This window comes from Streptomyces sp. NPDC047315, from assembly GCF_040643215.1.
GTDB lineage: Bacteria > Actinomycetota > Actinomycetes > Streptomycetales > Streptomycetaceae > Streptomyces.
In genome coordinates, this window is sequence record NZ_JBEYTZ010000017.1 from 1 (window position 1) to 55,771 (window position 55,771).

54 protein-coding genes and 1 pseudogene (1 of these 55 cut by a window edge) are annotated in these 55,771 nt (G+C 71.5%); 26 read left to right on the forward strand and 29 right to left on the reverse strand.

The window, feature by feature from the left end:
* Positions 1-341: 341 nt before the first annotated feature.
* Together ABZ842_RS20355 and ABZ842_RS20360 are read left to right on the forward strand one after the other, a co-directional pair.
* Positions 342-1,211 (forward strand): bifunctional methylenetetrahydrofolate dehydrogenase/methenyltetrahydrofolate cyclohydrolase, encoded by an 870-nt coding sequence (locus ABZ842_RS20355; protein ID WP_361538317.1) that lies wholly within the window; start codon positions 342-344, stop codon positions 1,209-1,211.
* A 7-nt stretch (positions 1,212-1,218) separates the two neighbouring features.
* On the forward strand, positions 1,219-1,860 hold the full coding sequence (locus ABZ842_RS20360; RefSeq protein ID WP_361538319.1) for a DUF3017 domain-containing protein: 642 nt from the start codon (positions 1,219-1,221) through the stop codon (positions 1,858-1,860).
* A 74-nt stretch (positions 1,861-1,934) separates the two neighbouring features.
* Here ABZ842_RS20360 and ABZ842_RS20365 read toward each other — a convergent pair whose 3' ends face one another.
* On the reverse strand, positions 1,935-2,723 hold the full coding sequence (locus ABZ842_RS20365; RefSeq protein ID WP_361538321.1) for a helix-turn-helix domain-containing protein: 789 nt from the start codon (positions 2,721-2,723) through the stop codon (positions 1,935-1,937).
* A 247-nt stretch (positions 2,724-2,970) separates the two neighbouring features.
* Between ABZ842_RS20365 and ABZ842_RS20370 the strand changes: the two genes are divergently transcribed.
* From ABZ842_RS20370 to ABZ842_RS20390, 5 genes are all read left to right on the forward strand, one after another.
* Positions 2,971-3,636: a DUF4097 family beta strand repeat-containing protein gene (locus ABZ842_RS20370; RefSeq protein WP_361538322.1), complete on the forward strand. Its 666-nt coding sequence runs from the start codon at positions 2,971-2,973 to the stop codon at positions 3,634-3,636.
* Between the two features lie 108 nt (positions 3,637-3,744).
* Complete coding sequence (locus ABZ842_RS20375) at positions 3,745-4,557, forward strand: alpha/beta fold hydrolase (protein WP_361538324.1); 813 nt, start codon at positions 3,745-3,747, stop codon at positions 4,555-4,557.
* Between the two features lie 144 nt (positions 4,558-4,701).
* The gene (locus tag ABZ842_RS20380; RefSeq protein ID WP_361538326.1) at positions 4,702-5,712 is read left to right on the forward strand and encodes a DUF2690 domain-containing protein; all 1,011 of its coding nucleotides are present in this window, start codon (positions 4,702-4,704) and stop codon (positions 5,710-5,712) included.
* Between the two features lie 217 nt (positions 5,713-5,929).
* Positions 5,930-6,919: a malate dehydrogenase gene (locus ABZ842_RS20385; RefSeq protein WP_361538328.1), complete on the forward strand. Its 990-nt coding sequence runs from the start codon at positions 5,930-5,932 to the stop codon at positions 6,917-6,919.
* A gap of 320 nt (positions 6,920-7,239) precedes the next feature.
* Positions 7,240-7,440 carry a DUF397 domain-containing protein gene (locus tag ABZ842_RS20390; RefSeq protein WP_361538330.1) on the forward strand — a complete coding sequence of 67 codons (201 nt, stop codon included), beginning with the start codon at positions 7,240-7,242 and terminating at the stop codon, positions 7,438-7,440.
* A gap of 70 nt (positions 7,441-7,510) precedes the next feature.
* Here ABZ842_RS20390 and ABZ842_RS20395 read toward each other — a convergent pair whose 3' ends face one another.
* From ABZ842_RS20395 to ABZ842_RS20420, 6 genes and pseudogenes are all read right to left on the reverse strand, one after another.
* The gene (locus tag ABZ842_RS20395) at positions 7,511-8,569 is read right to left on the reverse strand and encodes a peptidase (protein WP_361538332.1); all 1,059 of its coding nucleotides are present in this window, start codon (positions 8,567-8,569) and stop codon (positions 7,511-7,513) included.
* A gap of 79 nt (positions 8,570-8,648) precedes the next feature.
* Positions 8,649-9,194 (reverse strand): annotated as a pseudogene (locus tag ABZ842_RS20400) (DUF6879 family protein).
* On the reverse strand, positions 9,191-9,607 hold the full coding sequence (locus tag ABZ842_RS20405; protein ID WP_361538334.1) for a hypothetical protein: 417 nt from the start codon (positions 9,605-9,607) through the stop codon (positions 9,191-9,193). Before ABZ842_RS20405 ends, ABZ842_RS20400 begins: the two are co-directional and overlap by 4 nt.
* Before the next feature lie 263 nt (positions 9,608-9,870).
* Positions 9,871-10,725 (reverse strand): DUF5753 domain-containing protein, encoded by an 855-nt coding sequence (locus ABZ842_RS20410; RefSeq protein WP_361538336.1) that lies wholly within the window; start codon positions 10,723-10,725, stop codon positions 9,871-9,873.
* Positions 10,726-10,749: 24 nt separating this feature from the next.
* Positions 10,750-11,277, reverse strand: coding sequence for a DUF6879 family protein (locus tag ABZ842_RS20415; RefSeq protein ID WP_361538338.1), 528 nt, complete (start codon positions 11,275-11,277; stop codon positions 10,750-10,752).
* Positions 11,255-11,425: a hypothetical protein gene (locus ABZ842_RS20420; RefSeq protein WP_361538340.1), complete on the reverse strand. Its 171-nt coding sequence runs from the start codon at positions 11,423-11,425 to the stop codon at positions 11,255-11,257. Before ABZ842_RS20420 ends, ABZ842_RS20415 begins: the two co-directional genes overlap by 23 nt.
* 123 nt (positions 11,426-11,548) lie before the next feature.
* Here ABZ842_RS20420 and ABZ842_RS20425 point away from each other — a divergent pair, with 123 nt between their 5' ends.
* Both ABZ842_RS20425 and ABZ842_RS20430 read left to right on the forward strand, forming a co-directional pair.
* Positions 11,549-11,848, forward strand: coding sequence for a Scr1 family TA system antitoxin-like transcriptional regulator (locus ABZ842_RS20425; RefSeq protein WP_361538342.1), 300 nt, complete (start codon positions 11,549-11,551; stop codon positions 11,846-11,848).
* A gap of 512 nt (positions 11,849-12,360) precedes the next feature.
* On the forward strand, positions 12,361-14,721 hold the full coding sequence (locus tag ABZ842_RS20430; protein ID WP_361538344.1) for a glycosyl hydrolase family 18 protein: 2,361 nt from the start codon (positions 12,361-12,363) through the stop codon (positions 14,719-14,721).
* A gap of 133 nt (positions 14,722-14,854) precedes the next feature.
* Here ABZ842_RS20430 and ABZ842_RS20435 read toward each other — a convergent pair whose 3' ends face one another.
* The 3 genes from ABZ842_RS20435 to rocD form a co-directional block, all read right to left on the reverse strand.
* The gene (locus ABZ842_RS20435; RefSeq protein ID WP_361538604.1) at positions 14,855-15,742 is read right to left on the reverse strand and encodes an endonuclease/exonuclease/phosphatase family protein; all 888 of its coding nucleotides are present in this window, start codon (positions 15,740-15,742) and stop codon (positions 14,855-14,857) included.
* Positions 15,743-15,834: 92 nt separating this feature from the next.
* Positions 15,835-16,860, reverse strand: a complete 1,026-nt coding sequence (locus ABZ842_RS20440; protein ID WP_361538346.1) for a helix-turn-helix domain-containing protein — start codon at positions 16,858-16,860, stop codon at positions 15,835-15,837.
* Positions 16,861-17,400: 540 nt separating this feature from the next.
* Positions 17,401-18,606: an ornithine--oxo-acid transaminase gene (gene rocD / locus ABZ842_RS20445; RefSeq protein WP_361538348.1), complete on the reverse strand. Its 1,206-nt coding sequence runs from the start codon at positions 18,604-18,606 to the stop codon at positions 17,401-17,403.
* A 231-nt stretch (positions 18,607-18,837) separates the two neighbouring features.
* Here rocD and glyA point away from each other — a divergent pair, with 231 nt between their 5' ends.
* Positions 18,838-20,106, forward strand: a complete 1,269-nt coding sequence (gene glyA, locus ABZ842_RS20450) for a serine hydroxymethyltransferase (protein ID WP_361538350.1) — start codon at positions 18,838-18,840, stop codon at positions 20,104-20,106.
* A gap of 113 nt (positions 20,107-20,219) precedes the next feature.
* On the opposite strand, the gene ABZ842_RS20455 is transcribed toward glyA, so the two are convergent.
* The 3 genes from ABZ842_RS20455 to ABZ842_RS20465 form a co-directional block, all read right to left on the reverse strand.
* Positions 20,220-20,963: a hypothetical protein gene (locus ABZ842_RS20455; RefSeq protein ID WP_361538352.1), complete on the reverse strand. Its 744-nt coding sequence runs from the start codon at positions 20,961-20,963 to the stop codon at positions 20,220-20,222.
* A 442-nt stretch (positions 20,964-21,405) separates the two neighbouring features.
* Positions 21,406-22,359: a hypothetical protein gene (locus tag ABZ842_RS20460; protein WP_361538354.1), complete on the reverse strand. Its 954-nt coding sequence runs from the start codon at positions 22,357-22,359 to the stop codon at positions 21,406-21,408.
* Positions 22,356-23,069, reverse strand: coding sequence for an RNA polymerase sigma factor (locus ABZ842_RS20465; protein WP_361538356.1), 714 nt, complete (start codon positions 23,067-23,069; stop codon positions 22,356-22,358). Before ABZ842_RS20465 ends, ABZ842_RS20460 begins: the two co-directional genes overlap by 4 nt.
* Here ABZ842_RS20465 and trpS point away from each other — a divergent pair.
* Together trpS and ABZ842_RS20475 are read left to right on the forward strand one after the other, a co-directional pair.
* On the forward strand, positions 23,068-24,081 hold the full coding sequence (trpS, locus tag ABZ842_RS20470) for a tryptophan--tRNA ligase (RefSeq protein ID WP_361538358.1): 1,014 nt from the start codon (positions 23,068-23,070) through the stop codon (positions 24,079-24,081). The genes ABZ842_RS20465 and trpS overlap by 2 nt on opposite strands.
* Before the next feature lie 302 nt (positions 24,082-24,383).
* The gene (locus ABZ842_RS20475; RefSeq protein WP_361538360.1) at positions 24,384-24,995 is read left to right on the forward strand and encodes a 2'-5' RNA ligase family protein; all 612 of its coding nucleotides are present in this window, start codon (positions 24,384-24,386) and stop codon (positions 24,993-24,995) included.
* Between the two features lie 52 nt (positions 24,996-25,047).
* On the opposite strand, the gene ABZ842_RS20480 is transcribed toward ABZ842_RS20475, so the two are convergent.
* Both ABZ842_RS20480 and ABZ842_RS20485 read right to left on the reverse strand, forming a co-directional pair.
* On the reverse strand, positions 25,048-25,803 hold the full coding sequence (locus ABZ842_RS20480) for a decaprenylphospho-beta-D-erythro-pentofuranosid-2-ulose 2-reductase (RefSeq protein WP_361538362.1): 756 nt from the start codon (positions 25,801-25,803) through the stop codon (positions 25,048-25,050).
* Positions 25,804-25,841: 38 nt separating this feature from the next.
* Entirely contained in the window at positions 25,842-27,227 is a 1,386-nt protein-coding gene (locus tag ABZ842_RS20485; protein WP_361538364.1) for an FAD-binding oxidoreductase, read from the reverse strand.
* Positions 27,228-27,494: 267 nt separating this feature from the next.
* Between ABZ842_RS20485 and ABZ842_RS20490 the strand changes: the two genes are divergently transcribed.
* The 3 genes from ABZ842_RS20490 (at position 27,495) to ABZ842_RS20500 (ending at position 30,226) form a co-directional block, all read left to right on the forward strand.
* Entirely contained in the window at positions 27,495-28,061 is a 567-nt protein-coding gene (locus ABZ842_RS20490; protein WP_361538366.1) for a phosphatase PAP2 family protein, read from the forward strand.
* 23 nt (positions 28,062-28,084) lie between these two features.
* Positions 28,085-29,023, forward strand: coding sequence for a decaprenyl-phosphate phosphoribosyltransferase (locus tag ABZ842_RS20495; protein WP_361538606.1), 939 nt, complete (start codon positions 28,085-28,087; stop codon positions 29,021-29,023).
* Between the two features lie 114 nt (positions 29,024-29,137).
* Entirely contained in the window at positions 29,138-30,226 is a 1,089-nt protein-coding gene (locus ABZ842_RS20500) for a YihY/virulence factor BrkB family protein (RefSeq protein ID WP_361538368.1), read from the forward strand.
* On the opposite strand, the gene ABZ842_RS20505 is transcribed toward ABZ842_RS20500, so the two are convergent.
* Positions 30,122-31,330 (reverse strand): D-alanyl-D-alanine carboxypeptidase, encoded by a 1,209-nt coding sequence (locus ABZ842_RS20505; RefSeq protein ID WP_361538369.1) that lies wholly within the window; start codon positions 31,328-31,330, stop codon positions 30,122-30,124. The two genes, ABZ842_RS20500 and ABZ842_RS20505, sit on opposite strands and share 105 nt — an antisense overlap.
* A gap of 145 nt (positions 31,331-31,475) precedes the next feature.
* Here ABZ842_RS20505 and ABZ842_RS20510 point away from each other — a divergent pair, with 145 nt between their 5' ends.
* Positions 31,476-31,736, forward strand: a complete 261-nt coding sequence (locus tag ABZ842_RS20510; RefSeq protein WP_361538371.1) for a hypothetical protein — start codon at positions 31,476-31,478, stop codon at positions 31,734-31,736.
* A 146-nt stretch (positions 31,737-31,882) separates the two neighbouring features.
* Positions 31,883-33,223 carry a metallophosphoesterase gene (locus ABZ842_RS20515; RefSeq protein WP_361538373.1) on the forward strand — a complete coding sequence of 447 codons (1,341 nt, stop codon included), beginning with the start codon at positions 31,883-31,885 and terminating at the stop codon, positions 33,221-33,223.
* A gap of 456 nt (positions 33,224-33,679) precedes the next feature.
* Here ABZ842_RS20515 and ABZ842_RS20520 read toward each other — a convergent pair whose 3' ends face one another.
* Together ABZ842_RS20520 and ABZ842_RS20525 are read right to left on the reverse strand one after the other, a co-directional pair.
* On the reverse strand, positions 33,680-35,266 hold the full coding sequence (locus ABZ842_RS20520) for a HAMP domain-containing sensor histidine kinase (protein ID WP_361538375.1): 1,587 nt from the start codon (positions 35,264-35,266) through the stop codon (positions 33,680-33,682).
* The gene (locus tag ABZ842_RS20525; protein ID WP_361538377.1) at positions 35,263-35,970 is read right to left on the reverse strand and encodes a response regulator transcription factor; all 708 of its coding nucleotides are present in this window, start codon (positions 35,968-35,970) and stop codon (positions 35,263-35,265) included. Before ABZ842_RS20525 ends, ABZ842_RS20520 begins: the two co-directional genes overlap by 4 nt.
* Before the next feature lie 175 nt (positions 35,971-36,145).
* Between ABZ842_RS20525 and ABZ842_RS20530 the strand changes: the two genes are divergently transcribed.
* Positions 36,146-38,353 (forward strand): MMPL family transporter, encoded by a 2,208-nt coding sequence (locus ABZ842_RS20530; RefSeq protein ID WP_361538379.1) that lies wholly within the window; start codon positions 36,146-36,148, stop codon positions 38,351-38,353.
* A 333-nt stretch (positions 38,354-38,686) separates the two neighbouring features.
* Here ABZ842_RS20530 and ABZ842_RS20535 read toward each other — a convergent pair whose 3' ends face one another.
* The 3 genes from ABZ842_RS20535 to ABZ842_RS20545 are packed head-to-tail and all read right to left on the reverse strand — an operon-like array spanning position 38,687 to position 40,466.
* Positions 38,687-39,478: a TetR family transcriptional regulator gene (locus ABZ842_RS20535; RefSeq protein ID WP_361538381.1), complete on the reverse strand. Its 792-nt coding sequence runs from the start codon at positions 39,476-39,478 to the stop codon at positions 38,687-38,689.
* 11 nt (positions 39,479-39,489) lie between these two features.
* Positions 39,490-39,921, reverse strand: a complete 432-nt coding sequence (locus tag ABZ842_RS20540; protein WP_361538383.1) for a DCC1-like thiol-disulfide oxidoreductase family protein — start codon at positions 39,919-39,921, stop codon at positions 39,490-39,492.
* A 50-nt stretch (positions 39,922-39,971) separates the two neighbouring features.
* Complete coding sequence (locus tag ABZ842_RS20545) at positions 39,972-40,466, reverse strand: hypothetical protein (RefSeq protein WP_361538385.1); 495 nt, start codon at positions 40,464-40,466, stop codon at positions 39,972-39,974.
* A gap of 136 nt (positions 40,467-40,602) precedes the next feature.
* Here ABZ842_RS20545 and ABZ842_RS20550 point away from each other — a divergent pair, with 136 nt between their 5' ends.
* Positions 40,603-41,397: an alpha/beta hydrolase gene (locus ABZ842_RS20550; RefSeq protein WP_361538387.1), complete on the forward strand. Its 795-nt coding sequence runs from the start codon at positions 40,603-40,605 to the stop codon at positions 41,395-41,397.
* Here the strand turns inward: ABZ842_RS20550 and ABZ842_RS20555 are convergent.
* From ABZ842_RS20555 to ABZ842_RS20580, 6 genes are all read right to left on the reverse strand, one after another.
* A complete protein-coding gene (locus ABZ842_RS20555; RefSeq protein ID WP_361538389.1) occupies positions 41,384-41,977 on the reverse strand; it encodes a hypothetical protein in 594 nt (197 codons plus the stop codon). The genes ABZ842_RS20550 and ABZ842_RS20555 overlap by 14 nt on opposite strands.
* Before the next feature lie 170 nt (positions 41,978-42,147).
* A complete protein-coding gene (locus ABZ842_RS20560) occupies positions 42,148-42,909 on the reverse strand; it encodes a succinate dehydrogenase iron-sulfur subunit (RefSeq protein ID WP_361538391.1) in 762 nt (253 codons plus the stop codon).
* Positions 42,909-44,663: a succinate dehydrogenase flavoprotein subunit gene (gene sdhA, locus ABZ842_RS20565; protein WP_361538393.1), complete on the reverse strand. Its 1,755-nt coding sequence runs from the start codon at positions 44,661-44,663 to the stop codon at positions 42,909-42,911. The genes ABZ842_RS20560 and sdhA overlap by 1 nt, the downstream gene beginning before the upstream one ends.
* A 20-nt stretch (positions 44,664-44,683) precedes the next feature.
* A complete protein-coding gene (locus ABZ842_RS20570) occupies positions 44,684-45,160 on the reverse strand; it encodes a succinate dehydrogenase hydrophobic membrane anchor subunit (protein ID WP_361538395.1) in 477 nt (158 codons plus the stop codon).
* Positions 45,161-45,168: 8 nt separating this feature from the next.
* Positions 45,169-45,549 (reverse strand): succinate dehydrogenase, cytochrome b556 subunit, encoded by a 381-nt coding sequence (gene sdhC / locus ABZ842_RS20575; RefSeq protein WP_361538397.1) that lies wholly within the window; start codon positions 45,547-45,549, stop codon positions 45,169-45,171.
* Between the two features lie 241 nt (positions 45,550-45,790).
* Positions 45,791-46,309, reverse strand: a complete 519-nt coding sequence (locus tag ABZ842_RS20580; protein WP_361538608.1) for a 2-oxo-4-hydroxy-4-carboxy-5-ureidoimidazoline decarboxylase — start codon at positions 46,307-46,309, stop codon at positions 45,791-45,793.
* 747 nt (positions 46,310-47,056) lie between these two features.
* Between ABZ842_RS20580 and ABZ842_RS20585 the strand changes: the two genes are divergently transcribed.
* The 3 genes from ABZ842_RS20585 (at position 47,057) to ABZ842_RS20595 (ending at position 50,675) form a co-directional block, all read left to right on the forward strand.
* The gene (locus ABZ842_RS20585; RefSeq protein WP_361538610.1) at positions 47,057-48,574 is read left to right on the forward strand and encodes a glycoside hydrolase family 20 protein; all 1,518 of its coding nucleotides are present in this window, start codon (positions 47,057-47,059) and stop codon (positions 48,572-48,574) included.
* A gap of 261 nt (positions 48,575-48,835) precedes the next feature.
* The gene (locus ABZ842_RS20590) at positions 48,836-49,825 is read left to right on the forward strand and encodes a DUF4328 domain-containing protein (protein ID WP_361538399.1); all 990 of its coding nucleotides are present in this window, start codon (positions 48,836-48,838) and stop codon (positions 49,823-49,825) included.
* Between the two features lie 253 nt (positions 49,826-50,078).
* The gene (locus tag ABZ842_RS20595; protein WP_361538401.1) at positions 50,079-50,675 is read left to right on the forward strand and encodes a hypothetical protein; all 597 of its coding nucleotides are present in this window, start codon (positions 50,079-50,081) and stop codon (positions 50,673-50,675) included.
* Positions 50,676-50,689: 14 nt separating this feature from the next.
* On the opposite strand, the gene ABZ842_RS20600 is transcribed toward ABZ842_RS20595, so the two are convergent.
* On the reverse strand, positions 50,690-51,580 hold the full coding sequence (locus ABZ842_RS20600; protein ID WP_361538403.1) for a LysR family transcriptional regulator: 891 nt from the start codon (positions 51,578-51,580) through the stop codon (positions 50,690-50,692).
* Positions 51,581-51,962: 382 nt separating this feature from the next.
* Here ABZ842_RS20600 and ABZ842_RS20605 point away from each other — a divergent pair, with 382 nt between their 5' ends.
* The 4 genes from ABZ842_RS20605 (at position 51,963) to ABZ842_RS20620 (ending at position 55,423) form a co-directional block, all read left to right on the forward strand.
* Positions 51,963-52,328, forward strand: coding sequence for an SH3 domain-containing protein (locus tag ABZ842_RS20605; RefSeq protein ID WP_361538405.1), 366 nt, complete (start codon positions 51,963-51,965; stop codon positions 52,326-52,328).
* 242 nt (positions 52,329-52,570) lie between these two features.
* Positions 52,571-53,233: a DUF4232 domain-containing protein gene (locus ABZ842_RS20610; RefSeq protein WP_361538407.1), complete on the forward strand. Its 663-nt coding sequence runs from the start codon at positions 52,571-52,573 to the stop codon at positions 53,231-53,233.
* A 325-nt stretch (positions 53,234-53,558) separates the two neighbouring features.
* The gene (locus ABZ842_RS20615) at positions 53,559-54,275 is read left to right on the forward strand and encodes an RNA polymerase sigma factor (RefSeq protein WP_361538409.1); all 717 of its coding nucleotides are present in this window, start codon (positions 53,559-53,561) and stop codon (positions 54,273-54,275) included.
* A complete protein-coding gene (locus tag ABZ842_RS20620) occupies positions 54,275-55,423 on the forward strand; it encodes a hypothetical protein (RefSeq protein WP_361538411.1) in 1,149 nt (382 codons plus the stop codon). The genes ABZ842_RS20615 and ABZ842_RS20620 overlap by 1 nt, the downstream gene beginning before the upstream one ends.
* Positions 55,424-55,658: 235 nt before the next feature.
* On the opposite strand, the gene ABZ842_RS20625 is transcribed toward ABZ842_RS20620, so the two are convergent.
* Positions 55,659-55,771, reverse strand: the 3' end of a protein-coding gene (locus ABZ842_RS20625) for a L,D-transpeptidase family protein (RefSeq protein ID WP_361538413.1). Its footprint extends 808 nt past the window's final position; only the last 113 of its 921 coding nucleotides appear in the window; the start codon falls outside the window, past its right edge; it ends in the stop codon at positions 55,659-55,661.

Genomic DNA, 55,771 nt, shown 5'->3' on the forward strand with positions numbered 1-55,771 from the left:
GCGAACTCCCGCAGCGCGTCCGCCATGTCGCGGTACGCGTCCTCGTCGACGTTCGGCCACCCCACGCCCACGACGTCCAACATCGTGTCGACGCCTTCAGGAATCGTGTAACCCATCGTGATCTCTCCCCCGTGCTGTTGCTGCGTGCACCGCGACAACTGGTACCCATGGTGCCGCGTGATCATGACATGGAGGGTCGGTTCCGCCAGGTCCAGCGCTGAGGGTGGGGGAGGGGCGACGGTGCGTTCGAATCCGCAGGTGGCGGCCGTGCCGGCGGTTCGCGGCGCGGGCCGCCGGGGCGCAATTGGAACCAGGGCGGTGCCATCCGCGAGGATGGGGGTATGACTGCCCAGATTCTCGATGGCAAGGCCACCGCCGCAGCGATCAAGTCCGAACTGACCGCCCGCGTGGCGGCGCTCAAGGAGAAGGGCGTCGTCCCCGGGCTCGGCACGCTCCTCGTCGGCGACGACCCGGGCAGCCGTTGGTACGTCAACGGCAAGCACCGCGACTGCGCCCAGGTCGGCATCGCGTCCATCCAGCGCGAACTTCCCGACACCGCCACGCAGGAGGAGATCGAGGCGGTGGTCCGGGAGCTCAACGACAACCCCGAGTGCACCGGCTACATCGTCCAACTCCCGCTGCCGGACGGCATCGACACCAACCGCGTCCTGGAGCTGATGGACCCGGCCAAGGACGCCGACGGGCTGCACCCGATGAGCCTGGGCCGGCTGGTGCTGGGCGTGCCCGGGCCGCTGCCCTGCACCCCGTACGGCATCGTGCAGCTGCTGCGCCACCACGACGTGGAGATCAAGGGCGCGAACGTGGTCGTCGTCGGCCGCGGGATCACCATCGGGCGGCCGATGCCGCTGGTCCTGACGCGGAAGTCGGAGAACGCGACGGTGACGCAGTGCCACACCGGCACCCGCGACCTCTCCGCGCACCTGCGGCAGGCCGACATCATCGTGGCGGCGGCCGGCGTGCCGCACCTGATCAAGCCGGAGGACGTCAAGCCGGGCGCCGCGGTGCTGGACGTCGGCGTCAGCCGGGACGAGAAGGGCAAGATCGTCGGCGATGTGCACCCCGGGGTCGCGGAGGTGGCCGGCTGGGTCGCCCCGAACCCGGGCGGCGTCGGCCCGATGACCCGCGCGCAACTCCTGGTGAACGTGGTCGAGGCGGCGGAGCGCGCGGCGGAAGAGGCAGCGGAGGGCTGAGTTGGCCATGGACGTACGGACGAATGGCGACCGGGAGACCGGTCGGGAGGCGGAGGGGCCGCCGTCGGCTGGCGGCGCCGGCGGCGGTGCCGGCGGCGGCGTCGCCGAGGGTCCCGACGAAGGCGTCGAGGCCAGCGCGGAGGCCGCCTCCGAGGAAGGCGCGGACGAGTCTGGCGCGGACGCGTCCGGTTCGGGTGAGCCCGGCTCGGGTGAGTCCGGCGGCGTCGGCGGCGAGAAGGGCTTCACCCGTCGGCCGCCGAAGATGACGACCGACACCGCGCGCCCGGAGGGCGGCGGCCGGGCCGCGCCGGGCGACGCCCCCGCGCCCGCCCGGCAGTGGCCGCTGCTGACCGTGACGGGGCTGGTCGCGCTCGGTCTGGTGGTCGTGGGGACGGACCCGTTCTCCGGGGCGTTCCGGCTCGGCGCCCTGATCATCGGCGCCGCGCTGATCACGGCGGCCGTGATGCGACGGGTCCTGCCGTCCGTCGGCATGCTGGCCGTGCGGTCGCGGTTCACGGACATGATCACGTACGGGCTGCTGGGCACGGTCATCTGTCTGCTGGCGGCGATGGCGCAGCCGAACCCGTGGCTGGACATCCCGTTCCTGGAGGACGTGGTCCACTTCCTGGTCGGCCGCGAGACGAGATGACGGCGCGGTGATCGCCGCGTGACGTTGGACGGCGCCCGCCCTCCCGGTAGGGGAGGGCGGGCGCCGTCGTTTCGTCAGCCGCGGTCGTCCGCCGGGCGCGGTCCATCGGTGCTTCCCCTGCCTCCCGTACCTCCCGTGTCGTCGAAGGTCGTGGCGGGGCCGGTGCGGAGGATGTCGCGGGCCTGTTCGGCGGCGTGGACGATGCTCTCGCTGATGAAGTCGAGGAAGCGGGCGACGTTCTCCAGGCGGGTGGCGGCGGGGGTGCGGGGCCCGAGGACGGCGACGCCACGTCGGGCGACCTCGACGAGTTGGTCGTTGGACCGGGCGCTGGCGACCGTCGCCTGGAAGAAGAGGTCGTCGTCGACGAGGTAGCGGTCACGACGGCGCTCGTCGCGCTCCCGCCGGACGAGGCTCTGGCTCTCCAGGAAGGTGATCGCCTTGGAGACGGACGCCGGGCTGACCTGGAGGTGCTGGGCGAGCTGGGACGCGGTGAGGCTGCCGCTGTCGGTGATGAACAGCGAGGTCAGCACCCGGGCGGGCATCTTTGCCAGGCCCGTGGCCATGAGGCTGGTGGTCAGCACCTCCGCGTAGTCGGCCACGGCTTCGCCGTCGCGTCCGTGCGGATGGGACACCGGCTCCGACGTCCGCGCGGCGGCCGGACCGCGCCGGTGGACGCGGCGTTCGGTGGCGCGCTGGGCGAGGTCGGCGCGGTACGCCGTGGGCCCGCCGTTGCGCATGACCTCGCGCGTGACCGTGGACGTCGGACGTTCGAGACGGCGGGCGATCTCGGCGTAGGGGAGGCTGTCGGCCAGCCCCAGCGCGATCTGTCGTCGTTCCTGCTGGGTGAGCCTGCCTCCCGGCATCGCGTTCTCCTCGGTGCTCCGTGCGGTGGTTCCTGACGCCCTGACCTGCCCCACGGTAGCGTTTACTCCCTTTCCATTGCAACGAAGGTCGATGCTTTCATTGCGTTATGCGTCAAGCAAGTGCAACGCTTTACCTGCTCCGACCTGCATAAATGATGATGCATTGCAATATTGGTCTTGCTGGAATGTGGAAAGCAACGTAGCGTTTCGAATGTCAGAAACGACGAGCGAGCGCAGGAGGAACACCATGCAGAAGTTCGACACCCCCACCCCGATCTCCACCGTCCTGACCGTCCCGGCCGGCCGCGTCCGCTTCATCGCCGCCGACCGCGCGGACACCGCCGTCGAGGTCCTGCCCGCGGACCCCACCAAGAGTCGCGACGTCCGGGCCGCCGAGCAGACCGCGGTCACCTACGCGGACGGCGTCCTGCGCATCGACGCCCCTGGGCCCGCGAAGGAGTACGTCGGCCCTGTCGGAGCCCTGGAGGTCACCGTCCAACTGCCCGTGGACTCCCGCGTCGAGGTCGAGGCCGCCACCGCCGAACTCCGCGGCGTCGGACGCCTCGGCGACGTCGCCTTCGTCGGCGCGCACCGCCGGATCAAGCTGGACGAGGCCGCGAGCGTCCACCTCACCGCGATCGACGGTGACGTGGAGATCGGCCGCCTCAACGGCTCCGCCGAGATCACCACCGCACGGGGCGACATCAGGATCACCGAGGCCGCGCGCGGCACGCTCGTGCTGGACACCCAGTACGGAGACATCACGGTCGGTGCCGCCGTCGGCGTCTCGGCCGCGCTGAAGGCCCACGCCGGCCACGGCCGGATCGACAACGCCCTCAAGAACGACGGCTCCGTGCAACTGGACATCCAGGCCACCACCCCGCACGGCGACATCACCGCCCGCAGCCTCTGAAGGAACCGCGCGGCGAACACCACCAGGATCGTCCGGCCGGCCCCCCGCTCCACGACCAAGGGGCCGGAGCAGCCATCGCCCACGCCTACGCGAAAGAGGGAACCCGTGATGAACACCAGCACTCCCGCGCACCCGACGACGTGGACCGGCATGGTGCCGGTCGACGACACGGCCCTGGCCGTCACCGACACCGGCGGCCCCGGCGTCCCGGTGGTCTATCTCAACGGCCAGTTCGCCACGCAGGGTTACTGGCGGCGGGTCCTCGCCGACCTGGGGCCGGACCGGCGGCACATCACCTACGACGAGCGGGCCCGCGGCAAGAAGTCCCTGTGCTCGTCGGACTACTCCTTCGAGGCCGCCGTCCGGGACGTCGACGCCGTCCTTGAGGCCCGGGGCGTGGACCGGGCGGTGCTGGTGGGCTGGTCGTACGGCGCGGTCGTCGCCGCCCACTGGGCCAGCCGGAACCCGGAGCGCACCCAGGGCGTGGTCATGGTCGACGGAGCCTTCCCACACGACTGGCTCGACGACGCGATGGAGCGCCGGATCCGGACGCTCTTCCGGCGCGTCGGGTGGATCGCACCGCTGACGCGCCTGACGGGACTGACCCCGAGGATGACCCCCGAGCAGATGGCGAACAGCAACATCGAACTCGGCAAGCTCTCCCGGGAGCGGGAACTCGGCCCCGTACTGGACTCCATCACAGCCCCGGCGCGGTACGTGATCGCCTCCGGGAACTCCCTCGGCAGCCGCGGCGACGAGCAGGAGCGGATCCGCGCGAGCCTCGCCGCGGTGACCGCGCGCAAGCCGAACATCACCAGCACCAAGGTCGCCAGCAACCACGACGCGATCCTCAGGAAGGACTTCGCGGCGGTCGCCGAGGCCGTACGGGAGGTCGCCCCGGTGGACCACGGACGGAGCTGACGGGCGGTCGGCGGGCCGGAGGTGACCGTTCCGGGCGGTGCGGTCGACCGGCGTCGGGTGGGAGACTGGGCGGGTCCCGAAGCCGGCGGGGCGGACGACGGGGACGGGCTCGGGGACGGGCGGGGGAAACCCAGGGGGTAGGACATGCCGCAGTGGAACGCGCTGCCGGACGGGCTCGACCCGAACGTCCGGGAGCTCACCGAGCACCTGCGCCGCCTCGTCGACCACAGCGGTCTGGACCTCGCCGGACTCGCCGCGGAGACCGGCTTCGACCCCACGTCCTGGGAGCGCTATCTGGACGCCCGCGTCGTACCGCCGCACAGCGCGGTCACGGCGCTCGCCCGGCTGACCGGCACCGGTGAACAGGGCCTGACCGCCGTACGGGAGCGCGCCGCGCAGGCTTCGCGACGCCTGGAGGCGGGCCGGGACCGGGCGACGGAGCAGCTGCGGGTGGCCAGGGTGAAGGAGGGCCTGGCCCGACGCCAGCCCGAGACCGACGGCTGGAACGCGGTGCTGCGCGACGGCGGCGGCCCGGCGACCCCGCCGCCGCCCCCCGGCGCCGCCGGCTGGTCGACCGCCGCGGGTCCTGCCGCGCCGCCCGCCCCCGGTGCCCGGCGCAGGATCGTGATGTTCCTGACCGGCGTCGTCGGGGCGCTCGCGGTGATAGTGGCGGCGGTTTTCCTCACCGACCTGGGCGGTACGACGAGCGGCGACCGCGACGGCGGCGACCGCACCGCGCCCGTCGCGAAGGCACCGGCGTCCTCCGCTCCCCCCTCCTCCTCTCCCGCCGTCGACGCCGACGCGGCTCCGCCCGAGGGCGTGAAGTGCGCCGGCGACGACTGCACGGGCCGCAACCCGGAGGCCATGGGGTGCGGCGGCCGGTTCGCGCGGACCGTGTCGCAGGCGACCGTGGGAGACGCCAGCATCGAGGTCCGGTACAGCGAGGTGTGCCGGGCGGCCTGGGCCCGCATCGCGGACGCGACCTCCGGGGACTCCGTACGGATCAGCGTCGACGGCAAGGGAGCCCAGAAGGGCACCGTGACCAGCGGGACCGATGCGTACACGCCCATGACGGCGACGGAGAAGGGGACCGACGCGAAGGGGTGCGCCACGCTGGCGACCGGCACCACGGCCTGCACCGTCGTCACGCAGTGAGGAACGCGGCCGGCAGGCAGTGAGGAACGCAACGAGGGGCCGGACGGGCGCGGTCGTGCGGGTCGGATAGCCTGACCGCTGGATGTCTCTTCACATCAAGATTCGTGAGAACTCCGTGAGAAGCGGAAGCGAGCGGACGGATGCGAAGGAGGATGCGGGGAGGGATCCGACCGAGGGGCACGGACCCCCATCCGCCAGCTGTCTTACGGAGATCGCCATGACCCGCACCCCCGTGAACGTCACCGTGACCGGCGCGGCCGGCCAGATCGGTTACGCGCTGCTGTTCCGCATCGCCTCCGGCCACCTGCTCGGCCCCGACGTGCCGGTCAAGCTGCGCCTTCTTGAGATCACCCCCGCCCTCGGCGCCGCCCAGGGCACCGCCATGGAGCTGGACGACTGCGCGTTCCCGCTGCTGCGCGGCATCGACATCACGGACGACCCGAACGTCGCCTTCGACGGCGCGAACGTCGCCCTGCTCGTCGGCGCCCGCCCGCGCACCAAGGGCATGGAGCGCGGTGACCTGCTGGAGGCCAACGGCGGCATCTTCAAGCCGCAGGGCAAGGCGATCAACGACCACGCGGCGGACGACATCAAGGTGCTCGTGGTCGGCAACCCGGCGAACACCAACGCGCTGATCGCCCAGGCCGCGGCGCCGGACGTACCGGCCGACCGCTTCACGGCGATGACCCGCCTGGACCACAACCGCGCGATCTCCCAGCTCGCGGCGAAGACTGGTGCGGCCGTCTCCGACATCAAGCGCCTGACGATCTGGGGCAACCACTCCGCCACGCAGTACCCCGACGTCTTCCACGCGGAGATCGCGGGCAAGAACGCGGCCGAGGTCATCGACGACCAGGCGTGGCTGGCCGACACCTTCATCCCGACCGTCGCCAAGCGCGGCGCGGCGATCATCGAGGCCCGCGGCGCGTCTTCGGCGGCGTCGGCGGCGAACGCGGCGATCGACCACGTCCACACCTGGGTGAACGGCACCGCGGACGGCGACTGGACCTCGATGGGCATCCCGTCCGACGGCTCGTACGGCGTGCCGGAGGGCCTGATCTCCTCCTTCCCCGTCACGACGAAGGACGGCAAGTACGAGATCGTCCAGGGCCTGGACATCAACGAGTTCTCGCGCACCCGCATCGACGCGTCGGTGCAGGAGCTGGCGGAGGAGCGCGAGGCGGTCCGCGCGCTCGGCCTCATCTGAGCCCTCGCTAGGTCTTTTTTGCCAGACCCTTTTCACGGACCCCGGGTACCGCCATCGCGAATGGCGTCGTACTCGGGGTCCGTGAATTCGTAGCTGTGCCCACCGGGATGCCCGGCGAAGAGCACGCACGCTTCATTCGCCCCGCGGGGGCCCCGTTGTTCGCGGAACAGTCACGGAGCAGCGCAACGGCGGAGGGTTCCCTTCCGGTTTTCCATTGGGCCCAGACCTCGTGCTCGTCGCTGTCGTCGAGTTCCCGTACGAGGTCGAAGTGCGGCCCGTTTCCGTGTTGATTCGATCCTTGATGGCGGACAGCAGTGCGCGTGTCCCAACTCCTGCTCCACGAAAGCGCATGGCGCAAGTCCAGCTACAGCAACGCGGCGGGTGGGGACTGCGTCGAAATCGTGGACGGGCTCCCCGTCGTCCCGGTCCGGGACAGCAAGCTTAAGGACAGCCCTGTCCTGCTCCTGACGCACACGGCCTTCGCCGACCTGGTCGAGTACGCCAAGCGCACGGACGCGTAGTCGTCCACCGAACTGCGAGCCCCGCCGCCCCCGTTGTCCTCGGGCGTGGCGGGGCTCTTCTGCGCGGGGCCTAGGAGTTCTGCACCGCGGCGAAGAGCGGTTGCGTGACCTGCTTGGTGAACCGCGGCCCGACGAGGTACCGATGGCAGCCCGCCGCGGGCCCCTCGCAGAACCGGCCGGCCTCGGTCATGTGCCAGCTGCCGCTGTTGACGCCGACGACGGCGCCCTTCCCCGTCGAGTGGTTCAAGTCCGCGACCCGGGGCCCGCCGCTGGAGCCGCCGCCCATGTCGCAACGGACACCCCACCGGTCCTCGTGCTTCGGCACTTCGTCCCAGCCCATGGACTCCCTGGCCGTGCCCCAGCAGTGCGCCAGCCGCTTGCCCGTGAACTCCGGCCGTCCCTGGTTCGCCTCCTTGTACGCGGAGGCGCGGGGGTAGCCGAACTGCTGGACCGGGAGGTTGCCCGGCTTGTCGTACCCGAGGCGCTGGGTGGACCCGGCGGCGTCGGCGGCGCGCACGCCCGCAGCGTTTCGTCCGAGCGTCAGAAAAGCCTGGTCGTACGGGGAGTTCTCGCCGCTCTTGACCCACTCGGGGTGCACCGAAGCGAGCCGCACCGCGAAGGTGCCGTGCGGGGCCTTGGCGTCGCGGTAGCCGGGGACGAAGAGCTGGTTCGTGTTCCAGCGGGCATCGTCACCAAGGAGGTTGTGCCCGAGGGTGCAGTGTCCTGCGGTCACCACGGTGCTCCGGTTGGCGGCGGTCACCAAGGTGGCCGTACAACTGGAGTCCTCGCCGTCGCGGTCGGTGTAGAACAGCCGCCCCACGGACTTGGAGAGCGCGGCGGACCCCTGCCAGGCCGCTCCGTCGGGCCCGCCGGCGGGCGGCCGGTTCGACGGCGGATCGGCCGGCACGGCCGCCATCCGCGCCGGCGTCCAGTAGCCCCGTACGGCCTTCTCGTCGGCGACGGTCGGGGCGACGGGGTGCACGACGGCCGACGCGGCTTCCGCGCTGCCGCCCGTGGCCGTCGGAGCCGCCACGGCGGCGGGCGCGGAGAGCAGTGCGACCGAGGCCACGGCGGCGAGAACCCCGCCTCGTCGGGCGGGGGAGTGACGACGGTCGGCGTGTACGGGCATGGATCCTCTTCCTCTGGCACATCGGCTCTTCGAGCTCTTCCGGCTCGCAGCAGCCTGGCGCGACGATGTGAGGATCCGGTCAGGTAGTTCTTTCCGACGTGTGGTGAACCCGGCTGTAGTCGAGGGTGGGCACGGCGTGGTGCCAGGCTGCGTCGCGGGCCTGGCAGGCCGCGAGGACTTCGGAGGCGTCTTCGACGAGTTCGACGCCGAGGGTGGTGTCCTGGTCGTCGAAGTGGAACTTCATCATCACGCGCGAGTCGAAGAGCTAGAAGTCGTACTCGGGCAGCCCGAGCCGAAGCGCCTTCGCGCGTGGGAGGTTGCGGATGTCCTCACCGGCTCGTACGTTGCCGGGCGCGGTGGCCAGCAGGTACCGCTGTCCCTCCGTCGGGGGGTCGTCGACGATGCGTACCCGCTCGAACCTTTTCCCGGCCGCGGTCTGGGCCCGCACGTTGAGGCGCCATCGGTTTTCGGGTTCCTGAAGGATGTCCTCGCCGCGCAGCCACCGCTGCCACTTCTCACCGCGCCGGTCCGATGCGTAGCCGCGTCGCGTCTCCAACCGCCAGGCCGTGTGCTCGAACTCCTCGAAGAGGTGCGCCGCCTCGGCGAAGGGGATGAGGTTCCTCATGGGGCTCCTGTGACTGGGCAGGGGTAGGTCGGTCGGAGGCGGTGGGGTGAGCAGGCGACCAGGTTCACGGACAGGAAGCGCTGCCCCGTCAGCCACCAGCCGCCGACGATATCCGCGCCGTCCGCGACCTGTTCGGCGATCGCCGCGATCCGGTCTTCGACGGCGGACGGGTCCGGCTGGGTGGCGAACGAAGCGGCGTGGGGGTGCACTTGGGCGGCGAACCAGACCGCGGCCTCGTGGGGCTCGCCGAAGGTGCCGCGTACGAGTGAGGCGGGTTTCAGGAGCCAGTGGGCCACCTCCAGGGGTGGCAGGGGGTTCGTGGCGAAGGTGGGGTGTACGGCTCGGCGCGGGCCGTCCTGGTGGAGGTCGAACCCGCTGCCGAGCCAGGTGTAGCCGTGGTGGTGTCGTTGCAAGGCGCTGTCCTTGAGCCGTGCGTACGGGTCAGCGACGCCCGCAGCCGCTGCCGTCCCCGCAGCCGCCGCTCTCGTTGCCGCCCTTGCCGTCGTCGTCCTCGGGGTCGACCCCGGTGGTGATGAGGCCCGGGTGGGGTGGATGGCGCATGGTCGCCTCCTGCGCGTGACCAAGACGCGGGGGCCTTCTCCGCGACACTGCGCAGGTCAGAGCGTCGGGCGCGAGCGGGAGTCAGCTCAAGGAACTTGCGGGGGCTTGCACGGGGTCACCCGAGCGCCGTAATGGCGTCTGTGATCAGGTTCCTGGCCCGGGTGCCGTACACGGCGATGCCCGCCAGCTCGCTGAAGGTCTTCACGTACTCGGCGATGCCGTTCGGCTGCTTGACGTTGAGGTGTGCGCTGACCAGTTCGACGGCGACCTGGTCGTCGTCGTAGATCGAGAAGGACTCCGTCGGCCAGGCGACGCCGCGCGGCGCACCCATGGGGATGATGCCCAGACTGACGGACGGCAAGGACGCCATGGTGATGAGCTGGCCCAGTTGGGCGGCGAGCACGTCGGGGTCGTTGATGACGGTGCGCAGGACCCACTCCTCCACGAGGAACGCGCAACGGCGTCCGCCCTCGTGGACGACCTGCTGTCGAGCCATGCGCACGGCCACGGCTTCGGCGATGTCGCCGGGTGCCTTGCGAAGTGATGCCACGGTCTCCAGCATCACCCGCGTGTAGGCGGGGGTCTGGAGCAGCCCGGGGAACACCCACGACTGATAGACGCGGAAGCGTTGGGTCCGCTCGTAGAGGGGGAGGACGGACTCCTGCACCTGCTTCAGACCGGCGCCCTCCAGGCGGCGCCAGTCGACGTACAACTCCTCTATGCCGCGTGCGGTGGCGATCAGGTCCTGTACCTGGGCCTGGGCCCCGCACACGCCGGCCCAGGTGCGGATGTCGTCGTCCGACGGGGTGATGACGCCGTTCTCGATGCGGGAGGACTTCGACTCGTGCCAGCCGGCACGGGCGGCCATCGCCCGTGCCGTGGTGAACCCCGCTGACAGCCGGATCTCCCTCAGCCGCCTCCCCAGGGTCTTGCGGGCCTCCTGGACCGCAGAGGACGGGGAGGAGGTCAATGCCGGACTCGCAGCTGTCCGTGGTCAGGACACCTGGTAGTCCTCATGAGGAATCGCCCTCTCCCACACGGATTCGAAAGCCGTGGAACACAGGCGTACCACACCGGGGTCCGTCGTGCGCTCCTCGTCACCTTCCGGTGACAGCTCTCCATCTCCCGCGAAGTGGAGGAACAGGACCAGGCTGTCGTCGAACAGCCAGAAGTCGTTCCCCGGCAGGGCGAGGTCGGAGGCCCGCCGTCGCGGCAGCCACCGCACGGACTCGCCCGCCGCCACGTTGCCGTCGGTCACGTGGTGCTCAAAGCGGATGTAGTCCGACACGGGCTCCGAGACGATGCGGGCGCGCCGTACGGAGACGCCTCGGGAAGTGATCTCCCGCATCGTCGTCAGCCAGGGACTCGACTCCAGGTCGAGATAGCGCGACCGGTCGCGCACCCCCTGCTGCCACGCGAGGTACTCGGGGTCCGACTGCATGTAGCCGTCCCGCATCTCCAGGTGCACGGCCGACTTCTTCGCCAGCCGGAACAACTGGTTAAACGTTGGTTCCTCCGCCACCGTTCACCTCCGGGAAGAACTGCATCATGCGCTTCGGGATCTCGACAACCGTCTCGTGCGAGGGCAGGTCCAGTTGGGCCAGCCGCTCGGCGTCGGCCACCTTCCAGCCCTGGACCAGGTAGTTGTCGCTGACGTCGTCGTAGTACACGGTCGGCGACTAGCCCTCGGGGGATTCGGGGTCCTTGCCGAGCATGTGGAGAGCCATGGCTTCCTCCGTTGGTCGGGTGAGTCGTACCCGTATGACCTTGCAGCGCGCCCGTCGCACTCCGCAGTGGGAGGTGTGGACGTCATGCGTGCGCAACTGCGGCGGGTTCTGGAAGCCATGGGCACGCCGGGGCTGACGCTCGGCGTCATTCCGGCGCGGGCGCCCATGGCCGTCTACCCGTCGAACTCGTTCAGCATCTTCGACGGGGCGCGGGTGGAGATCGAGCCGTACTCGTCGGCCGAGAGCATCACCGAGCCGTTGGGCGTCGCCCTTTACGAGAGGGTGTTCTCCCTGCTGCGACAGTCCGCCGTATACGGGCAAGGGGCCCGCGAGTTGGTCGAGGCAGAGCTCACGGCGCTGGGCTGAGGGGCACGTCCGCCCACGCCCGCACCCTCCCCACCGGCAGGTTCCGTTCCTGCGGGGTCAGGTCGGTGATCTGGGCTCCGTGGTCCGCGGAGGGTGGGCGATCACCCGGCGTCCGCACCCGGCGCACCTCCGGTCGCGGGCCCGGTGCTTGCGCCCCCGATGCTCGGGCATCGCCGGACCCGGCGCGGTGCTCATGAGAGTGCTCTCACAACCACCCTGGCGCGGGCCCGCCGCGAGTAGCGTCCCTGTTCGAGGCGTCCACGAGGCAGGGCGGGACGAACGGGTCCGGTGCGCAAGACACTTGTATCGGACACATGGGAATCACGCCTGAAAGGTCCAGACCTATTGACTGGTTGGTCTAGTCCTTTTAATGTCTCGTTCACCTCTGCGGATCCGACCCCCGGGACCTGACTGCCCAGGGGTCAACGCGCCCACCCCCCATAGAAGTTGTGCGTGGCCAGAACACCCTGCGTCCCTGGCGGGCGCGGGCCCCCCACCAGGAGGATCCGAAAGTGCTGTCCCCCAGACGAACGAGAGCGACGCTGTTCGCAGCGGGCGCCGCCGCCGTCGGCGCGCTGCTCGCGACGACGCTCTCGTCAGGCGTGTCCCAGGCCGCCTCGCAAGAGCAGTGCCGGCCCGAAGGGCTCTACACGACGCCCGGCGTCGACGTGCCGTACTGCACGGTGTACGACAACGAGGGCCGCGAGAAGATGGGCGCGGACCACCAGCGCCGCATCATCGGCTACTTCGCCAACTGGCGCACCGGCAAGGACGGCCGCCCGGCCTACCTCGCCAACAACATCCCGTGGGACAAGATCACCCACATCAACTACGCCTTCGCGGGCATCGACTCGGCCAACAAGATCACCATCGGTGCCGACGGGCCGGACAACGCGAACACCGGGATGACCTGGCCTGGCGTCGCCGGGGCCGAGATGGACCCGGCCCTGCCGTACAAGGGCCACTTCAACCTGATGACGAAGTTCAAGAAGGCCCACCCGAACGTCAAGACGCTGATCTCGGTCGGCGGCTGGACGGACAGCGGCGGCTTCTACAAGACGACGACGAACGCCGACGGCTCCGTCAACCAGGCCGGCATCAACACCTTCGCCGACTCCTCCGTCGAGTTCATCCGCAAGTACGGCTTCAACGGCGTCGACATCGACTACGAGTACCCGACGTCGATGAAGGACGCGGGCAACCCGGCCGACTGGCCGGAGGCCAACGCGCGCCGCGCCGGGCTCAACAAGAGCTACAACGTGCTGATGAAGACCCTGCGCGAGAAGCTCGACCGGGCCAGCGCCGCCGACGGCAAGCACTACCTGCTGACCGTCGCCGCGCCGTCCTCCGGGTACCTGCTGCGCGGCATGGAGACGTTCCAGACCACGAAGTACCTGGACTACCTCAACATCATGTCGTACGACCTGCACGGCACCTGGAACGAGCACGTCGGCCCGAACGCCGCGCTGTTCGACGACGGCAAGGACTCCGAGCTGGCGGGGGCGGGCGTCTACACGACCGCGCAGTACGGCGGCATCGGCTACCTGAACACCGACTGGGCGTACCACTACTTCCGCGCCTCGATGCCGGCCGGCCGCATCAACATCGGCGTGCCGACGTACACCCGCGGCTGGAAGAACGTCCAGGGCGGCACCGACGGACTGTGGGGCAAGGCGTCCGCGACGACCTGTCCGCCCGGCTCCGGCCTCACCAAGTGCGGTGACGGCGCCGTCGGCATCGACAACGTCTGGCACGACAAGGACACCAACGGCAAGGAGTCCCCGGCGGGCTTCAACCCGATGTGGCACGCGAAGAACCTGGAGAAGGGCGTCGTCCCCGACTACCTGCCCAAGTTCGGCCTGCCCGCGGACACCAAGCTGACCGGCAAGTACGTGCGCAAGTACGACGCCACGATGGCCGCGCCGTGGCTGTGGAACGCGGAGAAGAAGGTCTTCATCTCCACCGAGGACGAGCAGTCCATGGGCGCCAAGGTCGACTACGTGGTCAACAAGGGCCTCGGCGGCACCATGATCTGGGAGCTGGCGGGCGACTACGACTACAATGCCGCCAAGGGCCAGTACGAGCCCGGTTCCTCGATGGTTTCGCTGATGTACGACAAGTACAAGGCGGCGGCTCCGTACGGGGCGAAGAAGTCCAACACGGCCCTGCCGACCGACGCGATCAACGTCGACGTCGAGTTCGGACAGTTCCCGCTGGGCGACTCGAACTACCCGATCAGCCCCAAGCTGAAGATCACCAACAACACCAAGGCGACCCTGCCGGGCGGCACGGAGTTCCAGTTCGACTACGGCACCTCCGCGCCCGCCAACGCCAAGGACCAGTCCGGCTTCGGCACCCAGATCATCAAGAGCGACCACACCGGCAACAACGTGGGCGGTCTGAAGGGCGACTTCCACCGGGTCTCGCTGAAGCTCCCGGCGTGGCAGTCGGTGGCGCCGGGCGCCTCCGTCGAGCTGGACTTCGTCTACTACCTGCCGACCTCGACGCCGTCCAACTGGACCGTCACCTTCGGCGGCAAGACGTACGCCATTGCGGCTGACCTGGCGCGCGGCACGAAGATCGTCGAGCCGGGCGACGGCTCGGCCACCAACGGCGGCGCCAACGGCGGGGCCAATGGCGGTGCGAACGGCGGCGCCAACGGTGGAGCCAATGGCGGTGCGAACGGTGGGGCGAACGGCGGCGCCAACGGTGGTACGTGCACCGCGGCCCCGTGGAGCGCGACCAGCGAGTACGGCTCCGGCGCGACCGTCTCCCACAAGGGCAAGACGTGGAAGTCGAAGTGGTGGACGAAGGGCGAGGAGCCCGGGACCACCGGCGAGTGGGGCGTCTGGCAGGACCAGGGTCCCTGCTGAAGTCCGGTCCGGCGGGACACCGCTGACAACTGAAGAGAACAACTGAAGAGAACAACTGAAGAGAACAACTGAAGAGAACGGCTCTCCATGACAGCCCGGCGGCGCAGTCCCTGACCCTGCGCCGCCGGGTTCTTCACGTCCGCGGGCCCGTCACGTCTTCGGGCCCGTCACGTCTTCGGTTCTTCGCGAGGGACACGTCGGCGTGCACCAGGTCGTGGTCCGAGTTCGGGGTGAGCTGCACGCCCTGCTTCACCGGGGAGACGCCGCGCAGGAAGACGTAGTCGAACTTCAGCCGCCAGTCGGTGGTCGGCTTGCAACTGCCGCTGGACGAGGGGCGACAGCCCGGGTCCGCGTCCTTCGCCAGCTTCCACATGCCCTTGAGCTCGCCGGCCCCGGGCACGGCGTTGAAGTCGCCGAGCACGATCGCCCGCGGGTGCCGGGCGACCTCCGCGGCCAGCGCGCGGACCTGGCCCGCCCGGACGGACTCCTGGCGCCGTTGGGCGAGGTGCGTGTTGAAGACCCGGACCGGCTGGCCGTCCACCTCGGTGGTGACCGCGACGTAACCGCGGTCCTCGGACCCGCCCTCGGGGTACTCCACGCTCACCCGGTCCGTCATCGGCGCCGCCGACAGGATGGCCTGACCGAACTCGCCCGGATTCCACGGGGTGCCGCCGCAGCGGCCCCGGTGGCCGAGGACCGTTCCGTACTCGACGTGGTACTCCAGGCCGTGCCGGCGCTTCAGATGCTCCCGCATCCGCTCCACGTCCCGTACGCACGCCTCCTGCATGCCGATGACCTGGGGCGCGAGGGCGGCGATGTCCGCGGCCCGGCCCGCGTTGTTCTCGTCGCAGGGGTTGCAGATGTTCCACGTCACGACCCGGTTCGGCACGGCGTCCCGGACGTCTTCGGCGGGCAGCGGCGCGGTGGAGCGGGCGCCGACCGGCTCACCGGGGCCGACGAGAACGATGCAGGTCACGACCGCGGCCCCCGCGAGCAACCACGTGCCCCTTCCGAACACCAGCGCCTCCTCGAAGTGGGTCCCTCTGACGGCCGACGCCTGCGGCAGATCCGGCCGACGCCTCCTTGCACGAGGTTAGGGCCTGTTTTACGGATTTACGGATCTTGCTGGGTTCGCGGGCTCTGGCACCGTGCTTGTTGCTGCGCTTGTTGCTGCGCTTGTTGCTGCGTCCGTTGCTGTGCTTGCTGCTGCGCCTGCTGTCGGAAGGCGCGCGGCCCGATGCCGTACGCGGCCCGGAAGGCGCGGCTGAAGACCTCCGCGTTGCTGAAGCCGCGGTGCGCCGCGATGGCGTGGATCGGCCGGTGCCGCAGCGCCGGGCGGGCGAGGTCCTCGCGACAGAGCTCCAGCCGGCGTCGCCGGATCGAGGCGGCGACGCCCTCCCCGCGCGGCTCGAACAGCGCGTACAGGGAACGCAGCGAGATCCCGTGGTGCTCGGCGATCGTCCGGGGCGAGAGGTCCGCGTCCCCGAGGCTGCCCTCGACGAACGCGTCGACGCGCTCCCGCAGCACCTCCGCCCGGCTGCGGGCCGGCAGCGCGTCGTCGTCGCCGAGGTGCTGCGCCAGGTACGCGGTGGCCAACTCGAACGCCATCGCGCCCAGCCGCTGCAACTCCGGGCCGGTGCAGGCGTCCGCCTCCTCGGCGAGCGCGGAGAGGAAACGGGTCAGGACCGCGCCCATGCCCCGGCGGGCGTCCAGCGGGGTGGCGACCAGACGGGCCACCCTGTGCTGCGGCAGCGCCAGGGCCTGCCGCGGCAGGTTCAGCACGATCATGTCGGCCCGACGGTCCTGGGGACCCGTCCCGGCGGCCAACGGGCGGGACACGTCGAAGAGCACGGCCTCGCCGACCCCGAAAGCCGCGTGCCGGCGGTCCTGCTCCACCCACATCGAACCGCCGGTCACCAGCGTGAGGCAGTAGTAACCCGGGTCGCTGCGCCGGATCATCGTGGGCGTGCGCCACGCCCGGTGCTCGGCCTGGGAGATCCACGAGGCCGTCAGCGCACCGAGGTCCAGGCTGTCGGACCGGGCGGCGAAGCACGCCGGATCGTCGATCGCGAGGCCCGCGGGAGCGAGGGTCCGGGCGATGGCGTCGTGCCATCCGTCGCCCCTGTCGGCGACGGGCATGCTGTCCGTGGAGATCCGTGACCACATCCGGAACGCCCCCCTGCGCTTCGAACTTCCGAACCCTCGAACCCTTGAGCTTCCTGGATTCCTGTCGAGCCAATTGATCGTAACCGGACGTGACGGGTGGGACGGGATATCACTGCACTGCACGAAGTGACGGGTAATCGTGCGTACCACGGCAAGTCGGCCCGGTGGGACGGCCCTAGGTTTGGACCAAAGGAGACGCGCCGGTACGTGCCGGGTGCTACTCGCCACGTGCCGGGTGCTACTCGCCACGTGCCGGACGCGTCGGTACGAAGGGGGAACAACAATCATGAACAGGATGAACGGGCTGGATGGGCTGAACGGACTGAACTGGCGGGGAATGCGGGACCCCGACCGACCGTGGGAACCGCAGTCGCAGCAGGCGACATGACGACGGGGCGCGCCCCGCTCCCGCAGCGGTGCGACCCCGGGTGGGGCCGCGCCGCCGTGGGGGAGAAGTCGGGGCTCTCCGAATAGGGTGTCCCGTCAGGACTACGACGTGACTATCGCGTCTCGTTAGGACGACAGGACTGCGCGGAGCTGGTCCAGGCCCCAGTCCAGGTCCTCCTTGCTGATCACCAACGGCGGGGCGATGCGGATGGTGGAGCCGTGGGTGTCCTTGACCAGGACGCCCCGGCCCATCAGCTTCTCGGAGACCTCGCGACCGGTGCCGTACGCGGGCGCGACGTCGACGCCCGCCCACAGACCGCGCCCGCGCACCGCCTCCACCGCGCCGCCGCCGGTCAAGAGGCCCAGCTCGCGGTGGAGGTGGTCGCCCAGCTCCGTCGCCCGCTGCTGGTACTCGCCGGTGCGCAGCATCGCGATCACCTCCAGGGCCACGGCGCACGCCAGCGGATTGCCGCCGAAGGTCGACCCGTGCTCGCCCGGCCGGTACACCCCCAGCACCTCGCGCGACGAGACCACCGCGGACACCGGCACCACGCCGCCGCCGAGCGCCTTGCCCAGCACGTACACGTCGGGGACGACGCCCTCGTGCTCGCAGGCGAAGGTCTTCCCCGTACGGCCGAGGCCCGACTGGATCTCGTCGGCGACGAGCAGCACGTTCCGCTCGCGGGTGAGCCGCCGCACGCCCGGGAGGTACCCCGGCGGCGGCACCAGCACGCCCGCCTCGCCCTGGATCGGCTCCAGCAGCACCGCGACCGTGTTCTCCGTGAGCGCCGCCTCCATCGCCGTCAGGTCGCCGTACGGCACGATCTCGAACCCGGGGGTGTACGGCCCGAAGTCCGCGCGCGCCTCCGGGTCCGTGGAGAAGCTGATCACGGTGGTGGTGCGGCCGTGGAAGTTGTTCGCCGCGACGACGACCTTCGCCATGTTGTCCGGGACGCCCTTGACCCGGTAGCCCCACTTCCGCGCGGTCTTCACGGCCGTCTCGACCGCTTCCGCGCCGGTGTTCATCGGCAGCACCATTTCCATGCCGCACAACTCGGCGAGCTGCGTGCAGAAGTCCGCGAACCGGTCGTGGTGGAAGGCGCGGGAGGTGAGCGTGACCCGCTCCAGCTGTGCGTGGGCCGCGTCCAGGAGACGGCGGTTGCCGTGGCCGAAGTTGAGCGCCGAGTAGCCGGCGAGCATGTCGAGGTAGCGGCGCCCCTCGACGTCGGTCATCCACGCGCCCTCGGCGGTGGCGACGACGACCGGCAGCGGGTGGTAGTTGTGCGCGCTGTGCGCCTCGGCGGCGGCGATGGCGCTCTCCGATGCAGTCACGGGATCTCCGTTTCGCTGGTGCCTGACGTCCGGGACGGGATCGCCGCCCCTGTTTCTATCGTCGCTCGCATGGTGGACGAAGAAACCTCCACGGCCGACGCGCGTACTAGGGTGAAGGTGCGCGCGGCGACTGGCGTACGGGGAGGTCACCCCGAGGGAGCCGGGCGCGCAGGAGCCACGAGGTGCCGCCCGCCTGGGTACCCCGGACCACTCGTGAGCCCGGAGGACGTCATGACTCTCCCCCTGCCCCACCCCGCACTGAACGCCGTGGACCCGGAGCTCGCCGCGCTCGTCGGCGAAGAGGAACTGCTCCAGGCCAGCACGCTGCGGATGATCCCCAGCGAGAACTACGTGTCCCGGGCCGTGCTGGAGGCGTCCGGCACGGTCCTGCAGAACAAGTACAGCGAGGGGTACGCCGGCCGTCGCTACTACGAGGGCCAGCAGGTCATCGACCAGGTCGAGCGGCTTGCGGTGGGCCGTGCCAAGGCCCTCTTCGGCGTCGAGCACGCCAACGTCCAGCCGTACTCCGGCTCCCCGGCGAACCTGGCCGTGTACCTCGCCTTCGCCGAGCCCGGCGACACCGTCATGGGCATGGCCCTGCCGATGGGCGGCCACCTCACCCACGGCTGGGGCGTCTCGGCCACCGGCAAATGGTTCCGCGGCGTCCAGTACGGCGTGCGCCACGACACCGGCCTCATCGACTTCGACGAGGTGCGCGACCTCGCGCTCAAGGAGCGGCCGAAGCTCATCTTCTGCGGCGGCACGGCCCTGCCGCGGACCATCGACTTCGCCGCGTTCGCCGAGATCGCCCGGGAGGCGGGCGCGGTGCTCGTCGCGGACGTCGCGCACATCGCGGGCCTGATCGCGGGCGGGGCGCACCCCTCGCCGGTGCCGCACGCCGACGTGATCTCCACGACCACGCACAAGACCCTGCGCGGCCCGCGTGGCGCGATGCTGATGTCCCGCGAGGAGTACGCCAAGCCACTGGACAAGGCCGTCTTCCCGGGCCTGCAGGGCGGGCCCCACAACCAGACCACGGCGGGCATCGCGGTCGCCCTGCACGAGGCGGCGCAGCCGGCCTTCCGCGACTACGCCCACTCGGTCGTCGCGAACGCCCGCGCACTGGCGGACGCGCTGCTGGCCCGCGGCTTCGACCTGGTGTCGGGCGGCACCGACAACCATCTGATCCTGATCGACCTGACCGGCAAGGACGTCCCCGGCAAGGTCGCGGCGAAGGCGTTGGACCGGGCGGGGATCGTCGTGAACTACAACACCGTCCCCTACGACCCGCGCAAGCCCTTCGACCCGTCCGGCGTGCGCATCGGAACGCCGTCGCTGACCTCGCGCGGCCTGGGAGTGGAGCACATGGGCGCGGTGGCGGAGTGGATCGAGCGGGGGGTGGCGGCGGCCCGGTCCGAAGACGAGGCCGCGCTCACCGCGATCCGCGCGGAGGTCGCCGAGCTGATGTCCGCCCACCCCGCACCGGGCCTGACCGCCTGATCCGGGCCGCATCCCCCGGGTCGCCCTGAGCCGTCCCGCTCCGCCCACGGGCGGCGGGACACGGCGCCCGTCCGGTCCCCCGGGGCCGGACGGGCACCCGCCGCGCCCCGGGCCTACTCCTTCGGCCTCTCGCGGCCCGGCAGCTTCTGTAGGAGCACCGGCAGCGGCGGCACCAGGGAGGACCGCAGCAGCAGGGCTATCGCCGCGCCCAACACCAGGCCCGGCAGCGACCACCACCAGTTCGCCCCGAGGCCCGGCGCCGGCGAGGACACGATTTCGGTGAAGGCGGAGGAGAGCGTGGGCGCCGTTGGTGTTGCCGACGAGCCCGGCGCGTCCGGCGTCGCAGGCAAACCGTCGCCGAGGCTCACCCCCAGCCCCAGGCCCCGCAGGAACTGCCGCACCTCGGGTCCGTCGGTCGGTTGGCGCCAGACGCCCTCAGCAGCGAGCCAGCTGTTGGTGGTCCCCAAGCCCGAAGCGGACGTGGCATCGGGCTGGTCGGCCCGGCTGCGGATCCACACGTCCTTCGGGGCATCGCCGAAGTACACCTCGTCTGCCCGCCATGCCTGCACATCGTGCACGAACCAGGTCACCCGGACCATGGGCAGCGACGGCTCGTTCTCACTCAGTCCGGGCGGCGCCTCCGCGGACCCCTGGAGCGGCGCGCCCGCCATCAGCAGCCGGTGTAAGTCCTGGTACTCCTTGCTGTCCGCCCGCAGGGCGGTGGCCTTGCCCTGCGGATACTCGACGATCATGACGCTGGTCGGGCCGCCCGCAGCGGCCACCGGGGCGAGCACCAGCCCCAGTGCCAGCACGGCCAGCAGCACGGCGATTCGCCGTGCCCATCGCAGTGGTTCCATGAAGTCCCCCAGCTCCCAGCTGATGCACCGGAGCGGCTGCCCCGCTCTGGCTGTCGACTCTGATACACCGCGAGTCGCTGACGCGTTCCGCCTTCCGCGGGGGAAGTCGCGGGTCGCCAAGCCCCACGGGGCTGGCGGCGCCTGGCGGACGCGGTTTCGCCGTGCGGCGTGCTGCGGTGCGGCGTCTGCGGCCCGTCTGTGGCTTGTTCGCGCAGTTCCGCCCCCTCGGCCCCAGAGGGCCTGGGGGGACCCCCAGCGCCCCTGATTCGCTGCCCCCGCCATTCGCCTGCGGGCTGGAGGCGGAGATTTTTAGGGGGTGGAACTGCGCGAACAGTCACAGACGGGCCGCAGACGCCATCACCGCACACGCACCATGGCGCAAGCGCGCCAGCCAAGGCGCGGCACTGCCGCACGGGGCCCCGCGGGGCCTTGCGGACACTCCCTAGCGCAGGGACTCCGCGATGCCCACCGCTCGTGTCAGCGTGGGCACTCCCTCCAGGCGTAGGGTCGTGCGGCCGTCGGGGGACATCCAGAGGAGGGTTGGGCCGGCTGTGCGGCGTCGTTCTTCCCAGCGGGCGCTCTTCTGGTCGAGCAGGGTGAAGTGCAGCAGATGTGGTCTGGCGAACCAGAGTCCGGTGGCGTTCTCGCCGGTGCCGTCGCCCAGCGGCACCCACTCCGGCTGTTCCGCGCTCGTCTTGGTGAAGCCCGGGTCGAGCCGGGCCGGGAACTGGTCGAGTCGGGTCACCTGGCCGTCGTCATCGTCCCAGCAGAGCGTCAGCATGGAGCGGCCGGCCGGGCCCGCGGTGGTCGAGAACGCGTCCGGGGCGCCCAGCTCCGCCGGCACCAGCGCCTCGAAGCCCGCCTTCCGCTCGGCCTCGGCGCGTGCCAGGGGCTCCCCGCATCCGGGGACTCCCGCGCTTCGGTCGACGGCTGGTGGTGGCCTCCCCGGGTCGTACCGCACGACGATCCCGCCGAAGTCGAAACCGTCCGCCCACTCCATGATCGAGGCGCGCACCGGGGGCGTCAGAGCCAGGGCGACCAGGGTCCCGGAGAGCGTGACCGTCAGCGACCGCCGGTGTTGACGCAGCCATTTGCGCAGCCGTCCGTGCAGCCATGCCCGCAGCTTCTCGGCCCGGCCGACCGGGGCGGGGGCGGGGGCGGTCACGTGGTCCGGCACCTGATCGGCCAGGAGGCTCGACAGCACCCGCTCCGCCATCGTCTCCCCGTCCACATCGGGAAGCGTGATGGACCGGCCCAGCGCCCGCAGTTCGGCTTCCAACCGCAGCTCCAGCGCGCTCGGCTCTGCGACGAAGCCATGCCCGGGCTCGTCCCCGGAGCGGCTTTCGGGCACCCCGTCCTGGCCGCGTCCCGGCTCCTCCTCCGGCACCCTGCTCACCTCCCGCCCCCTTCTGCTGCTCCTATCAACCGGCCGAGCTTCGTCAGCGCCCGGCTCAGCCGTGACTTCACCGTCCCCCGCGGCCAGCCCAGCGCCTCCGCCGTCTCCGCCTCGTCCATCTCCAGCAGATACCGGTACGTCACGACCTGCCGATGGTCCTCGCTGAGCTGGCCGAGCGCTGCCGCCAGCTCTGCCCGTCGCTCCTCCGACTCCGCGGCCACCGCCGGGTCCGCCGATTCCGGTATCGCCGGTCGGGGATCGAGCAGGGCTTCCCGGCCGGCCAGCGCCCGCCGGCGGTCGGCGGAGCGCACCGTGTTCCTCGTCTCGTTGACCACGATCCGCAGCAGCCACGGGCGGAACTCCGCGCCCGCCCGGAAGCCGTCCAACGACTGGTACGCCTTGAGGAACGCGCTCTGGACCACGTCCTCAGCGTCCGCCCCCGCGCCGAACGCCACCGCCGCGCGCAGCGCGACCTGCGTATGAGCGCGGACCAGCTCCGCATACGCCTCCGGCTCTCCGGCGCGCACCCGGGCGATCACCGAGGCCGCGTCCACGCCGGGCGCGCCCCCGCCCCCGCTCGCGGGCCCCCGGCCTCCGGACGCGGACCGGTCGTCGGTATCGACGGCGGCCCGTCCCCCCTCCGTTACGGTCACACCTTTCATACACCGGCGGCCGGAGATCGGTTCCGCACCTGAGAGAATGAAAGACATGGCATCCGTCCGACCCCGCGCCCTCTCCGGGATCCAGCCCACCGCAGGCTCGTTCCACCTCGGGAACTACCTCGGAGCGATCCGCCAGTACGTGGCGCTGCAAGAGACCCACGACGCCTTCTACATGGTCGTCGACCTGCACGCGATCACCGTTCCGCAGGACCCCGCGGAGCTGCGGGCCAACACCCGGCTCGCCGTCGCGCAGCTGCTCGCCGCCGGGCTCGACCCCGAGCGCTGCACGCTCTTCGTGCAGAGCCACGTGCCGGAGCACGCCCAGCTCGGCTGGGTGATGAACTGCCTCACGGGCTTCGGCGAGGCGTCGCGGATGACGCAGTTCAAGGACAAGTCCGCCAAGCAGGGTGCCGACCGGACCACCGTCGGGCTGTTCACGTACCCGATCCTCCAGGTCGCGGACATCCTCCTCTACCAGGCGGACTCCGTCCCCGTCGGCGAGGACCAGCGCCAGCACATCGAGCTGACCCGGGACCTCGCCGAGCGCTTCAACAGCCGTTTCGGCGACACGTTCACCGTGCCCGCACCCCACATCGTCAAGGAGGTCGCCAAGATCTACGACCTCCAGGACCCGACGATCAAGATGAGCAAGTCCGCGTCGACGCCCAAGGGGCTCGTGAACCTCCTCGACGAGCCGAAGGCCACCGCGAAGAAGATCAAGAGCGCGGTCACGGACACGGACACCGTCATCCGCTTCGACCCCGTCGAGAAGGCCGGCGTCAGCAATCTGCTGACGATCTACGCCACCCTCACCGGCAAGTCGGTCGCCGAGCTGGAGCGGGAGTACGAGGGGCGGATGTACGGCGCGCTGAAGACGGACCTCGCCGAGGTCGTGGTGGACTTCGTCACGCGGTTCCGGGACCGCACGCAGGGGTACCTGGACGACCCGGAGACGCTGGACTCGATCCTCGCCAAGGGCGCGGAGAAGGCGCGCGCGGTGGCCGCCGAGACGCTGGCCGCGGCGTACGACCGGATCGGCTTCCTGCCCGCGAAGCACTGACGGCGCTCCAGACGCTGACGGCGCTGGAGGCACTGCCGGCGCCGACAGCGCCGACGGGTACCGCGAAGGGCCCGGCGGCCCGAACGCCGGGCTCGAACGCCCTGCCCGAACGGAGTCAGAACGAGGCGGGCGCCGCACCACCCGAGTGCCGGCGCCCGCCCCCGCCCTGAGCAGGGACGGGGCAACCAACGGGGGCCATCCGGCCCACCAAGGGTGTGTCCTGCGTCTCTGGTCACATCCACGGCGCAGCAGCCACACTGGCGGCTGGACAGCCACACACGACGCGATGACGGGAGAACGACGTGGGGACCGTAACGCTCGGCGTTTCGATCGCGGTCCCGGAGCCGTACGGCAGCCTGCTCCAGGAGCGGCGTGCGGGCTTCGGAGACCCCGTCGCGTACTGCATTCCCACCCATGTCACCCTGCTGCCGCCGACCGAGGTGGACCGGGCGCTGCTGCCCGCCATCGAGGCGCACCTGGCGGAGGTCGCGGCGGCCGGGCGGGCGTTCCCGATGCGTCTCGCCGGCACCGGAACGTTCCGCCCGATTTCGCCCGTCGTCTTCGTCCAGGTCGTCGAGGGCGCCGCGGCCTGCTCCTGGCTGCAGAAGCGGGTGCGGGACGAGTCCGGGCCGCTGGTGCGCGAGCTCCAGTTCTCGTACCACCCGCACGTCACGGTCGCCCACGCGATCTCCGACGAGGCGATGGACGAGGCGTACGAGGAACTGGCCGACTTCGCCGCGTCCTGGAGCTGCGGCTCGTTCTCGCTCTACGAGCAGGGGACGGACGGGGTCTGGCGGGAGCTGCGGGAGTACGCCTTCGGGGGCGCCGTCGGCTCCGTACCGGCCCAGGGCTCTCCCGTTGATGAACCCGTCGAGCCCGCCGAGGCCGCTGAGCCCGCGCCCTCCACCTCGTAGCCTCAGCTCCTCAGCTCCTCAGCCGCCGCGACGCCCAGCGGCTCACAGCGGCTCACAGCGGCAGTCGGCGGAACAACGGGCGCGGCACGTGCCGCAACACCGACATCACGTGCCTCAGGGCCCCCGGCACCCACACCGTCTCTGCCCTGCGCCGCAGCCCCTGTTCCACGGCGAGGGCGACGGCTTCGGGGGTGGTGGCCAGCGGCGCCTCGGGCAGCCCGGCCGTCATCTTGGTGCGGACGAAGCCGGGGCGTACGACCATCACCTGCACGCCCGTGCCGTGCAGCGCGTCGCCGAGGCCCTGGGCGAAGGCGTCGAGCCCCGCCTTGCTGGACCCGTAGATGAAGTTGGTGCGACGGGCCCGCTCGCCCGCGACGGACGAGAGCACCACGAGGGAGCCGTGCCCCTGGTTCTGGAGCGCGCCCGCGCACACCAGGCCCGCGGAGACGGCTCCGGTGTAGTTGGTCTGCGCGACCCGTACGGCGGCGGCGGGGTCGCCCTCGTCGTTCGCCTGGTCCCCGAGCACGCCGAAGGCGAGCAGCACCAGGTCGACGTCGCCCTCCGCGAACACCTTGCCCAGCGCCTCCTCGTGCCCGGCCGGGTCCAACGCGTCGAAGGCGACGGCGTGCACGTCCGCGCCGAGCGCGCGCAGTCCGTCGGCCGCGGCGTCCAGGTCGGGGGAGGGCCGGCCGGCCAGCCAGACGGTGCGGGTGCGGCGGGCGATCAGCCGGCGGGCGACGGCGAGTCCGATCTCCGACGTGCCGCCGAGTACGAGCAGGGACTGCGGGATGCCGAAGGCGTCCTTCATGAACGGCGCTCCTTGAAGGGGTGCAATGGGTCGCTGGGTCACAGGCCGAGGCGGCGGGAGAGGTCGGAGGTGAAGACCCCGCGCGGGTCCACGCGGGCCCGCAGCGCTCGGAAGTCGGCCAGCCGGGGATACATCTGCGCCAGCAGTTCGGGGCGCAGCCGGGAGTCCTTGGCGAGGTACACCCGGCCGCCGGCGCCCGCGACCTCCTCGTCCAACTCGTCCAGCAGCGCCCCGAGGCCGGACAGCCCGGCCGGCACGTCCAGCGCCAGCGTCCAGCCGGGCATCGGGAAGGACAGCCAACCGGCGTCGCCGGGGCCGAAACGCTTGAGGACGGCGAGGAAGGTGGGGCAGCCGCGGCGCGCGATGCGCCGCACGACCCGGCGCAGCGCCTCCTCCTGGCCGTGCGCGACGACGAACTGGTACTGCACGAAGCCGTCGCGGCCGTAGATCCGGTTCCAGTGCGGGACCCCGTCCAGCGGGTGGAAGAACGACGTCAGCCTCTGCACCTGGCCGGTGCGCGAGCGGGGCGCCTTGCGGTACCAGAACTCGTTGAACAGGCCGACGGTCGTACGGTTCAGCAGCCCCCGCGGCACGCCTTCGGGCGCGGCGGGCAGCCGCCCGGGGCGGAACGCGAGGGGAGAGCGGGCCAGCCGCGGGGGCAGCGCGGCGAGCGGGGCGTGGTCGCCGCGGGTGAGCACCGAGCGGCCGGTGGCGCGCCCGCGCGCGAGCAGGTCGATCCAGGCGACGGAGTAGCGGTAGCGGTGGTCCGTGGCGCTGAGGCGGGCCATCGCGTCGTCGAGGTCGACGGCGCGTTCGGTGTCGACGAGCATGTACGCCGTCTCCACCGGGTGCAGCCGGAGCGCCGCGGCCAGCACCACGCCCGTCAGGCCCATGCCGCCGGCCGTCGCGTCGAACAACTCCGAGCCGGGGCCCACGGTTTGGACCGAGCCGTCCGCCGTGAGCAGGTCGAGTGCGCTGACGTGCCGGGTGAAGGCCCCGCTGACGTGGTGGTTCTTGCCGTGGATGTCGGCGCCGACCGCGCCTCCGACGGTGACGTGCCGGGTGCCGGGGGTCACCGGGACGAACCAGCCGAGCGGGAGCAGGACTTCCATCAGCCGGTGCAGGCTCACGCCCGCGTCGCAGACGACCGTGCCCGACGCGGCGTCGACGGAGTGGATCCGGTCGAGCCCGGTCATGTCGAGCACGCAGCCGCCGGCGTTCTGCGCGGCGTCCCCGTACGCCCGGCCGAGCCCGCGCGCGATCCCCCCGCGCGCGCCCCACGACCGGACCGCGGCGGCGGCCTGTTCAGGGGTGCGGGGGCGCCACAAGTACCCCGTGGTGGGGGCGGTGCGGCCCCAGCCGGTGACGGACACGAAGGGGTCGTCGACGTCGGTGGTGGGGGTGGTGCGGGTGTCGGCAGCCATACTCGTGACGGTATCGCCGCTTATGCCCACATTTTTGCAGTGCCTCACGGACTCGCCGGAATGGGTGATTAACGGAGTGTCATTTGAGACTGACGTGAATGTCCGCCGCCGGCCCAGCAGAGTCCCGGTGATCCATGAGATGGCTCATGGGGTGGTCCAGGACGTGGCCCATGCAGCAGCTCATGAAGTGGTTCATGAAGTGGTTCATGAAGTGACTCATGGCGTGACTCATGACGTGGCTCATGAACCGGCGAGAAGGGGCGGCGGATGACGCGGATGACGCGGACGAGACGGGTCGGGTCGGACCGGGCTCTGTTGGCCGCGCTGCGCGACTGCGGGCAGCGGCCCGCGGTCGGTACGGCGGCCCGCGCGCTCTCCCTCGCCGGGGAACACGCGGCGCTCTGGCTGGCGACGGGCCTGACCGGCGCGGCGACGGACCCCGAGCGCCGTACGGCCTGGCTCCGTGCGACGGCGGTCGTCGCGGGCGCGCACCTGGCGAGCATGGCGGTCAAACGCGCGGTCCGCCGCCCGCGCCCGTCGGACGTCGCCCCGCTGGTGCGCACCGCGGGCGCCCACTCCTTCCCGAGCTCCCACGCCACGTCCGCGGCGGCGGCGACGGTCGCCTTCGCCCCCCTGCTCCCGTGGACCCCGATCCCGACCACGGTCCGCGCCGTGGCCGCGGCGATCTGCGTCTCCCGCGTCGTCGCCGGCGTCCACTACCCCACCGACGTGGCAGCCGGCGCCCTCCTGGGCGCGGTCGTGGCCCGCGCGGCGGGAAGGTTCGGGAGCGCCGGGAGACGAGTCGTCAGCGCCACGCCGAGGAGGCCACGGTGACCGAGCCGCACAGGACCGGCCTCCTGACCCACCCCGAGCCGCGCGCAGCGCACCCCGCGGTGCCTGCCGCCCGGCACCTTCCCCTCGCCCTGCTCCGTACCGCCCGTCCCCGCCAATGGGTCAAGAACACCCTCGTCGTCGCCGCCCCCGCCGCCGCCGGCGAACTCGACTCCACCTCCACGCTGCTCCGCCTCGCGGTCGTCTTCGCCCTCTTCACCACCGCCGCCAGCGCGGTCTACCTGATCAACGACGCCCGCGACGCCGACGCCGACCGGGCCCATCCGGTCAAGCGGCACCGGCCCGTCGCCGCCGGCGAGGTGCCCGTGCCCCTCGCGTACGCCGTCGGTACGCTCCTCGCCGCCACCGCCGTCGTCGGCGCCGCCGCGCTCTGCAACGCGATGACGGGCGCGCTGCTCACCGCGTACCTCTCCGTGCAACTCGCGTACTGCATCTGGCTGAAGCACGTCCTCGTCGTCGACATGGCCGTGGTGACCACGGGATTCCTGATGCGCGCCATGATCGGCGGGGTCGCCCTCGGCATTCCGCTGTCGCGCTGGTTCCTGATCACCACCGGCTTCGGCGCGCTCTTCATGGTCGCGGCCAAGCGCTATTCGGAGGCCGTGCAGATGGCGGGCGCCGAGGCCGGCCGCGGGGCCACCCGGGCGCTGCTGAACGAGTACACGACCGGCTATCTGCGCTTCGTGTGGCAGCTCGCGGCCGGCGTCGCCGTGCTCGGCTACTGCCTGTGGGCCCTGGAGAGCGGCGGGGTCGCGGACTCCGCGCTGCTGCCCTGGCGCCAGCTCTCGGTGATCGCGTTCATCCTCGCCGTGCTGCGGTACGCGGTCTTCGCCGACCGGGGCGCCGCCGGAGCCCCCGAGGACGTCGTCCTGCGCGATCGGGCGCTCGCCGTGATCGGGCTGGTCTGGGCCGCGATGTACGCGCTCGCGGTGGCCGACGTGTGACCCCGGGGACGGCTCCGGGAAGACTCGGGAGAAGCTCGGGGGAAGGCTTCGGGCGACTCCGGAAAGCCACGGAAAAGGATCAGTAACTCCGTAAAAGGGGGTACGCGCACCCGCATGGACTGGTTGAGCAAGCTGCCCTTCGTCGGGCCCTGGGTGGCTCGATTGATGCGCACCCACGCCTGGCACTCGTACGAGACGCTGGAACGGGTGCACTGGACCCGGCTCGCCGCCGCGATCACGTTCATCAGCTTCCTCGCGATGTTCCCCCTGATCACGGTCGCCGTCGCGATCGGCGCCGGGCTGCTGAGCCAGGACCAGCTGACCCGGCTGGAGGACCGGATCAGCGACCAGGTGCCCGGGATCTCCGACCAACTCGACGTGGCGGCCCTGGTCGCCAACGCCGGCACGGTCGGCCTCGTCGCCGGCGCCCTGCTGTTGCTCACCGGCATCGGCTGGATCGGTGCGATGAGGGACTGCCTGCGCGCCGTCTGGGGGATCGACGACGAGGACCGCGGCAATCCGTTCGTGCGGAAGGGCGAGGACGCCGTCGTCCTGCTCGGCCTCGGCGGCACCGCGATCGCCTCGCTCGCCGCGTCCACGCTGGGCTCCAGCGCGGTCGGGTGGACCGCGGACCTGTTCGGCATCGAGCGGAGCGGGGCGGGGGCCGTGCTGCTGCGGGTGGCGGCGATCGCGATCGCGGTCCTCGCCAACTTCCTGATGCTGCTCTACCTGCTGACCCTGCTGCCGGGGGTGCATCCGCCGCGCCGTCGCCTGGTGGTGGCGGGGCTGATCGGCGCGGTCGGCTTCGAGGCGCTGAAGCTGCTGATCGGCGGCTACATCCGGGAGGTCGCGGGGCGCAGTGTGTACGGCGCCTTCGGCGTGCCCGTCGCCCTGCTGTTGTGGATCAACTTCACCGCGAAGCTGCTGCTGTTCTGCGCGGCGTGGACGGCGACGAAGGAGCCGGGGGAGGAGCCGTCCGACGAGGCAGATGACGCATCGCCGGACGGGGACGGGGACGGGGACGGGGATGGGGATGGGGATGGAAACGGGGACGAGGATGAGGATGAGGACGGGGGCGAGGACGATGAGGGGGACGCGTCAGGCGCGTCGCCTCGGCCAGCGCCGGTTGACGACGAACACCCCACCCGCGAGGAGCACCAGGACGCCGCCGGCGATCGCGAGCGCCGTCCCGACGCCCGATGACTCCTCCTCGGCCGCCGCCTTCGCCCGCTTCGTCTGCGAGGAGTGCTTGTCGGGCCCGGCGCCGACCGGCGTCGTCGACCGGGGCGCCACCAGCTCCCCGACCGGGGTGACCTTCCCGGCCGCCGCGAAGCCCCAGTCGAACAGCCGCGCCGTCTCCCGGTAGACGGCCTGGCTCTCGGTCGAGTCCGGGTTCATCACGGTGACGAGGAGGACCTTGCCGTTGCGCTCGGCGACCCCGGTGAAGGTGTATCCGGCCTGCGAGGTGTATCCATTCTTCACGCCCGCGACGCCCGGGTACGGCGTCACCCCGCTCTCCCCGGTCAGCAGCCGGTTCGTGTTCGCGATCTCGAACGACTCCCGCTTGTCGCCGGAGAGCTTCCCCGGGAACTCCGCGTCGACCGTGGCCGCGTACTCCCGGAAGTCCTTCTTCTGCAGCCCGCTGCGGGCGATCAGCGTGAGGTCGTACGCGGACGAGACCTGGCCGCTGGCGTCGTAGCCGTCCGGCGAGACGACCTGGGTGTCCAGGGCCTGGAGCTCCTCGGCGTGCGCCTGCATCTCCTGGACGGTCTTGTCGATGCCGCCGTTCATCGCCGACAGCACGTGCACCGCGTCGTTGCCCGAGCGCAGGAAGACGCCGAGCCACAGGTCGTGCACGGAGTAGTTCAGCCCCTCCTTGACGCCGACGGAACTGCTGCCCGGGCCAACGCCCTCCAGGTCCTCGTACGTGACGGTGTGGATGTCCGTCTTGGGGAGCTTGGGCAGCAGGGTGTCCGCGAAGAGCATCTTCAGGGTGGAGGCGGGCGGCAGTCGCCAGTGGGCGTTGTGCGAGGCCAACACGTCACCGTTCTCGGCGTCCGCCACGATCCACGACCGCGCGCTGAGCGCCGTCGGCAGCGCGGGCGCGCCCGTGCCCGGCTGGACCTGGGTGCCCGGCCGGCCCAGGATCTTGCCGCCGACGGTCGACATCGCCGCCGGCGGGTTCGGCTGCTTGCGCACCGCCGCCGGCTTGCCGTCGTGGGTCGTCGCGGACGCGGGCGCCACGGCGAGCAGGGGCAGTAGCGACGCGGCGGCGACCGTCAGCGCGGTCTTCTTCAGAGCGGGCACGGACGAGAAAGTACCCGTCCCGGCGGTCCATATGGTTATCGGGTAGCTGACTCGCCCGGAAAGCCGCCGGTACAGCCCACCCGAGTGGCGGACCCGGCCCCGACCCCGGCGGCCGGAACCCGTCGGCCGTCGGGATACTGGAAACATGAAGCTCAGCCGCCCCGTCTCCTGGTTCCTGCTCGCCTTCGGGGTGTGGAGCTGGTTCATCTGGGTCACTTTCGTCAAAAACCTCTGGGCCGACGGGAGCGGGCTCGCTTTCGACGACGCCGGTGACCCCACCGGGTACTTCTGGGTCCACCTGCTGCTCGCGATCACGTCCTTTCTTCTGGGGACGGCCGTCGGCGTCGTAGGGTTCCGCGGACTGCGCGCACTGAGGCGCGAAACGCGTGGTCAGACGGGCGGTTGAGGACGCCGCGCGATCAGTTGGGCCCGTCGGGCACGAGTTGCGGGCGTGGCGCGTTGGACACCCCGTGGGGGTGTCCCCCCGGGCACCGGAGTGCCGGCGCAGCGCCGTGGCCCCGGGCCGTCAGCTGAGGATGGGGGAAGCAGTCCGTGATCGTGGTCGTCCTGCTCGCGGTGGTGGCGGTGGTCGCGCTGCTCGGCGCGGCGCACTGGTACGTCTGGTTCCGCCTCGTCCGGTCGACGACCGAGAACCGCACCGCGCGCCGCGTCGGGGCGGTCGTGGTGACCGTGCTGCCGCTGCTCTCCTTCGCCGCCCTCGGCTCCTCCCGCTCCGGTGCGCCGTTCTGGCTCGAAAGGATCCTTGCCTGGCCCGGCTATTTCTGGCTGGCCGTGCTGCTGTACCTGGTCCTGTTCCTGCTCGCGGGTGAGGTCGTACGGGCCGCATGGCTACGGGTCGCGGCGCGGCGGGCGGGTGCGGACGCGGAGAAGGAAGCTGCCGAGGAAGCCGTCGAGGAGACCGAGGCGGAGTCTCCGGCGCTGGCCTCCGCGGCTGCGGCACCGGCACCGACGCCCACTCCGGCACCGACGCCCACTCCGGCACCGACTCCGATACCGGCCGCGGCGCCGGCCCCGGCCGACCGGCCAGCCCCCGCGCCCGCCGCCGTCTCACGGCGCACCTTCGTCTCCCGCGTCGTCGGGGCGGGCGCTGCCACCGCCGCCCTCGGCACCGTCGGCTACGGCGCGTACGGCGTCCTGAACGGCCCCAGCGTGAAGCGGGTCACCGTGCCGCTCGCCAAGCTGCCGCGCTCCGCGCACGGATTCCGCATCGCCGTCGTCAGCGACATCCACCTCGGACCGATCCTCGGCCGCGGCCACACCCAGCGGATCGTGGACGCGATCAACTCCACCAGCCCCGACCTCGTCGCCGTCGTCGGCGACATGGTCGACGGCAACGTCGCCGACCTCGGCCCCGCCGCCGAGCCCCTGACCCAGCTGCGGGCCAAGCACGGCTCCTTCTTCGTCACCGGCAACCACGAGTACTTCTCCGGCGCCCAGCAGTGGGTGGACCACGTCCGCGAGCTGGGCCTGCGCCCCCTGGAGAACGAGCGCGTGGAGATCGCCGCCGGCTTCGACCTCGCCGGCGTCGACGACGTCGAGGGCGAGAAGGAGGGCAAGGGCCCGGACTTCGCCAAGGCCCTCGGCGACCGCGACCGCTCGCGTGCGTCCGTGCTCCTGGCCCACCAGCCCGTCGTCATCCACGACGCGGTCGACCACGGCGTGGACCTCCAGCTCTCCGGCCACACCCACGGCGGCCAGCTCTGGCCGGGCCCGTACCTCGCGGGGCTGGCGAACCCGACGGTCGCCGGCCTCGAACGCTACGGCGACACGCAGCTGTACGTGACGCGCGGCGCCGGCGCGTGGGGCCCGCCGGTGCGGGTGGGAGCGGAGTCCGACATCACGGTGGTCCAACTGGCGTCCCGCCGGGCCTGACGCTGCCGCATCCGCGGTCGCTGGTCTCTGCGGCCCGTCTGTGGTTGCTCGCGCAGTTCCTCGCGCCCCTGACAACCTCGCCGTTTCCCTGCGGGTGCGTTTGTCTCTGCGGATTGTGGTGGGCTTGTCGCGCAGTTCCCCGCGCCCCTGATTGCCCCGCCCTTCGGGCGCGGGCGGCTCCCCGCGCCCGAAGGGCGGGAGTTTCTAGGGGCGCGGGGAACTGCGCGAGCAACCAGAGACGGCCCGCAGAGACCAATGCACCCGTAGTGCCACGGCGAGGTTGTCAGGGGCGCTGGGGGTCCCCCCCGTGCCCGCAGGGCACGGGGGGAGGAACTGCGCGACAAGCCCACCACCGGCCGGTGGAGACGAACGCACCCGCGGTGCCACGGCGAGGGGCACCTCGCGCTGGAGCCCCGGGGGCTGCACGCACCACAGACCGGGCCGGAGGGCCACCCGTCAGGGCGCGAGCCGCTCGCTCGGGGGGAAGGTCACCGTCACCGTCAGCCCCTTGCCCGGGGACGTCGTCACGCGCACCGTCGCCGCGTGGGCGTCCGCCGCCGCGCGGACGATGGACATGCCCAGGCCGCTCCCGGGGACGCCCGCACCCCCCGCGCGGAAGAAGCGGTCGAAGATGCGTTCCGCGTCCTCCCGCTCCATGCCGGGGCCCTCGTCCGTCACGCGCAGCCGGACGACGTCGGCCGTCGGGGCGGACAGCGACACTTCCACGTCCGCGTCCACCGGAGTGTGGACGCGGACGTTCGCCAGCAGGTTGCCGACCAGCTGCCGCAGCGTCGCCTCGTCGCCGAGCACCACGCCCGCCGCTTCCGTCCGGACCACCACCCGCCGACCCCGCTGCTGCGCCACCAGGTCGTCCGTCGCGTCCCGGACCAGGCGGCCGAGGTCCACCGGGGCCAGTCGGTGGGCCTCGGGGCGTCCGTCCAGGCGGGCGAGGGTCAGCAGTTCGGACACCAACCGGCCCATCCGGTCGGCCTCCGCGGACATCCGGGCCAGGGCCCGCTCCCGCTCCGCGGGGGAGCGCAGCATGCCCCGGTCGTACAGCTGGAGGTACCCCTGGATCGCGGCCAGGGGCGTACGCAGCTCGTGGGAGGCGTCCGCGACGAACCGGCGCAGCTGCGCCGCGCTGCGCTCCCGCGTCTCGAAGGCCGACTCCACCTGGTGCAGCATCGAGTTGAGCGCCACCCGCAGTTGCTCGATCTCGTTCACGGGGTGCCGGCCCGCCGGCACGCGCCGCGCCAGGTCGCCCTCGGCGATCGCGGACGCCGTCTCCACCATGCCCTCCAGCGGACGCACCAGGCGCTTGGTGCTCTTCATCGTGACCAGCGCCAGCACGCACAACAGCAGCCCCCCGAAGGCCAGATCGACCTTGAGTGCCTTGTGGATGCCGGACCGCACCGCGTCCACGTCCGCCGCGAGCAGCAGCACCGAGCCGTCCCGCAGCGCGCCGGCGACGACCCGGTAGGGGTCGCCGGACACCTCCACGTCCCGCACCTTCCCCTCCGCAGCGAACTCCGCGGGGTCCCCCACCGCCGCCGCCAGCTCCAACTGCCGCCCGGTGGGCGCGTGCGTGGCGAAGGGCGTCGGCCGCATCCCGGCGTCCAGCGCCACCAGGATGGTGCCCGGCCGCGGCAGGCCCGTCGACTCCGGATCCCTGGGCGAGGCCACGTGCTCCAGCAGCGTGGAGATCGCCTGGAGCTGGTTGAGGTCCTCCTGCGTGAAGTCGGTCTGCTGCATGGCCTCCCGGCTGGCCAACAGCTCCCCGTCCACCCGCTGCAACAGGTAGTGCTGCATCGCCAACAGGCTGACGACGGTCGCCGCGGCCACCCCGAGCAGCAGCAGGAGCAGGTTCACCAGCGTGAGCTTGGTCCGCAGGGAGTGCATCCGGAGGTGCCGTACGCGCACCCAGAGCCGGAACCCCTCCAGCGAACCGGTCCAGCCGCGCGCCCGCCCGGCCCGCGCCCGCCCGGCCCGTACCCGCCCGGCCCGCACCCGCCCCGTACGGTCGTCGACGTCCGGAGCGCTCACGTAAGCCCGTACCCCACGCCCCGGCGCGTGGTGATCAGCGGCGGCCCCAGCGGGTCGAGCTTGCGCCGCAGATAGCTGACGTACGTCTCCACCACGGTCGACTCCGCGGAGTGCTCGTAGCGCCACACGTGCTTCAGGAGCTGCTCCTTGGACACCACCCGGCCCGCGTTGCGCACCAGGAAGCGCAGCAGTGCGTACTCCGTCGGCGTCAGCTGCACCGCCCGGCCCGCGCGCCGGACCTCGTACGTCGTCTCGTCCAGCTCCAGGTCCCGGTGGCGCAGCGGCGGCGGCACCGGGAGGACGTCCCCGCCGGACGCGGGCCGGGTGCGACGCAGCACGGCCTGGATGCGGGCCACCACCTCGTCCACGTTGAACGGCTTGGTGATGTAGTCGTCGCCGAACCGCAGCGCGCCCACCACCTCCGCGGGCGCGTCCCGGGCCGTGATGAACAGGACCGCCGTCTGCGGCATCCGGCTGCGCAACGCCCGGCCCAGGGCGCGGCCGTCGCCGTCCGGCAGCATCACGTCCAACAGCGCCACGTCCGGCCGCGCCCGCTCGGCGAGCAGCTGCGCCTGCCGTACGCCGCCGGCGGTCACCACCTCGAAGTCGTGGTGGCGCAGGGCGATCGCGAGCACGTCGGCGATGCTCGGCTCGTCCTCGACGACCAGCACCGTCGCCCCCGTGCCCCGTTCGTGCTGCTCCATCGTCCGCGCCCCTTCCGCCGCTGGCTCCAGTATCCGCGCGGAGGCCGCCCCAACGGTGCCCCGTTGTCTTGGAGTTCCTTGAGAGTCCGGCTCCGCAGCCGCCGCGGGCCCGGTGATCGACCGATGCTGAGGCCGGGCCCGGGGGACGTGACGAGCTGGTGAAGGGAATGACGTCGTGGCGGCATGGGCACGTTGGTGCTATCGACACAGGTTGGTCGTCTTGGTGCTGTGGGTGGTGGCGCTGCTCGGCCTGGGGGCGCTGGGCGGTGCGAAGGGGTCCGACTACTCGAACGACTTCAGCCTCCCCGGCACCGACTCGCAACGCGCGTACGACCTGATGGCCTCGGCGTTCCCGGAGCGCTCGGGCGATCCGACGACGGTGGTGTGGCGCACCGCCGACGGCTCGGTCCGCGACGCCGCGGTGCGGGAGCGATTGGAGCCCGCGCTGAAGGAGATCGCGGGGATGAAGGGCGTCGGGGAGGTCGTCAGCCCGTACGGCTCCGACGGCTCTGACGGCTCCGGCGCGGTCAGCGCGGACGGCCGTACCGCGTACGCGACCGTCGTCTTCGCCGACCGCGCCGAAGAGGTGCCGAAGGCGCTGGTGGAGGACGTCGTCGAGCAGGTCGAGGACGCCCGCGCGGACGGGCTGCGGGTCGAAATCGGCGGCCAGGCCGTCGTGTACGCGAACGAGCCCCCGGCCGGCACGGCGGAACTCGTCGGCATCGTCGCCGCCGCGATCGTGCTCTTCCTCGCCTTCGGCTCGCTCTTCGCGATGCTGCTGCCGCTGGTCGTGGCGCTGTTCGCGGTCGGCATCGGGCTGGTGCTGACGGGCCTGGTCAGCAATGCGACGGAGCTGGCGACGATCGCGCCGCTGCTCGGCACCCTCGTCGGCCTCGGCGTCGGCATCGACTACGCCCTCTTCATCGTCACCCGGCACCGCAGGGGGCTGCTGCGCGGCGTCGCGCCGCAGGACGCCGCGGCCACCGCGGTCAACACCTCGGGCCGTGCGGTCGTCTTCGCCGGCGCCACGGTCTGCATCGCGCTCGCCGGGATGCTGGTGACGAACCTGCGCTTCCTCGAAGGCATCGTGATCGCCGCGTCCCTGACGGTGGTCCTGAGCGTGCTGGCGGCCGTCACGCTGCTGCCCGCGCTGCTCGGCTTCCTCGGGATGCGGGTGCTCAGCCGCCGCCAGCGGCGCCGGCTCGCCGCGGGAGGGTTCCAAGGGGCCGGCTCCGAGGGGGCGAGCAGCGCCGGCGCGCGCTGGGCCGCGTTCGTCGAGCGGCGTCCGAAGGCGATCGGCGCGCTGGCGCTCGTCGTGATGGCGGTGCTTGCGCTCCCGGTGCTGTCGCTGCGGCTGGGCACCATCGACCACGGCAACCACCCCGAGTCCACGACCACCAGGAAGGCGTACGACCTGCTGGCCGACGGCTTCGGGCCCGGCTTCAACGGTCCGCTCCAGATCGTCGTCGACGGGGCCGAGCCCGCCGCCATCACCGCGCTGGCGCAGCGGGCCAAGGACACGGAGGGCGTCGTACGGGCCGAGGTCGTGCCGACCCCGGCCGGCTCGCCCGTGGCGGTGATCCACGTCGTACCGGCGACGTCGCCGCAGGACGAGCGGACGGACCGGCTCATCGACGCGCTGCGCGACGACGTGGTGGCGCCGTCGGGGGAGCGGGCCCACGTCGGCGGGGCCACCGCCGTCTTCAAGGACTTCGCCGAGGTCACGGCGGAGCGGCTGCCGTACTTCGTCGTCACCGTCGTCGGGCTCGGCGCGCTCCTGCTGCTGATCGCGTTCCGCTCGATCGGGGTGCCGCTGACGGCGGCGGTGATGAACCTGATCGCGGCGGCGTCCTCGTTCGGGATCATGGTGGCGATCTTCCAGTGGGGCTGGGGCGCGGAGCTGTTCGGCTTCGGCAAGGAGGGGCCGATCACGGCCTTCCTCCCGGCGATCATGCTCTCCCTGCTGTTCGGGCTCTCCATGGACTACCAGGTCTTCCTGGTCAGCCGGATGCACGAGGAGTGGGTGCACACCAAGGACAACGCACGGGCCGTGCGCGTGGGCCTGACCGAGACCAGCCGGGTCATCAACTCCGCGGCCCTCATCATGATCTGCGTCTTCACCGCGTTCGTGTTCAGCGGTGACGTGGAGGCCGCGATGATCGGCGTGGGGCTCGCCGCGGCCGTCGCGCTCGATGCGTTCGTCCTGCGCACGGCGCTGGTGCCGGCCGTGATGTACGTGTTGGGCCGGACGAACTGGTGGCTGCCGGGCTGGCTGGACAGGTGGCTGCCGCGCTTCGCGGTGGAGCCGAAGGAGGATCCGGCGGCGCCGTCGCGGCCCGCGTCCCGCGACGAGGCCCCGGCGGACGCGCCCGTGGGGCGCTAGGTCCCGCGCGCGCTGCGCCTTTGGACGTAGTCGCCGTTTCCCTTGGGGAGCGTTGGTCTCCGCTGGCCGGTGGTGGGCTTGTCGCGCAGTTCCGCCCGCTATGCCGGAAGGGCGTGGTGGTACCTCCAGCGCCACCTGTTTTTCTTCCCCCGTCATTTGTCTGCGGGCTGGAGGTGGAGGTGTTTGGGGTGCTGGGGGTCCCCCCGTGCCCGCAAGGCACAGGTGGGGGTCCCCCACGTCCTTAGGCGTGGGGGGAGGAACTGCGCGACAAGCCACAGACGGGCCGCAGGCGCCATGACCGCACACCCGTGCACGTCACCGCTCGCCCGTACGTCACTTCGCGCCGTCCGGTGCCGGTCCGGACCGGCTGGTGAGCGGCTTGCGTACGCCCGCCCGGAGCGGCGTCTTCCCGCCCGCGGAGTCCGACTTGCGCGCCGCGACGGACTGCGCCATGCCCGGCAGCATGTCCGTGAACAGTTCGTGGACGTCGTTGACGAGCCCCCGCAGCACCTTGAAGCGGGAGAGGTGGATCCCCTTCGCGGTCAGCCGGGCGCCCCGCTCCGCCAGCCTGCGGCTGCGCTCGCGGCCGTCGGAGCGGTCGAACACCCAGTACAGCACCAGCCCCATCTGGGACAGCCACATCAACTCCGGCAGGGTGTCGGCCAGGTCCTTCGGGACCTTCGCCTTCGCACCGGCCAGCACCTCCCGGTGGACCTGGACGGCCTCGTCCCGCGCCGGCTCCGACTCCGGTGAGAAGGGGCTGAGGGGGGACTCCGGGTCGGCCGCGTTCTTGAAGAACTGGGCCGCGAACTCGTGGTACGGCTCGGCGACTTCCAGCCAGGCCAGGTGCACCCCCGCGATCCGGGCGGAGAGGTCCGTCTCCGACGTCAACAGCGGCTGCACCGCCGCCCGGTGCTCGGCGCCGATGCGGTCGTAGAACCCCTGGACGAGGTGTTCCTTGGACGAGAAGTAGTAGTACGCGTTCCCGACCGAGACCCCGGCCTCCAGGGCGATGGCCCGCATCGTCGTCTTGTCGTAACCGCGTTCCTGGAACAACCGGAGCGCGGTCTCCAGGATCAACGTCCGGGTCTGCTCGCTCTTGGGGGCGCTCTTGCCGTCACTCACGTTGCCCGAGCCTAATGGGGCGGGGCGCAGCGGTCGTCACAGGGCGCGGGCGGCGGTGGCCCCGCCCGGCCCGGGACTTCGTCGAGCCACCGCTGGGTCGCCCCCGTCACCTCCCGGTACTTGGCCGCGGCGATGACGGCGGCGCGGGCGAAGGCGATGCCGGAGGGGCCGGCCAGCCAGTGCGCCTTGGCGCGGTGGTCGGCCAGCGCCCACAGGCAGACCAGGAACGCCGCGTCGTCCGTGTAGACCTGCCCCCGGTCGCCGATGACGGTGATCTTACGGAGGGTGGCCGCGTGGTCGAGGTCGGGGAAGAGCGTTCTGGCCTGCGCCGAACCGACCGGGACCAGGTCCATCGGGACGAGCTTGGGCTGTCGCTCCAGCCAGCCCTTCAGATGGGCGCAGAGCCCGCACTCGGGGTCGAAAAGGACGGTGAGCCGGCGCACCGCGCCGCCTCCTCCGGGCCCGGCGAAACCGCCGCGGGTGGCCACGGCGCTCACCGCGGGCTCGGCGGGGCGTCCGTGGGTCCGGTCGCCGGACCGTGGCCCATGACGGGACGGTGGCCCATGACCGGGCCGTGGCCCGCCACCGCGGCCGGGGGCTGCAACCAGCCCTGCGGGGCGACCGGGGGCGTCGACTCGTGCCGCAGCAGCCCCCGTCGACGCATCTTGTTGAGCACGAAGACGTTGGTGAGGTGCAGCACGCCGAGGACGAACAGCACGATGCCGAGCTTCACCGACAGCTCCTCGAAGAGGTTGCGCGTGCTCTCCACGGTGCTGCTGATCTTCAAGAAGGCGACGACGAAGCCCAGGTTGATCAGGTAGAAGCCGACGACCAGCAGATGGTTCACGGCATCGGCGAGTTTCTCGTCGCCGTTCATCACGTCCGACAGGAAGAGCCGTCCGTTGCGGCTGAGCGTGCGGGCCACCCAGACGGTCAGCGTGATGCTGATGGGGAGGTAGATCAGGTATCCGACGACATTGAAGTCCATGTCCGCCGACCCTTCTGAACGTGTTCAAAAACTCCGACGACAGCAAGGTAGCCCTCTTTTTGAACACGTTCAACACGGAACCTGGGGCTCCGGAAAGTGTGTTGGGGAGTCCGCGGGGCCGGGGTAACCTCCGTGGATGACGCTTGCCCATGACCTGGTCGGCCCGTCCGACGGCGGCCGGAACGTCGTGCTGCTGCACTCGACGGTGTGCGACCGCCGCATGTGGGACGCCCAGCTACCGGCCCTGACCGCCGCCGGAAACCGTGTCGTCCGCGGCGACTTCCGCGGGTACGGCGAAACGCCCTGCGCGGGCGCGCCCTACGCCGACGCCGACGACGTACTGGCCCTGATGGACGCCGCGGGGATGGCCCGAGCCGTGCTGATCGGCGCCTCGTACGGCGGGCGGACCGCCCTGGAGGTCGCCCTGCGCGCCCCCGAGCGCGTCACCGGCCTTGCGCTGCTCTGCCCCGGACCGCTGCCCGGCGTGCCGGAGAGCGCGGAGCTGACCGCCTTCGAAGAGCGGGAGGTGGAACTCGTCCAGTACGGCGACCTGGACGAGGCGGCGGCGCTCAGCGCCCGCACCTTCCTCGGCTCCGAGGCCGACGCCGCGACCTTCGCCGCGGTCGCCGCCATGCAACTGCACGCCTACGAGGTCCAGTTGGCCGACGGTGAAGAGCACTGGGGCACCGGCGACTTCGACGTCGCGGCGCTGGCGGACCTGTCCGTGCCCGCGCTCGTCGTCTCCGGCGCGCACGACCTCGTCGACTTCCGGGAATCCGCCCGGCGGGTGGTGGCGGCCCTGCCCGCCGCGCGCCACCGCGAACTGTCGTGGGCTGGCCACCTCCCGGGCCTGGAACGCCCGACCGAGACCACCGGCCTGCTCGTCGACTTCCTCGCCGCCGTCTTCCCCGACGCCGTCACATCGCGCTGAGCGAGCGCGCGTAGTTCACCTGGCCCATCACGTGCTGGACCGTCATCGCGTGCAGCGCGGGGACCATCGTGACGTGGTGTTTGCCGCCGCTGGTGACCGAGACCTGGACGAAGCCCGTGGTCTTCTTCTCCTTCATCAGCAAGAACAGCAGACCCAGGAAGCAGACGAAGAAGAAGACCACCGCCAGCACGATCGCGTGCGCGGGGATCTTCTCCTCCGTGCGGGACATGTCCGTGACGTTCCACACCGCGCCCTTCAGCGGCAGGTGGCCGGCGGGGGTGACGATGGTGTCGTGCATCACCACGATGTCGCCGATGGTCACCAGCGGCGCCCCCAGCGGCACGGGCGCGCCCGGCGCGCCGTACGGCGTCCCGAGCGGCGTCCCCATCGGAACGGGGAACGACGGCTGGGTCTGCGCGTAGTTCGGGGCCTGGTTCGGATAGCCGTACCCGGGGGCCGGGTAGCCGTACGCGGGAGTGCCGGGCGGGGTGTCCGGCCCCCACTGGTACTCGGGCTCGCCCTCCCGGGCGTAGGGGTTGTGCTCCGGGCCCGGATTCGCGTGCGGACTGGGTTCGGTCATCGTCAGCTCCCCGCTTCCTGCTGCGCTGCTGCGTCAACTCGCCGTCCCCGTCGATCCTGCCACCAGGCGGCCCGCGGGGTGAAGCACGGATCCGAATTGTCGGGAAAAGAGCGGAGCCCCGCATCCACGGAAGGGATGCGGGGCCCTGCAAGGCTCAGTAGCTCAGGGGCTCAGTAGCGACGCGTGATCAGCGCGCGCTTCACTTCCTGGATCGCCTTGGTGACCTCGATGCCGCGCGGACAGGCGTCCGTGCAGTTGAACGTGGTGCGGCAACGCCACACGCCGTCCTTGTCGTTCAGGATCTCCAGCCGCTGCTCACCGGCCTCGTCGCGGGAGTCGAAGATGAAGCGGTGCGCGTTGACGATCGCCGCCGGGCCGAAGTACTGCCCGTCGTTCCAGAACACCGGGCACGACGTGGTGCACGCCGCGCACAGGATGCACTTGGTGGTGTCGTCGAAGCGCTCGCGGTCCTCCGCGGTCTGCAGCCGCTCGCGCGTCGGCTCGTTCCCCTTGGTGATCAGGAACGGCATCACGTCCCGGTACGCCTGGAAGAACGGCTCCATGTCCACGACCAGGTCCTTCAGGACCGTCAGGCCCTTGATGGCCTCGACCGTGATCGGCTTCTCCGGGTTGATGTCCTTGATCAGCGTCTTGCAGGCGAGCCTGTTCTTGCCGTTGATCCGCATCGCGTCGGAGCCGCAGATGCCGTGCGCGCAGGAGCGGCGGAAGGTCAGCGTCCCGTCCAGGTCCCACTTGATCTTGTGGAGCCCGTCGAGCACCCGCTCCTTGGGGTCGATCTCGATCTGGAAGTCCTCCCAGACCGCGTGCTCCGAGATCTCCGGGTTGAACCGGCGGATCCGGAACGTGACCGTGATCAGGTGCGAGGAGGAAGCGGCCTCCGCCTCCACCTTGTCCATCGTGGGAGTAGCCATCAGTACTTACGCTCCATCGGCTGGTAGCGGGTCTGGACGACCGGCTTGTAGTCGAGGCGGACGGACTCGGAGCCGTCGTCGCCGACCTCGCGGTACGCCATGGTGTGGCGCATGAAGTTGACGTCGTCGCGGTTGGGGTAGTCCTCGCGGTAGTGGCCGCCGCGGGACTCCTTGCGGGCCAGCGCGGAGACGGCCATGACCTCGGCCAGCTCCAGCAGGTTGCCCAGCTCGACGGCCTCCAGCAGGTCGGTGTTGAACCGCTTGCCCTTGTCCTGGATCGAGACGTTCTTGTACCGGGCGCGCAGCTCGGCGATCTTCTCGACGGCCGTTTTGATGGTCTGCTCGGTGCGGAACACCATCACGTTGGCGTCCATGGTCTCCTGCAGCTCGCGGCGCAGGTCGGCCACGCGCTCGTTGCCCGTGGAGTCGCGCAGCTGCTCGACCATCTCCACGACGAGGGACGCCGGGTCCTCCGGCAGCTCGACGTAGTCGGCCTTCACCGCGTACTCGGCCGCGGCGATGCCCGAACGGCGTCCGAAGACGTTGATGTCGAGCAGCGAGTTGGTGCCGAGGCGGTTGGCGCCGTGCACGGAGACGCAGGCGACCTCGCCGGCCGCGTACAGACCCGGAACGACGGTGGTGTTGTCCGACAGGACCTCGCCCTCGACGTTCGTCGGGATGCCGCCCATCGCGTAGTGCGCCGTCGGCTGGATCGGGATCGGGTCCGTGTAGGGCTCGATGCCGAGGTAGGTCCGGGCGAACTCGGTGATGTCCGGGAGCTTGGCGTCGAGCTGCTCCGGCGGCAGGTGGGTGAGGTCCAGGTAGACGTGGTCGCCCTCGGGGCCGCAGCCGCGGCCCTCGCGGATCTCCGTGTAGATGGAGCGGGAGACCACGTCGCGCGAGGCGAGGTCCTTCATGACGGGCGCGTACTTCTCCATGAAGCGCTCGCCGTCCTTGTTGCGCAGGATGCCGCCCTCGCCGCGGGCGCCCTCGGTGAGCAGGATGCCCATCCGCCAGATGCCCGTGGGGTGGAACTGGAAGAACTCCATGTCCTCCAGCGGCAGCCCGCGCCGGTAGCAGGCCGCCTGGCCGTCACCGGTGAGGGTGTGCGCGTTGGAGGTCACCTTGAAGAACTTGCCGGTGCCGCCGGACGCGTAGATGACCGCCTTCGCCTGGAAGACGTGGATCTCGCCGGTGGCCAGCTCGTAGGCGACCACGCCGGCCGAGTGCTTGACGCCGTCGACCTCGGTGATCAGCTGGTCCAGGACGTAGAACTCGTTGAAGAACTCCACGCCCTCCTTGACGCAGTTCTGGTACAGCGTCTGGAGGATCATGTGGCCGGTGCGGTCCGCGGCGTAGCAGGACCGGCGCACCGGGGCCTCGCCGTGGTTGCGGGAGTGCCCGCCGAAGCGGCGCTGGTCGATGGTGCCGTTCGGGGTCCGGTTGAACGGCAGGCCCATCTTCTCCAGGTCGAGGACGGCGTCGATGGCCTCCTTCGCCAGGATCTCGGCGGCGTCCTGGTCGACCAGGTAGTCACCGCCCTTGACCGTGTCGAAGGTGTGCCACTCCCAGTTGTCCTCCTCCACGTTCGCCAGCGCGGCGGCCATGCCGCCCTGCGCGGCGCCCGTGTGGGAGCGGGTCGGGTAGAGCTTCGTCAGCACCGCGGTGCGGCTGCGCTTGGTGGCCTCGATGGCGGCGCGCATTCCCGCGCCGCCGGCGCCGACGATGACGGTGTCGTACTTGTGGATCTTCATGAGGTGCGTCAGCCCCGGCTCTAGCGGATGTTCGGGTCGAAGGTGAAGATCACCAGCGAGCCCAGCAGGATGGTGAACACCGTGGCGGTGTACAGCAGGCCCTTGAGCCACAGTCGCGTGTTCGGGCGCTCGGCGTAGTCGTTGATGACGGTACGCAGCCCGTTGGCGCCGTGCAGCATCGCGAGCCAGAGCATCAGCAGGTCCCAGACCTGCCAGAACGGGGACGCCCAGCGGCCCGCGACGAACGCGAAGCCGATCTTGGAGACGCCGCCGTCCAGCACGAGCTGGATGATCAGGTGGCCGATGACCAGGACGACCAGCACCACGCCGGACAGCCGCATGAACAGCCACGCGGCCATCTCGAAGTTGCCGCGGGTGGAGCGCGGGGTGCGCCCGGTCCGCTTGCGCGGCGGCTCGATGACCGGCGCCGGGTTGTCGACGTCGTACAGGGGTTCCGTCTCCACGGCCCCGATTGCGGAAGAGGTGTCAGCAGACATGACCGGCGTCAGCTCCCGAAGACTTCGCGTGCGGCGTGGCCGAGGACGGGATACAGGGCGCCCGCCATCAGCACGATCCAGATGCCCATCACGGTCCAGAGCATCTGCTTCTGGAAGCGCGGGCCCTTGGACCAGAAGTCCACGGCGATGACGCGCAGGCCGTTCAGGGCGTGGAAGAGGACGGCGGCCACCAGGCCGTATTCGAGCAGCGCGACGATCGGCGTCTTGTAGACGGCCACGACCTTGTCGTAGTCCTCTGGGGAGACGCGGACGAGAGCGGTGTCCAGGACGTGGACGAACAGGAAGAAGAAGATGAGGACGCCGGTGACTCGATGAGCCACCCAGGACCACATTCCTTCCCGGCCGCGGTACAGCGTTCCAGCCGGCACGGAAGAACCCTCCGGGAGCGGGGACTGGGGCCTGCCGGCTTGTGGGTGTCGGTCTGGCCCGGCCGGGTACGGTCCACCGGCCCCGGCCATCGTAGCGACGACTTGTCGGTTCCTTCGCACGGGGTCCGCCGGTGTGATCAAACAGGCAAGCAAAGATCCACGGACGGGCTATTGCGACGACGGTCGCGGACGGCGGGACGCACCCGCTTTCATCGGGTATGAGGGGTGATGTCCTGGGGCTTCAGCGGGCGGTTCGGGCTCCGGGCCAGGGTGCCGGGGTGGCGGCCCGAGGGCCGGCGACGGTCTGTCGCAGCCGGGCGCGGGCCAGCAGTCGCAGCTGTTCGGCGGAGACGACGCGCTCCTCGTCCGGCTCGTGGTTCAGCCGCAGCCGGATGCCGGTGAGGATCTCGTCGACCCATTCGTGGGGCGCGTACGCGTCTAGGTGCAGGACGAAGGAGTGGCCGAACCGGCTCTCGTACGCGGCGTGGGCGGCGGCCAGTGCGGTGAGGACGTGGGTGCCCTGCGGCGCGTCGGGGTGCGGCCCGGCCGGGTACTCGTCGGCGAGGGCCTCGCTCAGATCGGCGGGGGCCAGGTCGTACCCGGCCTCGTCGGAGGCGGCGAGCAGGGAGCCGACGTCCGGGTACGGGCGGTGGGCGGCCACCCGCTCGGCCCAGCGGGCGCTGCCGCAGCACGCCAGCAGCGCGGCGAGGGCGTCCTCGTCGGACGCCGAGTTGAACAGGGTCAGCCCGGGGGGCTGCAGAGCGCCCGGGCCCTTGGGGCGCGGCGCGGCGGTCGGGCCGACCGGACTCGCCGTGGTCTGCGCGGGTAGCACCGGGTGCGACGGCCGGGCGGGGTGCGGGAGACCGGCGTCGGAATCGCTGGACAGCGTGGGCTCCTCACCACGAGAAGAAGGACAGAGCAGGGAAGGAGGGGAAGGGCGGGAAGGCGGGAAGGCGGGAAGCGGGAAGGGGGAAAGACAGAGGGGAGAACGGGACTGGCTGCTGGCTCATGGAGACGGCCGGGGCGGTCGGAAGGACCGGGAAGGCCGGAACGGCCCGTACACCCGGGACGGGTGGTGCGGCCGGGAAGGCTGTGAAGAGTGGGGCGAATGGGGCAACGCTATCCAGCTGTGCGAGTACCTGTCCGACGGATGCGCGATTTTCACCCGGACGGAAGAGTTTCCGCTCATCCGATAGACGACCTGGCCGGTTTCACGGATTTTGGGACGGTATGCAGTGGGCCGTGGGAGGCGGCCGGGAACAGGGGTCGAGGCCCAGGAGGTGGCCAGGTGAAGCGCATCGTAGAGGGCGCTGACGGCGCGGGCGCACTGGTTGATACGGGTGGCGCGGCCCGTGTCTACCGTACGGGTGACGGCGCAGGCGCGCGGACCGCCGCACGCGCGGGTGCGCGGGCGCCGGTCGTACGGCGCACCGCCCGGCGCGCCCCCGGGCGGGGCCGTCGCGGCGTCAGTCGCGGTGGGCTCGTCGGCCTCGCACTGGCGCTGGCCTTGACGGGGTGTTCGAACGGATCCGGCTCCGACGCCTCCGCCGACGCCCCCGCGTCGAGCACGGGCACCCCCTCGCCGACCGCGACGTACCCGCTGTCGACGGCGCCCGCGACGGTCCCCGCCGTGCGCGAGCACCGGGCCGCCCGCGGCCCCGGCTGGCGCCCCGGCCCGGACGCCGGGGTGGTCGTCGCCCGCGGCAGCGAGGCCCTGGCGGACGAGGGCAAGCTCGTCGCGGGGGAGCTCAAGGTCCCGTACCGCGGGGTGACCGCGGCCCGCACGGGCGATGTGGAACTGGTCCTCGAAGCCGACCAGGAGGGCGGACCCGAGTCGTACGCCGTGCGCACGGAGGGCGGTCGGGTGCGGATATCGGGCCCCGACGAGGCCGGTGTCTTCTACGGCACCCGCACCCTCAAGCAGGCCGTGCGCTCGGGCGGCGCGATGCCGGAGGGCACGGTGCAGGACGCGCCGGACCGCCCGCAGCGCGGGTTCATGCTGGACATCGCCCGCAAGGAGTTCAGCGTGGCGTGGATGGAGGACCGGCTGCGGGAGATGGCCGACCTCAAGCTCAACCAGTTCGGTCTGCACTTCTCCGACGACCAGGCGTTCCGCATCGAGTCCACGACCCACCCCGAGGTGGTCTCGGCCCAACACCTGACGAAGGACGAGGTGCGCCGCGTCCTGGCGCTGGCGAAGTCGCTGCACATCACCGTCATCCCCGAGATCGACTCGCCCGGCCACCTCGGCGCGGTCCTCGCGCACCACCCCGACCTCAAGCTGAAGGACGCGTCGGGGCGGGTGGTGCAGGGCGCGATCGACATCGGCAACCCCGCCTCCGCGCAACTCGTCGACGAACTCCTGCGGGAGTACGCGGATCTGTTCGACGGGCGGTACTGGAACGTCGGCGGTGACGAGTACACGGCCCTGACCTGGAAGGACCCTCAGGCGTCCTTCCCGGCCCTGGCGGAGTTGGCCCGTGAGGAGTACGGCCCGAAGGGGCGCGTGCAGGACCTCGCGACGACGTGGGTCAACGACCGCGCCGAACTCGTCCGCGGGCTCGGCCGCGTCCCCAAGGCGTGGAACGACGGCTTCTTCGCCGGCGGTCAGGTCAGCGTCGACAAGGACGTCGAGGTCGAGTACTGGACGGGCAAGGAGATCGGCGCCCGCGCACCTGAGGAGTACCTCGCCGAGGGCCGCAAGCTGGTGAACCTCAACGACGAGTACCTCTATTACGTGCTCGGCGAGCCCAACGAGTTCGTGTACCCGACCGGGCAGCGGATCTACGAGCAGTGGACCCCGCTGGTGGTGCGCGGCACCAAGCCGGTGCCGCAGAAGTACTCGGGCCAGATCCTGGGCGGGCGGTTCGCGGTCTGGGGCGACGTGGCCGGGGCGCAGACGCCGGACCAGATCGCCCGGGGGATCGCGCTGCCGCTGGCGGCGACGGCGCAGAAGGTGTGGGACCCGCGACAACCCGAGCGCAGCTGGGTCGACTTCGCGGCGCTGGCGCAGCGGGTGCGCTGAACGGCCGCGGACGCGACGGGCGCGACGGGCGCGACGGGCGCGGCGGGCGCGACGGGCGCGGCGGGCGCGGCGGTGCGGCGGACGGGGACGGGGGGCGGGGCGGCCCGCGCCCTGTCCGTATTCGTCTGGACTCCGGGTCCCGCGCCACGTATGTTCCGCAGGCGGTCGCGCACGGTGTGCGGCCGGTCTCCGCACGCTCCCCTGCGCCGGCCGCGCCGGGGGCGTGCTCTGTCGTGGTCTTCCCTGGGGGGTTCCTTCTCGATGAACGTGTGTTCCGTCTGCCGCGCCACGCCCGCGGTCACTCCGAACGGGCTGTGCGCGGGCTGCGCCGCGGCGCAGGGGGCGGTACCGCCGCCTCCGATGGCGCCGGGCCAGCCCGCGCCCGCCGGCTTCGGCGCGCCGCCGCCGTACCCCGCGGCCCCGGGCCCGTACCCGGGTGGACCCGGGCCGTACGCCGCGGGCCCGAACCCGAACCCGAATCCGTACCCGGCAGGTCCGACGCCCTACACCGCGGGTCCGACGCCTTACCCCGCCGCGCCGCCCGTCGGCATGCCGTACGCACCCGTGCCGCAGGCCGTCAAGGTGCCCGTGGGCCTGTCGTACGCCGTGATGGCCCTGCTCGGCGGCGTGATAGCGGCGGACCTCTTCTCCATCGGCGCCGCCGTGAACGTCAGCACCCTGATGTCCGACGTCGAGCAGTCGCCCTTCTCGGTCGGCGCGGACGAGTTGGACCGGGCCGACGGGTTCATGGCGCTGGCCGGCGTGCTCCAGGTCGTCGCCTACCTCGCCACCGCGGTCGTGTTCATCATCTGGTTCTTCAAGGCCCGCACCAACGCGGACGCCTTCGCGCCCGACCTGCCGCGCATGCAGCGGGGCTGGGCGATCGGCGGCTGGTTCATCCCGTTCGCCAACTTGGTGATCCCGCGCAAGGTCGCGGGCGACATCTGGGCGGCGAGCCGCCGCAACCCGTACAACGGCCACAAGGAACAGCCCGAGCGGCTGCTGAACTTCTGGTGGGCGTTCTGGGTCGTCTCCCTGGTCTTCGCCCGGCTGTCGGTCATGCGCTACGACAAGGCCGAGTCGCCGGAGGAGGTCGGCTCGGCGGCGTTCGGTCTGGTCTTCTCCGACCTCGTCGACATCGTCGCGGCGGTGCTGGCGATCCTGGTCGTCCGGGCGATCACCCGGATGCAGTCGGAGAAGGTGTCGCTGCCGTACCAGCCGCCCGCACCGCCGGCACCCGCCTTCCACTGAGGCGCGCGCCGGGGCCGGGCGTGGGCCCGCCCGGGGGTGTGCGGGCCCACACCGGCACCCGGGGGCTACCAGCGAACGGCGCAAGCCGCTTGCGAGCCATGTTCCGGGTGGCCCGAATGTAACAGAGCGATGGGGCACGTGTGTGCGATCCGCGGGGAAACGGTAAGGGGATCGTTCCCGTAGAACCATGGCGGACCGTGTGCGGGACGGGGTACTTTGCGCCGAACGTGACGTCGGCGATGGGAGGCGTCCGATGGCGTCGGAGCCCGCGGACCCCAAGGAAGAACCCCAGCTAGAACCCCAGCTGGAACTGGCAGAGCTGCTTGCCCTGTTCGCACGGGCGGACGAGCGAGCGCTCGCCGGGAGCGGGGTGGGCTGTCTGGAACGCTGCCTGCCGCTGCTCGGCGACGGCGACGGCGGTGCGGACGCGGCCGTGCTGCGCCCGCTGTGGACGGGCCTCGCGGACGGGGCCGCGCACTGGGCCGAACGGCTCGCGGAGACCCGGGACGCGCTCAAGGCCGCGTCTGACGACGGGCCGCGGCCCGCCGGAGCCGTACGGCACATGCTCGACACCGCCCCCGCGCAGTGGGCGGTGGACCCCTTGCGCACCTGGGCCGAGCAGAGCGCGCGGGCCGCGCTCGCCGCCCACGGCGACCACGAACCGCCCGGCTCGGGCGCGGCGGGCCCGCTGGTGGCGGGGGAGCTGCGGCGGCAGGTGCGGGTGCTGGAGATCCTGGTGGGGGAGGCGGACGGGCCGGGGCTGCGGCAGGTGCTGCACGTGTCGACGGAAGGACGCCGGGTCCTGGCCGCGGCGATCTCGCGCCGGGCGCGCGGCGCCGCGAGCGCCTGACGTCACCGGCACCGTCACTGGACGAGCGTGCCCAGGTCCCGTACCACCCGGGCGAGCGCCCGGACCGGCGCCGTCTCGGCGTCGGACTTCCACACCAGGCCCCACCTGAGCAGGTGGGAGTCGGTGATCGGGAGGTACGCGATGTCGGGGCGGGCGGCGTAGCGCGCCGCGTGGGCGCTGGTGATGTCGATGGCGTCGGACGTGGCCACGATCGTGGGCACCTCCTCGCAACTGGCGACGGAGTGGGCGCGTTCGATGGTGCGACCCGAAGGGGTCGTGAAGGGGCTGTACGCCGCCTCCCAGTAGGAGGGTTGGGGATCGCTGGGTCCGAACAGCCCGCGGTCGCCGAAGGCTTCCATGGACACCGTCTCGTCGTCGACGAGGGGGTGCGCCGCGCGCACCATCGCGACCATGGGTTCGGTGCAGATGACCGGACCGACGCTGAGGTCCGGCTCCTCGATCGGCAGCCAGGCGACGAGCACGTCGATGTCGCCCCGACGCAGCGAGTCGAAGGGGTGGACGAACGGGCTGTGCCGCACCTTCAGTTGCCACTGGGGGTGCCGGGAGCGGAACGACTCCCAGAACGGCGTGAGGTCGTACGCGTTCTCGCCGATCATCCCGACCCTGAGCACGTCGGTGCCGCCGCGCGCGGCGAGCGAGGCCCGGTCCAGGCTGCGCCGCAGCGCGTCCGGGATCGGCAGCAGGTCCTCCCGGAGCTGCTGACCGAGGGCGGTGAGCCGCACCGTGCGGCTGCTGCGTTCGAAGAGCTTCCCGCCGATGCTGCGCTCGTGTTTGGCGATCGACTGACTGACCGACGCCTGGGCGATGCGCAGCCGTTCGGCGGTGCGCCCGAAGTGCAGTTCGTCGGCCAAAGTCAGGAAAATCTCGATATCGCGCAACTGCATGGTACGGGTCTCTCCATCGATAGCTCACAGCGATCGCAATCATAGGAAGAACGCCCTTGATCAAGTGGCCGGCCTGCAAGCAAGCTGATTGCGCATTCGGTCTCCGGGGGAATTCCACGAGTGAGAGATGGATGCCGTGGATGGGGCGAATGTCGCTCGGCTGCATTACCGAAGCTGCGCATCGATCGGGGGAGATGCGCAGCTCACGGTAGGCGGAGCCCCTGGGGAGGGGGCCGGGGGAGGGGGTCGGTGGGGGGTTCGGTGGAGAATGCATGGACCAACTGGACCCGCATTCGAGACTGATGAAAGCATCGCAAGAGAAGTACCGCTTGAGAAGCACCACATGAGAAACAACGCACGTGTTCAACCGAAACGGGGACGCATGAAGAAGTCCAGGTTTGTCCGCAGGGCAGGCAGCGCGGCAGCTGTCGGTGCCATGGTGCTGACGGGGATCGTGGCGAGCGCGTCGAGCGCTTCCGCCGTGGGCTCCTCGGCCTGCACCGAGAACTTCAAGAACACCAAGGTCGCGATCAGCGACTCGGCGAACTTCCGCACCGGCCCGGGCAAGAGCTACACGTCCAAGGGCCTGGTGCACAAGGGCGACAACAAGTTCTACGCGTACTGCGAGCGCGGCAACTGGGTCTACGGGAAGGTCCTCAAGGGCCCCCACAAGGGCAAGAAGGGCTGGATCAGCTGGGACGTCATCGGCTGGCCGATGAACCCGCCGGGCCACATCCCCGGTCGCTGAACCGGTAGTCAGTGAGAGTCAGGGGCCGCACCCGTCGGGTGCGGCCCCTGACGCGTGCGCGGAGGGTGGCGGCGGCCGTTCCGGCGGTCAAGATCTGCCGCGTCACGGGTCCGTCCCGGTGGATGACGGGGCGGTACGGGCTGTCACAGGCGTGTCTTAGGCGGCGGCCCGGCGGAACGGTTGGTCGGCCCGCGGTGGTCGTGGTGGGCAGAAACGCCCGCTCCTACCTTGAGGAACAAACGATGCGCGCTCGCAAGCTCACCTTCGCCGCCCTCGCCGTCGCCGCCGGTCTCTCGCTCACCGCCTGCAACGACGAGGACGTCGCGGGCAAGGACACCTCGGTGAAGAGCGAGGCGCCCGCCGCGTCCGGAGGGTCCGCTTCGGGCGGCGGCTCGGGCTCCGGCGGCACGGAGCAGGGCGGCGGGAAGGACACGTCCGCGGCGAGCGGATCGGAGGGCGGGAAGGACGCGCCCGCCGGGATCGGCAAGTGCCGGACCGACGCCCTGGACATCAGCGCGGTGGACGGCACCGTCGGCGGCGACGACGAAGGCACGGTCGCGGTCACGTTCAGGAACGCCGGCGGCAAGGACTGCGCCCTGAACGGGTACGCGGGCGTCGACCTGAAGACCAGCGCGGGCGCGCTGTCCGCCGAGCGCAGCGGCCAGAAGTCCACGCCGATGACGCTCAAGGACGGCGAGTCGGTGACCTTCGGCGTCACGTACCCGCTGAACGAGTCGGGCGGCTCGGGCGTGAAGGTCTCCGCGATCGTGGTGACCCCGCCCGGCGAGACGAAGTCCTTCTCCCTGGAGTGGCCGGGCGCCGCGACCCTCCCGGTCACCGAAGGCGGCGGCACCCCCGTCAAGGTCGGCCCGATGGGCAGCGCGGGCCAGGGCGGCGCGAGCTGACCCGTACTGCGGGGGCAGTCCCCTCCGGAGCGCGAGCGCGGGACGACCGGGGTCGCCACCCCCCACAGGAGAGACCCCGGTCGTCGTCTGCGCGGGGCCGGTGCGCGGCCCCGTACTCCACTCTGCGCCGCGGGCGCGATTTGTGTCACAGGCAGGCCGAATCCCCTCCCTCCCACTTGGTTGCAAGTTGTACAAACCATGGACGCGGCCCCCCGGGACGACGTAGCGTTCTGGTCTCGTACGGGGCCAAGGGCAGAGCTGCGCAGTGCTGACCAGCTGCGAACCGGACAGTTACAAGTGCAGACAACAGGTACAGGTAGAGGTTGTGCTGGGGGACGACGCGGAGCTGACCGCCGCCGTGCTCGCGGCGCAGGACGGGGACGAGTGCGCGTTCCGTTCTGTGTACCGCGCGGTGCACCCGCGGTTGCTCGGCTATGTGCGGACGCTTGTCGGCGAGCCCGACGCCGAGGACGTGACGTCCGAGGCGTGGCTCCAGATCGCCCGCGACCTGGACCGCTTCAGCGGTGACGCCGACCGGTTCCGCGGCTGGGCCGCCCGGATCGCCCGCAACCGCGCGCTGGACCACCTGAGGATGCGGGGCCGTCGGCCCGCCGTCGGCGGCGACGAGTCGGAGCTGACCGGCAGGGCCGCCCCGTCCGACACCGCGGACGAGGCGATGGAGGCCCTGTCCACCGGCGATACGATGGCGCTCATCGCGCAACTGCCGCAGGACCAGGCGGAGGCGGTCGTGCTCAGGGTGGTCGTCGGCCTCGACGCCAAGAGCGCGGCCAAGACGCTCGGCAAACGGCCGGGCGCCGTGCGCACCGCCGCCCACCGCGGGCTGAAGAAGCTCGCCGAACTCCTGGGCGCCGACGCGGACGGCGTGGCCGCCGTGGACGACCCGGGCACCGCCCCCGAGCCCGTCCCGCAGCAGGCGGGGCCGGAGTTGGACGGGGTGCCACCGCAGCGCGGGCCCGGCACGGGTGCGACGGCATCCGCCGGTGTGACGCATTCACGGCTGCGGACGCAGAAGGACATGTGATGGCCGACGAGCGGTACGAGTGGCTCGACCAGGACACGGCGGAGCGCCTCTTGCGCGGGGAGCCGGTCGAGGCACTCGACGAACCCGCGCGTACCGAAGCCGTACGTCTGGACCGAGCGCTGCGCGCCGCCGTCCCCGTCGCCCCGTCGAGCGGACAGCCCGCCGAACCGTCCGGCGAGCTGCCCGGCGAGGCCGCCGCGCTCGCTGCCTTCCGCGCGGCGAGGACGCCGCCCGGGGCGAAGGAGGACGGCGGGCTCGGCGTCGTCCACATCGGCACCGCACCGCGGTCCCGACGCCGTCGTACGCGTCTGTCGTCGCCGTTCCGCTTCGGGGTGGTCGCGGCCGTCGCCGGGTTCGCCTTCGGTGGGGTCGCCGTGGCGTCCGGGGGTGACCTCCTGCCGTCCCCTTTCGGCAATGCGTCCTCCTCCGGCGGCAACGTCACCGCCGGTGCCACCTCCGATTCGCTGGTCGACCGGTCGTCCGACAAGCACTCCGGGTCGCCGTCCGGGGCGCCGCACCGGCCGCCGGGCACGACGGGGGCGCAGAGCGGCGCCCCCACGAGCCCGGGCGACGGGCTGAGCGCCGACGGCAAGCGGACGGATCGCGCCGCGGAACTCCACCTCAAGGTGCTGAACGCGTGTAGCCGCCACCGGGCCGGCACCATCGACGCGAAGGGCCGGAAGCTGCTGGCCGCCACCGCCAAGGGGCGGGACCGGGTCGACGCGTACTGCGCGGCGCGGCTCGCCGAGGCGCCCGGGGCCCACCCCGGCGTCGGCAACGGCAACGGCCGGGGCCGGCCCGGCGCCACCGCTCCCACCACCCCCGGCGGACCGGGCGCCGGCACCGCGAGCGGCAAGCCCAACCGAGGCACGGGCGAGCAGAGCGACCGCGGCAAGGGCAACGGCAAGGGCAACGGCAACAAGAAGAAGGACAAGAAGAAGGGCGAGAAGGGGAAGCCGGACCGGGGCGGCAAGGGCGACGGGGGCGAACGAGCGGGTCACGGCTCCCGCGGCCGGGACGACCGCCCCAGGGGACACCACCACGATCACGGCCGTGATCACGAGCGTGATCGGGACCGGGACGGAGACCGCGGCCGTGATCGCGATCAGGGCCGGGGCTCCGATCACCGCCTCGCACCACCGCGCTGACCTGCGCTTTTCCCAATCCTGCGACCTGGTGTGACGTTTCTGGAGGCTACGGCGCAGTAGAGAGTGAGCCGACTGGTCATCGGCGCGCGCCAGTAAAGCCGGGGTTCCCCCCGTACCTACGGCTGGGCGCACATGGCGCGGGCGGGACACGTTCCCCCGGTCCCGTCCGCGCCCCTTCCCTCACCCTGCCGCTTCCCGCACCACGTCGCCCCGCACCCCGCCGCCGGCGCCGTCCTCACCAGTGAACGACGACTTTGTCCCCGTTGCGGACCTGGTCGAAGAGCGCGGCGACCGCCTTCCTGTCCCGGACGTTCACACAGCCGTGCGACGCGCCCTTGTAGCCGTTGG

What these genes read in the sequence shown, in the direction of transcription:
- ABZ842_RS20355 (WP_361538317.1), top strand. Translation starts at nt 342, where the DNA reads ATGACTGCCCAGATTCTCGATGGCAAGGCCACCGCCGCAGCGATCAAG.
- ABZ842_RS20360 (WP_361538319.1), top strand. Translation starts at nt 1,219, where the DNA reads ATGGACGTACGGACGAATGGCGACCGGGAGACCGGTCGGGAGGCGGAG.
- ABZ842_RS20365 (WP_361538321.1), bottom strand. Translation starts at nt 2,723, where the DNA reads ATGCCGGGAGGCAGGCTCACCCAGCAGGAACGACGACAGATCGCGCTG.
- ABZ842_RS20370 (WP_361538322.1), top strand. Translation starts at nt 2,971, where the DNA reads ATGCAGAAGTTCGACACCCCCACCCCGATCTCCACCGTCCTGACCGTC.
- ABZ842_RS20375 (WP_361538324.1), top strand. Translation starts at nt 3,745, where the DNA reads ATGAACACCAGCACTCCCGCGCACCCGACGACGTGGACCGGCATGGTG.
- ABZ842_RS20380 (WP_361538326.1), top strand. Translation starts at nt 4,702, where the DNA reads ATGCCGCAGTGGAACGCGCTGCCGGACGGGCTCGACCCGAACGTCCGG.
- ABZ842_RS20385 (WP_361538328.1), top strand. Translation starts at nt 5,930, where the DNA reads ATGACCCGCACCCCCGTGAACGTCACCGTGACCGGCGCGGCCGGCCAG.
- ABZ842_RS20395 (WP_361538332.1), bottom strand. Translation starts at nt 8,569, where the DNA reads ATGCCCGTACACGCCGACCGTCGTCACTCCCCCGCCCGACGAGGCGGG.
- ABZ842_RS20440 (WP_361538346.1), bottom strand. Translation starts at nt 16,860, where the DNA reads ATGCCCGTCGCCGACAGGGGCGACGGATGGCACGACGCCATCGCCCGG.
- glyA (WP_361538350.1), top strand. Translation starts at nt 18,838, where the DNA reads ATGACTCTCCCCCTGCCCCACCCCGCACTGAACGCCGTGGACCCGGAG.
- ABZ842_RS20455 (WP_361538352.1), bottom strand. Translation starts at nt 20,963, where the DNA reads ATGGAACCACTGCGATGGGCACGGCGAATCGCCGTGCTGCTGGCCGTG.
- trpS (WP_361538358.1), top strand. Translation starts at nt 23,068, where the DNA reads ATGGCATCCGTCCGACCCCGCGCCCTCTCCGGGATCCAGCCCACCGCA.
- ABZ842_RS20465 (WP_361538356.1), bottom strand. Translation starts at nt 23,069, where the DNA reads ATGTCTTTCATTCTCTCAGGTGCGGAACCGATCTCCGGCCGCCGGTGT.
- ABZ842_RS20480 (WP_361538362.1), bottom strand. Translation starts at nt 25,803, where the DNA reads ATGAAGGACGCCTTCGGCATCCCGCAGTCCCTGCTCGTACTCGGCGGC.
- ABZ842_RS20485 (WP_361538364.1), bottom strand. Translation starts at nt 27,227, where the DNA reads ATGGCTGCCGACACCCGCACCACCCCCACCACCGACGTCGACGACCCC.
- ABZ842_RS20490 (WP_361538366.1), top strand. Translation starts at nt 27,495, where the DNA reads ATGACGCGGATGACGCGGACGAGACGGGTCGGGTCGGACCGGGCTCTG.
- ABZ842_RS20500 (WP_361538368.1), top strand. Translation starts at nt 29,138, where the DNA reads ATGGACTGGTTGAGCAAGCTGCCCTTCGTCGGGCCCTGGGTGGCTCGA.
- ABZ842_RS20510 (WP_361538371.1), top strand. Translation starts at nt 31,476, where the DNA reads ATGAAGCTCAGCCGCCCCGTCTCCTGGTTCCTGCTCGCCTTCGGGGTG.
- ABZ842_RS20525 (WP_361538377.1), bottom strand. Translation starts at nt 35,970, where the DNA reads ATGGAGCAGCACGAACGGGGCACGGGGGCGACGGTGCTGGTCGTCGAG.
- ABZ842_RS20545 (WP_361538385.1), bottom strand. Translation starts at nt 40,466, where the DNA reads ATGGACTTCAATGTCGTCGGATACCTGATCTACCTCCCCATCAGCATC.
- ABZ842_RS20550 (WP_361538387.1), top strand. Translation starts at nt 40,603, where the DNA reads ATGACGCTTGCCCATGACCTGGTCGGCCCGTCCGACGGCGGCCGGAAC.
- ABZ842_RS20555 (WP_361538389.1), bottom strand. Translation starts at nt 41,977, where the DNA reads ATGACCGAACCCAGTCCGCACGCGAATCCGGGCCCGGAGCACAACCCC.
- ABZ842_RS20560 (WP_361538391.1), bottom strand. Translation starts at nt 42,909, where the DNA reads ATGGCTACTCCCACGATGGACAAGGTGGAGGCGGAGGCCGCTTCCTCC.
- sdhA (WP_361538393.1), bottom strand. Translation starts at nt 44,663, where the DNA reads ATGAAGATCCACAAGTACGACACCGTCATCGTCGGCGCCGGCGGCGCG.
- ABZ842_RS20570 (WP_361538395.1), bottom strand. Translation starts at nt 45,160, where the DNA reads ATGTCTGCTGACACCTCTTCCGCAATCGGGGCCGTGGAGACGGAACCC.
- ABZ842_RS20590 (WP_361538399.1), top strand. Translation starts at nt 48,836, where the DNA reads ATGAACGTGTGTTCCGTCTGCCGCGCCACGCCCGCGGTCACTCCGAAC.
- ABZ842_RS20595 (WP_361538401.1), top strand. Translation starts at nt 50,079, where the DNA reads ATGGCGTCGGAGCCCGCGGACCCCAAGGAAGAACCCCAGCTAGAACCC.
- ABZ842_RS20600 (WP_361538403.1), bottom strand. Translation starts at nt 51,580, where the DNA reads ATGCAGTTGCGCGATATCGAGATTTTCCTGACTTTGGCCGACGAACTG.
- ABZ842_RS20605 (WP_361538405.1), top strand. Translation starts at nt 51,963, where the DNA reads ATGAAGAAGTCCAGGTTTGTCCGCAGGGCAGGCAGCGCGGCAGCTGTC.
- ABZ842_RS20610 (WP_361538407.1), top strand. Translation starts at nt 52,571, where the DNA reads ATGCGCGCTCGCAAGCTCACCTTCGCCGCCCTCGCCGTCGCCGCCGGT.
- ABZ842_RS20620 (WP_361538411.1), top strand. Translation starts at nt 54,275, where the DNA reads ATGGCCGACGAGCGGTACGAGTGGCTCGACCAGGACACGGCGGAGCGC.